Here is a 56,479-nt window from a genome sequence, read left to right as displayed (position 1 = left end):
CTCGTATGCCGCCTGCGTGCCTTTCCCGAGCACGAATCCCGGCAGCAGTCCTTCCGTCATGGTCAGCGCCTGCGCCGCGAACAGCATCTCCACGCCGACGATGTATTGCGTGTTCTCGACCACGGTGGCGGCCTTGCGTGCGCACCAGGTGGAATTCGAGACGTGATCCTCGCTGTTGCCTTTCGCCGGCACGCTGTCCACGCTGCCCGGCATGCACAGCGTGCGGTTCTCCATCACCAGCGAACTCATCGAGCACTGCACCACCGGATAGCCGGTATTCACGCCGCGGATGCCGGACATGAGATTGCGCGGCAAGCCCCAGGACAAGGTCGGATCGATCAGGCGGTTGATGCGCCGCTCGCAGATACTGCCGAGATCGGCCACGGCCATTGCCAGCAGGTCCATCGCCTGGGCGAGATACTGGCCGTGGAAGTTGCCGCCGGAAATGATTTCGAAGCCGCCGCCTTCCTTGCCGAAGATGAGCGGATTGTCGGTGGCGGAATTGGTTTCGTTGGTGACGATGGTGTCGATGTAGTCGAGGGCATCGAAGACTGGGCCATATACCTGCGGCGAGCAGCGCAGCGAGTACACGTCCTGGATGCGGGGCGTGTAGGGGATGTCGGTCCGGCGGAGTTCCTCGGGAAACTGCACCGCCCGCGCCTCGTGGGTGGTGCGCGTGGACCCTTCGAGCAGCTTGCGCACGATGGCGGCGGTCTTGATCTGTCCCGGATGCGGGCGGGCCTTGTGGATGCGCGGATCGAATGCCGACATGTCGGCGCGCATCGCTTCCAGCGTCAGTCCGAGGGACAGGCAGGCGTCGGACAGCAGGTGCCGGGCGTCGTGGGCGGCCAGCGCTGCGACGGCCAGCGAGGCGGTGCAGCCATTGATCAGGGCGGAGGCGTCCTTTGCCTTCAAGTCGAACTTTACCGGACCGATGCCCGCCTGCTCGATGGCCTCGGCGGCGCGCATGCGCCGCCCCTGGTACATGACTTCCGCCTCGTCGAAACCGGCGATGGCGGCGGCGAGGTAGGCGAGGGGAGCGAGGTCGCCCGATGCGCCGACGGATCCTTTCTGCGGCATGAGGGGATGGATGCCCGCGTTCAGGAAGGCGAGCAGGCGGTCAACCACTTCCACGCGCGGCGCGGAATAATTGCTGGCGAAGGCATTGGCGCGCAGCAGCATGGTGGCCCGGCTGACTTCCTCCGAAAACGGTTCGCCCATGCCCGCGGCATGCGCCTTGATGAGCTGGGTCTGGAACAACTCGATGTGCTCGACCTTGACGCGGGTGTCCTTCAGCAGGCCGACGCCGGTATTGAAGCTGTACATCATCGGCGCGTCGTCGTTCATCCAGGTCGCTTCGATGTAGTCGCGGCTTTCCTTGAGGGCGGCGCGCGAAGAATCGGCGAGGCCGACCTTGATGCCCGGATTGCGCGCCACGGCAACGACCTGTTCCGCTGTAAGGGTAAAGCCGTCGATGAGGATGGTAGTCATGTCATTTCCTTCTGGAGGGTGTGGTCTGTCTGGGGCGCCGCCACCGGGCGGCGCGGCATCATTTGAGCGTGGGGGCGTCCGCAAAATTTTCGACGAAGCGGCTGAATACGCGGGCGGCGGTCTCGGCGTCCTCGGCGGTCATGGTTTCCGACGGATGGTGGCTGATGCCGCCATTGCCGCAGCGCACGAAGAGCATGGCAACGTCTGTGATCGCGGCGATGGCCATGGCATCGTGCCCGGCGCCCGAGGGCAGGCGCCTTGCTTCGAGGCCGAGCGATGCCGCCGCGTCGGCGAGCCGCTGCTGCAGCCACGGCGCGCAGGGAACGCTGCGCGCCTCATGGGTAGGCACCACGTCGAGCCGGACCTTGCGGCGGGCGGCAACGACGTCCATGAAGGCAAGGACGTCCTGCACCGCCGCGCGGCGCACCTCGTCCGTTTCGGCGCGGATGTCGATCGAGAAGAGGGCTTCGCCCGGAACGACGTTCGCCGCGCCGCGCACCACTTCCAGCCGGCCGACGGTCCCCACGAGTCCCGGGATGCCGGCGCAGCGGCTTTCGATGTACAGGCCGATCTCGGCGGCGGCCATCGCGGCGTCCCGCCGCAAGCCCATGGGCACCGTGCCGGCGTGGCCGGACAGCCCATGGACCGTCACCATGAAGCGCGAGGCGCCCGAGATGGCCGTCACCACGCCCACCGGCAAGCCTGCGTCGAGCAGCACCGGGCCTTGCTCGATGTGCACTTCGACGAAGGCCGCCACGTCCTGCGGGCGGTAAGCGGCCTCGGCCAGGCGGGGGAAGGACAGGCCGGCGGCGCCCATTGCCTCGCGCATCGCCACGCCATGCTCATCCCTCTTGTCGAGGACCGCGAGGTCGAAGGTGCCTGCGATGGCCCGGCTGCCGAGCAGCGTGGCCTTGAAGCGGACGCCTTCCTCTTCGGCGAAGCCGATGACATCGATGGCGAACGGAAACCGCTTCTGCCGGCGGTTCCACTCGGCGATGCAGGCGATCGGCAGCAGCACGCCGAGATTGCCGTCGAACTTGCCGCCGTTGGGCACCGTGTCGAAGTGCGATCCGGTCAGCAGCGCCCTGGCGCCCGTCGTTGCTTGATTCGACGCTTCGTAGCGGCCGATCACGTTGCCGGCCTGGTCGGTACGGACGTTCATGCCGGCTTCGCTCATCCAGCGCGCGATCTGTCCCGCCGCGCCGCGATGCGCCTCCGTCAGGTAGGTGCGCGTCATCATTCCCGGCGTTTCCGTATGGTTCGCCAGTTCCTCGGCCCACTGCAGGATGGTGTCGCCGATGCTTCTTTCCCGTGTCATGCCAGTCTCCGTGTCCGTACCCGCGCAGTATATAACGTATACCGATATTGTATACAATAATTTGCGCGCCGGAACGGAAAATCGCTCCGCCCGCGGGTCTTCCCCGCGGACGGGACAGTCCAGCCACGCGTTCTAGCCGGCCTCGGCCATCCCGGAAAGCTTGATGTGGCGCGCCCGGCCCGCGCCGATGCCGGCCGCCATCGCGCCGACGCTGACGACGAAGAAAAACACCGCCGTCAGGTCCCAGCCCTTGCTGATGTCGCGCAGCAATCCGGCGAAGAAGGGGCCGGTTGCCGCCAGCAGGTAGCCGACGAACTGGGTCATGCCCGACAGCGATGCCACCACTTGCGGGTTCGGCGAGCGCAGCACCACCATGATGGTGCCCACGCTGAAGCTGCCGCCCTGGCCGAGCCCGAGGATGATGGCCGACCACCAGATCATCTGGATGGGCGCATACATGCAGGCCATCAGCCCAACCAGCGTCAGCCCCATCATGACCGCGGCGATGAGGCGCTGGTCCCGGCCGCGCGTCGCAAGCCACGGACCCGACAAGGCGGTCACGAGTTGCGCGCCGATCGACGTCGACAGGATCGCCCCGGCGGTCACGGCGGACAAGCCGCGATCGGTCAGGATGCTGGGCAGCCAGGTGAACACGCAATACGCGAGCACCGACTGGAACCCCATGTACAGCGCGACCTGCCATGCCGTGCCGCTGCGGCTCAGGCCCGACACGCGCTGGCGCGCCTGGCTTTCGCCCGCATGCCTGCGCAGGCCGGTGGCCGCCCAGGCGGCGGTGCCGAGGAGGGCGGGAAGGCTCCAGAACGCCAGCGCCACGCGCCAGTCGCCGCCGGCCAGCCGCTGCAAGGGCACCGCCACGCCCGCTGCGATGGCCGCGCCGAGTGACAATGCCATGGTGTACAGCCCGGTGATGAAGCTGATTTCCTTCGAGAATTCACGCTTGAGAATGCTGGGCAGCAGGACCATGACCACGCCGATGCTGGCGCCGCACAGGAAGGTGCCGGCGAACAATCCTGGCAGGCCAAGGAAAATGCGCAGGACGATGCTTGCCGCCAGGGCAAGCAAGGCGAAGAGGATGGTGCGTTCGGTGGAAAACCGCCGCGCCAGCAGCGGGCCGAGCGGGGCAATGATGCCGAAGCACAGCACGGGAAGCGTGGTCAGGCCGCCCGCGCCCGCAGCCGACAAGCCTATCGTCGACCGGATCGCGCTCAGCAGCGGACCGACGCCGGACAGGGCGGGACGAAGATTGATGGCAACGAGGACGATGGCGAATGCGAACAGCAGCGAGAACGTCTTCTCGCGCTTCTGCTGGGGAGAGGGGGAAATGGTCATCCCGGCATTGTCCCGCATATTCGGCCGCGCTGCCCGGCGAGCCTGCCCTACCAGAACTTCCCGAGCGGGATCACGAATCCGCTGAAGACGGCCCAGTCCTGCGCTCCCCTGGTCAATCCCCTTGCGATGCCGACGTCCACGGCATAACGCTTCCCCGGGCTGTACGCAATCGCGGCGAGGAGTTGCGCATCGGCCGCGACGCCGGTGCGATGGGTGCCGGAGAGTTCGGCGGTGCCGCTCCAGTCATGCGCGAAGTTGGCCGAGAGGGCGACGGAGAGGCCCTGCGCCATCCTGGCCGTGCCGGGCTCGGGATTGCCGACGCGGGTGGCATTCAGGTTGACGTCGAGGTGCAGCTCGCCCATGTCGCGGCTGTAGATGCCGTTGAGGGTGTAGTCGGCCTTGCCGGCGCCGAGGCTTTCCTTCGCGGTCGGCACCGTGGCGGTGGCTTCCCAGCCCAGGCTGGTGCTCTCGTTGACGGGATAGGCGCGCTTGAGCGTCAGGCTGGTGTCGCCCACGCCGCGTTCGCGCTGTCCTTGATCGTCGCGCGACCAGATGTAGGCGTCGCCGCCGAGCAGGAATCCCCAGTTGTCGGCGAGGCCGAGCTTGAAAAGGTAGGGCAGGGTGGTGGTGCGGGCATCCCCGCTTCTTCCGTGCAGGGCGCCAAATTCCAGTTCAAGCTGGCCGGGCGGCGGCGGCTCCGCGGGATTCGACACGCTCGGGCGGTAAGGGTTGACGGTGATGACGTCCCGGGTCGCCTGTGCGCTGGCAGGAACGGCGGTCGCTGCAGACAGCGCCAGAAGCACGGCGATTCGCGTCGTCACACACTCTCCTCCTTAAGTTGCCCTCCTTTACGACTGGCGCGACGGCCGCGGGTTCCGGTCAGGCCGCCTGGTCGCCGGTGCCGTCAAGCCGAGACCGTGATCACGTGCGCCTGGATCTTGCCATCGATGGGGCCCGCGCCAAATCTTTCCGCCAGGGCGCGTTCCGCCAGGATGGTGGCGTTCTCCAGTCCATCCGACTCATCCGACATGCGGGCTTCGATCTCGCTCCGCAGCGGCGAGCCCTGGCAATAGGCGATGGCGGGAACGTCCGGGCTGTCGGCGCGGCTGCGCGCCGACAGTGTGGAGAATTCGGGGGAGCCGGCGAACCCGCCACGTTTCAGATCGTCGGCGATGACGGAAAGGTCATGGTAGCCGTGCGGGCTGCGCGCCAGGAAGCGCGGCGGATCAGTGGGGAACAGCTCGACGAGCGCCTCCGTGATGACGTCGGCGAATTCGTTATGCTCGATGCCGTCCCAGACGTTGAACACGAATTTTCCCCCGGGCCGCAGCACGCGGCGCGCTTCCGCAAACGCCTTGGCCTTGTCCGGAAAAAACATGGCGCCGAACTGGCAGACGATCACGTCCATGCTCTCATCGTCGAAAGGCAGCCGCATCGCATCCGCCTGGCGCCATTCGACCGGGCGCGCTGTGCCGATCGCGGCGGCATGGTTGAGCATCGGCGGGTTGAGGTCGGTGGCCACGATGGTTACGGCCGGCGGCAGGTAGCGGGCGAGCTGGCGTGTCACGACGCCGGTGCCGGCGGCGATCTCCAGCACCGTGCCGGGCTGCAGCCCGGCGACGCGTTCCGCGATGTCCGCAGCATAGGGCTTGAAGATCAGCGGCACGAGATATCGGTCGTAGATCTGCGGGATCGACCCGGCAAAGGCGGCATCGTTGGTGGAAGAAGCCATGATCTCTCCTCGCTGAGTAACGGCATCGCCTGGACGGCGGCATGTCATGCATCGTTGTATCAAACGCGCCGGGGCCTTTTGCGCCACCGCAAGGAAGGAGAGCCTGTGCCGCGGCAAGGGCCGTTTCTACCCGTGCGGAAGGTGTGAGCGGTCAAAATCTGTCAGCACGCTGAAACGAAAAGGCGGGTGATGAGGCACGTTTTCCACGCCCGCCCGCCGGCATGCGCCATCCGCGCACGATATCGGGCGCTTTCTATGGAAAAGCATAAATACTTTCTGTAAAGTAACTAAATTGGCAAAGACCCGGGACAGGGTGCGGCCATGCATGCAGGATTTTGCAGGGTTCACTTTCCTTGGGGCGGGGATGACACTGGGTACATGGTTGCTCGACAAGGCCGCTGGAAACGACAAGAAGATGCGGCGGCTGGTGGCCTACTGGGGCGCAACAGCGCTACTGTATGCCGCCTCTTTGACCTTCTTCTGGGTGGAGGTGAGGTTCGGCAAGGCCAACGCCGGCATCGCGTTCATATTCACAGGGCTGGTGGTGACCGGGGAAATCGCCTTCCTGCTGCTGATCCGGAATTTCGAGCGCCTCGGCCTGAGCACGGCGCAGCTATCGCTTTACCAGTCGTGGTTTGCCATCGTGTGCATCGCGCTTTCCTATACCGGGCAAGGCCCGTTGCGCGGCGCTACCCTCCTGGGGTTGTTCGTGGTGCTGATCTTTTCCGCGTTTTCACTAAAGGCGCGGGAAGCCCTTTCGCTCAGCATCTTCGCCATCGTCTTCCTTGGGGCGACGATGTGCGCCATGCCTTTCACCGCGCCGCAGTTCTTCGACCTCAAGACCGAGTTGCTGCACTTCATGCTGGCCAGCTCCGGCTTGCTGGTGGTCGGCGTGATCACCGGCCGGTTGAACAACCTGCAGGCGAGCCTGAAGGCGCAACGCGAAGAACTGCGCACCGCGGCCGAGGCCAACCGCAAGCTGGCGACCACCGACGAACTCACCGCGCTGCCCAACCGGCGCTACATGACCGAACTGCTGCGCCACGACGAGCAGCGCCGGACGGGAGCGGTCGACAGCATATGCATCGCGCTGATCGACCTCGACTGGTTCAAGAAGATCAACGACGAGCACGGACATGATGCGGGCGACGAAGTGCTCAAGCAGTTCGCCCGGCTCGGCAGGCAGCATCTGCGCGAAAGCGATGTGCTGGCGCGATGGGGCGGGGAAGAATTCCTGCTCTACCTGCCGGGGACGGACCTGCGCAGCGCGCATGCGGTGCTGGAAAGGCTGCGAAGCCAGGTCGAGTCGGCGCGGCTGCTCCGGCACGCAGGAGAGATTGCCTTTACCTTCTCCGCCGGCCTCGTGGAACTGGCGGCGGAGGAACCGGTGGAGCAGGGCATACGGCGCGCGGACGGGCTGCTGTACGACGCAAAGCTTAAGGGCAGGAACCTGGTGGAAACCGACATGGAAGCCGGTTTGAAAACCGGCTCCGGGCCCAGCCAGGCGGAGCACGGTGCCTGAGCCATGTGGTCAGGCGTGCCGCGCGGCGGCGTCTGCTCAGCTTGCGGTCATTGTCGGGATTGTTCGCCGTTCCGCACGAAGAAGCGCCGGGCGCGGCGGGTGCCCTCGTCCGCGATTTTCTTGTCCTTGACCAGGGTATTCAAGGCAAATGTCTGGCGCTGGATCAGCTTTTTCTTTTGCTCGCTGTCCGGGTTGGCGAGGCCGAGCCGGTCCATGGCCGCCTTCAGGATGTCGCCGGCGGACTTCGGCTCTTCCGATAGCAGGTCAATCCAGAATGCCATCCCGGTCTTCGGCAATGCGCTCGTGCCTGCCGGTGCCTTGCCCGACTTGCCGGCGGCCGTCCCGGCTTTTGCCGACCTGCCTGTCCCCGTCTTGCGTCCCGGCGCGGCTCTCCGCGCACTCTTGCCATTAAGCATGACATTCTTCGCCGTGCGGGACGCCTTCATGGCGGGCCGCGCGCTTTCCAGCTTTTCCAGCGCATCTTCCAGCGCCGAAGCGAGACTGAGGTAATACTCGGCGCCCTGGCGGGCCTGGGCGAGTTCTGCTTTGATGGCCTTCTTCGCTGAGTCGAGAGAGTTCAAGTGGTCGCTCCATGTTGGTTCAGGCGCAACATTAGCGAAACGGCGGCACCTTACTCAACTAAAACGCGCAAAGTCTTTAGATTGCGCAAGAAAACCGGGCTCGTTGTTGACCATGCTGCGGTGCAAACATGGAATTGACGCTGGCAAGCGTGTCGTTCCATCGAGGCGCCGGGACACTAATGCAGGATTACTTCATGGAAACCGTCGCGTGTTCCGGCCGGCTTTCCGATTCGATGAATACGCGCTTCACATTCGCGTACCGGGCCTTGATCCGTTGCGTGATCCGTTCGAAGGTGTCGTGCGCGCCCCGGCGATCGATGTGCGGCGCGATGTGCAGGCTGACGTTCACCAGGATGAATTCGGGGCCCATGTGCATCGTCAGGATCTCGTTGACGCGGTCGACTTCCTCTTCCGCCTCGATCAGGTGGCGGATGCCGCTGACCACCTCCGAATCGGCACTTTCCCCGATGAGCAAGCCTTTCGTTTCCCGCGCCAGCCAGAATGCCGTTGCCGCGAGAATGAGGCCGATGATGATGGACGCCGCGCCATCGAAGACCGGGCTGCCCGTCCTGTCGCTCAGGTAGACGCCGGCCAGGGCGAACACCAGGCCGAGCAGGGCCGCGCTGTCTTCGAACAGGACCGTGAAGGTGGTTGGATCCTTTGCCCGGCGCACCGCGTCGATATAGCCCCGGTTGCCCTTGGCCTTGCGGAATTCGGTGAAGGCGACGATCCATGAGCCGCCCTCGAACAGCATGCTCAAGCCGAGGATGACATAGTTGACGACGGGGTTCTCCATCGACGTCGGATGCCGCAAGTGATGCACGCCTTCATACAGCGACACCCCGGCGCCGAGCGCAAAGATCAGCAGCGCCACCACGAAGCTCCAGAAGTAGACTTCCTTGCCGTGGCCGAATGGGAAGCGGGCGTCCGCCGGAAGCCGCGCCCGCCTGAGACCATAGAGAAGCAGCAGTTCGTTGCCGGAATCCACCAGCGAATGCACGCCTTCCGACAGCATCGCCGAGCTGCCCGTGTAGAACGCGCCCGCGAACTTGGTAAGCGCGATCAGCACATTGCCGGCGAGCGCGGCATACACCGCCTTGTTTGAATGGTCTGCCATGGTCGTCAGGTTGATTAGGACGGCACGAGCAAGACACATACCAGTGCCCTCCCGCGGGGCCTGAGGTGCCTTGGTCCGCGCGCCCCTCTGAAAATGCTACCGGCCCATGTAAGCCGTTCCCGTTTTGATCATGCCTCGCTGATGGCGCCATGCCGCGCCCGGACTGCTCCTTCTCCATGGCCTCGGGCGGGAACCGGAACAATCGCCCCGGGGCATGGTCAAGCAATGAAGACCACCCTGACGGGCAATCACGCCGCCGGACCCTGGCACTTGCCAGGCGAGGGTCCGAACCTGCCATGGAGGACATCATGCCCAGCGGCCCTTCCTCAGCCATTCCGGCCACCTTCAGCGACACCGCGCGACTGATCTACGCGGCCCGCCGGCAATGGTGGCAGTATGAACTGCTCGGCCAGGTCCTGGTGGATGCGATAGCGCAATGCGAGACCGTCAGCTTTCCCGAACCGGAAGGCGTGTTTCCGGCCGACGCAGGCATCACCGGGCTCGAAGCCGTGTACAAGGACATGGTCCGCCGCGTCTATGAAAACAATGCCGGCCTGAACGACCTGCTCGGACCGGATGCGGGGGACGTCAGCCAGGGCGTGCTTGAGGCGATGGAGCGCATCGCCGCGCGATCGCAGATGCGTTACCTCACCGCAAAGCGCCTGGTGTCAGAAGCCACGGGCCTGCCCGCATGGTGCGTCACCGTGACCGGCTGCGACGCCTGGTGCCGCGAACTGCAGGGCCATCTCCAGGACGTCCGGGATGGCATGCTCAAGCTCACCGCGATGAACCAGCTGATCCATGAAAGCGTCGGCGAAACCATCCTGGCGCGGGTCCAGCAGGCCCAGCAACTTTCGGAAGCAGGGCAGCCAGTCACCCTGGACCTGAAGCTCAGGTTCTCGCTCGACATGGAAAACTACGCCCAGCCGGTCGGCGCCTTCTCAGACGCGATCGCCGACATGGCCACGGTCGCCGGCGCGATGTCCGAGCTCGGGACTTCCGAAACGGACGACGACGTCCAGGCCGGCACCGTCTACCTCCACCAGCATTTGTTCTACCCCGACATGGTCGCCATCACGGTCGCCACCGATCGCGAAGCCTGCGCAGACGGGCTGGCCTTCGGCGAACTGCCGCAATCGTTCGCATGCGTGCACCAGGAGCATGTGCGCGACGTGCGCCGCGCCGACGCCTGCATGCGCAGTTTGCTTGACGACTGCTGCGTGTCGCGCCATCCGACGGCGTATCAGGTCGAGCCGGCGAGGGTGGCGAGGTTGCTTCAGCGGGCCGGGCAGTTGCTGACGGGGTGAGATAGCCACAGAGTGCACACTGCCGGGGCCATTCCTGGCAAGGCTCCACGGAGTGGGAGCCGCAACCGGGTCACCGAAGAGAAATGCGCGACCGCAGTAGAAATGGGATCCCCGCCTTCGCGGGGATGACAGCGGTGGTCAGGGATGACAGCGTCATCCCCGGCACCCAAACGCCCCTCAATGCTTGGCCTCATCCCCCGGAATATCTTCCAGCAAATCCGCCAACTCATCCGCATGTTCCTCTTCCACAGCAAGGATCTCTTCCATCATGCGGCGGCTCGTCGGATCCTTGTCGCCCAGATACCGGATCATTTCCGTATAACTCTCGATGGCGATCCGTTCCGCGACCAGATCTTCCTTGATCATGTCGACGAGATTCGTCCCCTCGACGTATTCGGCATGGCTTCGCGTGGACATTCCGTCCGGCGAAAAATTCGGCTCGCCGCCGAGTTGCACGATGCGTTCCGCGATGCGGTCGGCATGCCCCTGCTCCTCGTTGGAATGCTCCATGAATTCGTCGGCCACGCTCTGCGAATGGATACCCTTCGCCATGAAGTAGTGCCGGCGGTAGCGCAGGGTGCAGACGATCTCGGTGGCAAGCGCCTCATTGAGCAGCTTGAGCACCGTGTCGCGGTCCGCTCCATAGCCGGAGGTGACCGCGCCTTCTTCGATGTGCTGGCGCGCGCGGGCGCGCAGGGTTTGTATGTCGCTCAGGAATCCTGTGTCGTTCATTCGTTTTCTCCAGATCGTTCTTCAGCTTATTCATTGCGGGAAAGACACAGCATTGGAGGGATGGCAAGGGTTTTGGTTGCATGCCGCGGAGCCTTGCTTGATCCATCACAGCAAATCCGGTTTCTCCCAGTCAAGGAAGTGGCGAACTAATGGCATGGCTGGCAATCTCTCTGGACATCGTCCATCCAGAAGCCGCATAAGCCCACCATGAGTCCACCGGGAGCACCTTCGACGCCGCCGCTGCAGGGCAGGCAACTCATCCTCGGCACGATCAGCCTGTCGCTGGCCGTGTTCATGAACGTGCTGGATTCATCCATCGCGAACGTGTCCATCCCCGCGATCTCGGGCGACCTTGGCGTGTCCCCCCAGCAGGGAACGTGGGTGATCACGTCCTTCGCCGTCTCGAATGCCGTTTCCGTGCCCCTCACCGGCTGGCTGACCATGCGCATCGGGCAGGTGCGGCTGTTCATCGCCTCGGTGATCCTCTTCGTGATCGCCTCCTTCCTGTGCGGCATGGCCCCGAGCATCGGCGTGCTGATCGCCGCGCGGGTCTTGCAGGGCGCGGTCGCGGGCCCGATGATTCCCCTGTCGCAGGCCTTGCTTCTCGCGAGCTATCCGCCGCAGAAGAGCGGCATGGCCCTGGCGTTCTGGGGAATGACGACCCTGGTGGCGCCCATCATGGGGCCGCTGCTGGGCGGATGGATTTCAGACAATTACACCTGGCCCTGGATCTTTTACATCAACGTGCCGATCGGCTTGCTGGCGGCCTGGGTCACGTGGTCAATTTATGCCAAGCGCGAATCGCCGACGGTGAACCGGCCGATCGACAAGATCGGACTCGGCCTGCTCGTGGTATGGGTAAGCTGCCTCCAGCTCATGCTCGACAAGGGCAAGGAACTCGACTGGTTCAATTCCGGGGAGATCATCGCGCTCGCCCTGGTGGCCGGCATGTGCTTCATCTTCTTCGTTGCCTGGGAATTGACGGACGCGCATCCGGTGGTCGACCTGTCGCTGTTCCGGGGACGCAATTTCTCGGGCGGCGTGGTAGCCATCTCGGTGGCGTACGGTCTGTTCTTCGGCAGCCTCGTGATCCTGCCGCTCTGGCTGCAGACGACGGTCGGCTATACGGCGACCGAGGCCGGCAAGGTCATGGCGCCGGTCGGCCTGCTCGCGATCATCCTGTCGCCTGTGGTCGGTCGGCTGCTGGCGAAAATGGACCCGCGGCTGTTTTCCACCGCGGCCTTCACCATCTTCGCGGCCGTGTTTTTCATGCGCTCGCATTTCGCGCCGGACGTGGATACGCGCACGCTCATGATCCCCACCATCATCCAGGGCGCCGCGATGGCGATGTTCTTCATTCCCCTGACGTCGATCATCCTCTCTGGCCAGCCTCCGCAAAAGATGCCCGCCGCGGCCGGCCTGTCGAATTTCGTCCGCATCATGTGCGGCGGCATCGGCACCTCGATCACCTCGACCATCTGGGAAAACCGGACCGCCTTGCATCACGCCCAGCTGGCGGAGAACTCCGGGCCGTACAGCCAGCCGTTCGCACAGATGATGCGCGACCTGACCGCGCAGGGCATGCCGGAGCAGGGCGCCTACGCGGTGATCGACAGGATGATCACGGTGCAGGCCAGCACCATGTCGGCGACAGACATCTTCTGGATCTCGGCATGGCTATTCCTGGCCCTGATCGGCCTCGTCTGGCTGACCAAGCCGTCGCGCACCGGCGCGCCCGCGGATGCGGGCGGCGCGCATTGACGACAGGCGAGCCTGCGCGCCCGGCAATCTCCGGCGCCATGGCGGCCCAGCGTGAATGCGGACCGGCTTCGCTCCGGTCCGCATTGCCCCTTGATGCCTTGGTTTTCAGGACTCAGGCGCGCCGGATGTTATCCGCAGACAGCGGCAAGCGGCGAACGCGCTTGCCCGTGGCTGCAAACAGGGCGTTGGCGACCGCCGGCGCCACCAGCGCGGTGGCAGGTTCGCCGATGCCGCCCGGCTTTTCGGTGCTGGGCACCAGGATGATGTCGATCGACGGGGCCTCGTTCATCCGCACCACCGGATAATTGTGGAAGTTGGTCTGCTGCACCTTGCCCTTGTCCAGCGTGATGTCGCCATGAAGGGTCGATGACAGGCCGAAGATCACGCTCGACTGGATCTGCGCTTCCACCGTGTCCGGATTGACCATGCGGCCGAGGTCGGCGGCCACCACCACGCGGTGCACCACCGGCTGGTTGTCGCGCATCGAGATCTCGACCACCTGCGCCATGTAGGTATCGTAACCTTCCATCAGCGCGATGCCCCGCGACCGTCCCGCCGCGAGCGGCGTGCCCCAGCCCGCCTTGTCGGCAGCCAGCTTGAGCACGTTGGCGAAGCGCGGCTGCTTCTCCAGCAGGGCCATGCGATAGGCGTAGGGATCCTTGCCGGCGGCGGCGGCCATCTCGTCGATGAAGGACTCGTTGGCGAAGGCATTGAGCGCATGGCTGACCGAACGCCAGTATCCGACCCGCAGGCCGGCATCATGGATCACGAGGTCCTGCTTGACGTTGGGAATGGCGTAGGGAACGACCGCCGCTTCGGCCATGAAGGGATCGAGGGTGTCCTTGGGCAGGCCGAAGGCGCGCTGCGTGACCGATTGCGACGTGAGCTGGAAGCTGAGCGCCTGGGGCTTGCCCGAAGCGTCCAGTCCGGCCTGCATGCGGTGCAGCGCCATCGGGCGGTAGAAGTCGTGCGTGGTGTCGTCTTCGCGGGTCCAGATCAGCTTGACCGGCTTGCCGACCGCCTTCGAGATCTGCGCGGCCTGCACGATGAAGTCGACTTCCAGGCGCCTTCCGAAGCCGCCGCCGAGGAAAGTGGTCTGCAAGGTGACGTCTTCCGGCTTGATGCCCAGCGCCTGCGCCACCGACCCTTGCGCGCCTTGCTGGAACTGGGTGGGGCCGATAAGGAGGCACTTGCCGTCCTGGTAGGACGCCGTGAAGTTCATCGGCTCCATCGGCGCGTGGGCAAGCATCGGCTGCTCATACTCGGCGCTCAGCGTCTTCGCCGCGCCTTGCATGGCGGCGGCCGCATCGCCCGCCTTGTTGATGGGAATGATCTTCCCATTGGCGGCGGCCTGCCGGATGCCGTTCATCATCGACGCATTGTCGAGCTTCGCCACCGGGCCTTCGTTCCAGGCAATGGCGAGCGCCTCGCGGGCCTTTCGCGCGCGCCAGTAGCTGGTCGCCACGACCGCCACGCCGTCCGGGATCTGGACCACGTCGATCACGCCTGGCATCGCGCGCGCCTTAGCCTGATCGACGCTCTTGACCGTGCCGCCGATCACCGGGCATTGTTCCAGCGAGGCGTACAGCATGCCGGGCAGCTTGACGTCGATACCGAACGTGGCGCTGCCGTTGACCTTGGCCGGGGTGTCGAGACGCTTGGTCGGCTTGCCGACGAGGGTGAATTCCTTGGGATCCTTCAATGCCACCTTTTCCGGCGGCGCCAGTTTGGACGCGGCTTCGGCCAGCTCGCCGTAGGTCGCGCTCCTGCCGCCCGGCCCGAGCACGCGGCCCTTGTCGGCGCGCAGTTCCGACGCCGGCACCTTCCATTTCGCGGCGGCCGCGCTGATCAGCATGGTGCGGACCTGGGCGCCGGCCACGCGCAGCTTCTCCCAGCCGTCGCGCACCGAGGTGGAGCCGCCGGTGATCTGGGCGCCGAGCAGGGCATTGGTGTACACCGCGCCGGGCGGCGCGATCGCCACCTTGACGGCATTGAGGTCGACGTTGAGCTCTTCGGCGATCAGCATCGGCAAGGCGGTATAGACGCCCTGGCCCATTTCGGAACGGGCGGACAGCAGGGTGATGGTGTTGTCGTCAGCGATGTGGACCCAGGCATTCGGGGTGTACAGGGTGCCTGCGGCCTGGGCCTGCTTAATCAGGCCCGGCAGGTGCACACCCATCATCAGGCCGGAAGCGGCGAGGGCGGAAGTTTTGAGGAAGTCGCGGCGCGAGGTCGTCATGTCGGTCTCCTCAAGCCTTGGAGCGCATTTCGCTCGCCGCCGTCTTGATGGCGGCGCGGATGCGCGAATAGGTGCCACAGCGGCAGATGTTGCCGCTCATGGCGGCGTCGATGTCGGCATCGGTCGGATTGGTGTTCGTCGCCAGCAGGGCGGCGGCGCTCATCAGCTGTCCCGATTGGCAGTAGCCGCATTGCGGCACGTCGTGCGCGATCCATGCCTTCTGCAGCGGATGCGAATTGTCCGGGGACAGCGATTCGATCGTGGTGACCTTCTGGCCGGCGACCGCCGAAACCGGGGTCTGGCAGGAACGCACCGGCGTGCCATTCAGGTGCACGGTGCAGGCGCCGCACAGCGCCTGGCCGCAGCCAAACTTGGTTCCAGTCAGTCCGACCTCATCCCGGATGACCCAAAGCAGCGGGGTATCCGCCTCCGCATCTACCGTCACGGGCTTGCCGTTGACGTTGAATTGAATCGCCATCTCTCTGTTCTCCTCGTTGATTTGATTGCGGCGTGGACCTGAGGCCTCACGCTTCATGACAAGTGCAGGGATGGCCAGCAAACACCGCGGGCCAACGCTGCCTCGTCCTCTTATATTAGTCGCAATCGAGAAGAAAAGCTTGGACGCTATTTATTTGTGTCCCGTTCGATTGGGCATCCGCCTGGGCATGCGTCTCCCATTGACCGGGGAGTAGTCCGGTTCCGCCGGCCGGTTGCTCCAAAATGGAACACCCGGCCCGTCCCGTTCTACTCAGGCCTGATGAATATCAAGCCAATCGCCGGTCATTGGCCGGTGAACTGCCATGCGCGCACGTAGTTGATTTTCATGGCGTTTCCCTTGCCCTGCGGGGTGTAGGCATTGGAAGCGCCAAGGGTGCCCGCGCCGACGGCAGGCGAGGTTTCCTCGTTCACCATCCACAATCCGACATAGAAGTACATCGGCGTGCGGATTTCGCCCTGGTTAACGGTATGCCCGATCTGCACGCCGTCGAAGTAATACTTCACCGAGTTCGCGTCCCACCGGACGCCATACTTGTGAAAGGCCGCCGACAAGTCGACGGATCCGATCGCGCTTCGCGCCCGGAATTCGTCGATGTAGCTGTCGGGCGAGCGCATCGCCGTCACCACGTAGTCGACGGGAGCAAGGTTGGACGATGACCATGCGCCGTTGGGCGCGCCGGAGTAAGCGTGCATCATCGCGATTTCCGGACCGTTGTTCGCGGTGAGCGAGATCACCGGATGCAGGCCGGCGCCGACCGGCAGCTTCGCTTCCACCTCGAAGAAGCCATACTGCTGCGCAAACCGGTTTTCCGTCACCACGGTGCGGTCGAAGAAGCGGCCGCTTGCGTCCAGCGCCGGCCAGATGTTCAGCGCGCCGCCTTCGACGTTGAAATTCTTCGTCGCGTTATTCGCCTTGTAATAGATGTCGCTCGTCCATTTGCCGGCGTCAATGGTGCTGCCGGCATTGAACTCGTCATTGAAGGTCAGGGTGTACTGGCTTGCATCCTGGCCGGCAGGCGCCAGCGCGGCTGCGGCCGGTGCGGGGGCGGTGGACGGCAGGGTTGACGTGGTGTCGGAAGTTGCGGGAGTAGATGCCGGCGCCGGGGTCGACGGGGCCGACGGGGCCGTGGCAACGACCACCGCGGGGGCGGGTTCGATCGCCGGGGCTGGTGTTGCCGATGTCGCAGACGTTCCCGTAGCGGACGCGGCAGACGTGGGTGCGGTGGGTGCGGTGGGTGTCGTGGTTGCCGTGATCGCGGTTGTTACGTCGGCAACCGTGGTTGCCGGCGCGGTGGACACCGGCGCCTCGGCCGCTGGCGAAGAAGGTGTCGCTGCGGGCGCCGCGACGCTGCTGGTAGCGGCGACGGCAGCGACGGCTTCCGGCGCGCTAGCGGCGGACTGGGTGCCGGCGACGCCGGGCGATGTCGAGGATCCGCCTCCGCAGGCGGCGAGCGACAGGACGAGGGATGAGCGGGCCAGGAAGGCGAGGGGACGTGTCATGATTTTTCTTCAGGTTCGGTTGACGGGAGACGGCGCGACGCATCGCGTCTCCAATAGAACAGTGCCGTGAAGAAAGGTTCACACCATCAACATTCGTTAGGGCACGAACGCGGCAGCATCCGGTCCGTCGTTGCACGAATGACCAGGGATTCCGGCGAGCGGCAGCCTCCCGGGTGATGCGTTTTTGTGTTGTCAGGTCTTGGCGGGCAGCGGCTCCCCCATCAGGGTGAAGCCGCGCAATGGCAGGCTCAGCGCCACGCCGGACGCAATGAGGAGGAGGACGCCGGCGCTGCCGAACGCCACCCAGTGGGTGCCGAAACGTTCATAACCCCAGCCGCCGAGCCAGGAACTGATCATGGCGCCGACCTGGTGTCCCAGGTAAGCGGTGCCATACATCACGCCTACCAGCCTGACGCCGTAGACGTCGGCAAGGATCGCCGACGAGGTGGCGATGCTTCCTGCCCAGACCAGTCCGCCTATCGAGGCGGCGATGTACAGCTCCCAATGGGTGCCGACGAGGAGGAGGGCAAAGAAGCCGAGGCCGCGCACGAAGTAGATCGTTCCCAGGATGTTCCTGCGAGGCAGGCGGTCCGACAGCCTGCCGAGCACGAGCGTGCCGGCGATGGCGACGAGTCCGATGAGGCCGATGCCGTAGGAACTTGTCATCGCATCGAACCCGTGGTCCATCAGCATGGGCATGCCGTGGGTGCCCAGCAGGTTCATGCTGAAGCCGCATGCGAAGAGGCCGGCGACGATCTTCCAGAAAGGCGATGTCCGGATGGCGGCACCGAACGACAGGCTCGCCATCGCCGCCCTGGGGGCGGCCGCTTGCGCGTTCGCCTGCTCGGGCAGAAGGTCCGTGTTCGGCGGCGCGTCCTCGCGGATGATGAACAATGCCGCTGGCACGGTGACGAGGGCAAACGCGACGGCGAAGGCAACCAGGGTCGATTGCCAGCCCATCCTCTCGATCAGCAAGGTAAGCACCGGTGTCATGATGGCCATGCCGGCCATCGAGCCGGTGGAGAGAAAGAACAGCGCCATGCCGCGCTGGCGCGTGAACCAGCGGCTGATGACCGGCGTCAGCGCCACCGGACTCGTGAAGCCGAGGCCGATCGACATCAGCACGCCGAATGCGAGCATGAAGGCGACGGGCGTGCGGGCCGTGACCGTCCAGATGATGGAGATGGCAACGATGGTGGTGCCAAGCAGAAGGACGGGGCGCGTTCCCAGCCTGCCGACGAGGTAGCCGGCGAGCGGCATCGCCAGGCCATAGCACAGCATGCCGACGCCGATGATCATGGCCAGCAGGCTCCGGCTGAATCCGAGATCCTTGATCATGGGCAGGAAGAACGGGCCGATGCCGAGGCGCATGCCGACGGTCAATGCGGTGAGCAGCGTGGCGGCGGCAACGATGTTCCAGCCGAAGTACCAGGAGCGACGGGTCATGATGAAAAAGTAAGGATTCCGTCCATGGCGGCCGGACCCGGGATGAGGTGGATGGTCACCCGATGTTAGCAAATCTCCAGCATCCTGTTTGGGGTGTCACCGGCTCACGCAGGTTTTCGCCAGCCGTGGCTGCTGACGATGGCAATCCCGGCAAGCACGAGAAGCGCGCCGGCAAGGAAACGGGACTCGATGTCCTCGCCCAGCAGCCATGCGCCCTGCATCACGCCGAACATCGGCGTCATGAAGGAAAACACGCCAAGCCGGGAGGCGAGGTACTGGCGCAACAGCCAGAACCACGCCAGGAAACTCGCGAAGGACACGATCACCGTCTGGAAGACGAGGCTCTCCAGCGCACCCGCGGTCGGCTTGATGCCCAGTTCGCCGGTGAACGCGGCGACGGCCAGCAGGATGAGAAAGGCAACGACTAACTGGTAGAGCAGGGTTTGCTTCGCGGTGGATTGCGCCAGGCCGGAACAGCGTATCGCCACGGTGGTGCTGCCCAGCGCGGCGCCGGCGCCCAGGGCAAGGAAGTCTCCCCACAGCGCGCCGGAATCGCCGGGCGACGGTTGCCACGACGCCTGGTCCTTTCCGAGGAAAGCCACGAAGATGCCGGCGAAGGCGACCGCGATGCCCGCCCATTGGATCGGTGCGAGGCGCTCCGAAGGAAGCTTCCAATGCAGGCCGAGCGCGGCGAAGATCGGTCCGGTGTACAGGAACACCACCGCATGGGCTGCGCTGGTGTGGCGCAGCGCTTCGCAGACAAAAAGATACTCGGAGGCAAACAGGCCGCCAGCCAGCAGGCCCGCCCGCCAGGGACCGTCCAGCAAGGCGATCCTTTCCTTCCTGATGCGCATGAGGGCCATCAGGAGGAGGGCGGCGATGCCGGAGCGCAGGGCGACCTGCAGCGTGGGGCTGATGTCGTCCACCGTCGCCTTGAGCACGACCTGCTGCAAGCCCCAGATCATGCATAGCATCACCATGATGCCGATCGCCTGCCCATCCACCGCCTTGCGCGCATCCATCCGATCGCTCCCTAGTTTCGCCGTCCGTGGCAAAATTATGCGCGTGGCATGCGCCATGGATATAGTGAATACATGACAGTCAATGCAGCGTTTCCGCCAATCTTCACGACACGGGGCGCATTCGACTGGAATCCGAAGGGAGCAGCATGAAGCCACGCGCGAAGCACGTCTATCCATCCGCGGGCACCCGATTGCCCGCACCGGTTTTCTTCCGCTCGTCATCGGTGCCGGCGGAGGCTGCGACGCGCGAGCATCATCACGCCTGGGGGGAGCTGGTGTATTCCTTCAGCGGGTTGATGGAGGTGAAGCTGGCCGATCGGCATTGCCTGGCGCCGCCGCGTTGCGGCATCTGGCTGCCGCCATACACCGGCCACCAGGGCCTGAACCGGTACGAGACCAGCTTCTGCTCGGTCTACGTCGCGCAGGAGCTTTGCGCCAGGCTCCCCGCGCAGCCATGCGCCGTCACGGTCAGTCCGCTGGTACGGGCGATGCTCGAATACTTGCGCGATCACTTTGGCGCTGGCAACCATGCCGAAGAAGACCAGCGCCTGCTTGGCGTGCTCGTGGACCAACTGGCGCGCGCCGAATCCACGGCAAGCTATCTGCCCGGCACCGAGGATCCATTGCTGCAGCCGGTGCTGCAGACGCTGGAAGCGAATCCAGGCGACTCCCGTTCACTGGCGGAACTCGCGCGCGCGGCGAACACCACCGAGCGCACGCTGATGCGGCGATTCCAGCGTGAATTCGGCATGCCGTTCAGCGAATGGCGGCAGCGCCTGCGGGTCGTGAAGGCCATGCCGCGCCTCGACGCCGGCGATACCGTCGAGCACATCGCCCTCGACCTCGGATATGGCAGCGCATCGTCGTTCATCGCCATGTTCAAGCGCATGGCTGGGGTGACGCCGGATGAGTTCCGCAACGGACAAAGGGCGGCCGGAAGCCGGCGGCGCCATCCAGAAAGCTAGGAAAAACATGGAATTCGATTTCATCATCATCGGCGCCGGCATCGCGGGCGCGTCGCTGGCAGCGGAACTGGCTCCGCATGCCTCTGTCGCCATCCTCGAGCAGGAACCACAACCTGGATGGCATTCCACAGGCCGCTCGGCCGCGCTGTTCTCGGAGACGTACGGCACGCCCATGATCCGTGCGCTGACGCGCGCCAGCCGCGCCTTCCTGGAAAGGCCGCCGCAAGGCTTCACCGAGCATCCCATCCTGAGTCCGCGCGGCGTGATGCATGTGGCAATGAAAGGACAGGAAGAACTGCTGCAACGGGCGGTGGCGGAGGCGCGCGCAGGCTCTCCCGACGCGGTCCTGCTGGATGCGCGGGAAACCGTCGCGCGCTGCCCGGTGTTGCGCGCCGACATGGTCGCCGGCGCGCTGCATGAACCCGACGCCATGGACATCGACGTCCATGCCTTGCACCAGGGATATCTCAAGCGCCAGCGAAACGCCGGCGGCCGATTGTTCGTCGATGCCCGTCTCGAGCAAGCGAATCGGCAAGGACAGGGACAAGGGCAGGGCTGGCAGATCCGCCTCCAAGACGGCCGCACGCTGGGCGCGCGGGTGCTTGTCAACGCGGCAGGCGCATGGGCCGATACGGTGGCCGGGTTGTGCGGAGTGCCGCCCATCGGCCTGCAGCCCAAGCGGCGCACGGCCTTCACCTTCGATGCGCCGGCCGGAGTCGACTTCGCTGGCTGGCCGACGGTGATCGGCATCGACGAATCCTATTACTTCAAGCCGGATGCAGGGCAATTGCTGGGCTCGCCCGCCAATGCAGATCCCGTGTCGCCGCACGACGTGCAGCCGGAAGAACTGGATGTCGCGACCGGCATCTACCGCATCGAAGAGGCGACGACCTTGCAGATCCGGCGTCCGCGCCGGACCTGGGCTGGGCTGCGTTCATTCGTTGCGGATGGCGATCTCGTGATCGGACCTGAACCGGAAGAACCGCAATTTTTCTGGGTGGCGGCGCAGGGTGGATATGGCATTCAAAGCGCACCCGCCGTGGCGCAACTCGCGGCGGCCTTGCTGTTGGGGCGGGAGGTGCCGGAGTCGCTGGCGAAGCATGGCGTGCGGGCCGAGCCCTTGTCGCCGGCGAGATTCCGGTAATCGCGGGCGAAAGCCGGACGGAATGCAGGTCATGACCGCACAGTGCGGCGCTGCGTGCGTAACGACGCACCAGCGGAAGGACTCCTCCCGCTGGTGCGTTGCACTTGCCCAAAGCTTACAGGGCGAGGTTGGCGGCGGCCCACTGCGAGGGGCTGACCGTCAGGTTCGGCGCCACGAAGCCCGCGCCGATCACACCCACGTTGTTCAGGGCATTGACCTCGATGTTCTGCAGTTGCGTGATGTTCTGGTTCACGCCCACGTTCACGTTGGCCACCGGCCCCATCTGCTTGAGCCAGGCGGCTGCGGCGTCATTGCCGCCGCGCACCTCGGCCATGGCGCGGCCATCGAGTTCCTCGACGCTGGCCAGGTCCTTCATTTGCAGGTTGGACATGCTGTTCTCCTTATGCGGAAACGATTGGCTTAGTAGCCGAGGCTGATGTTGTTGTGGCCGTTCTGGGTCGGCGCGACGTTGGACGTGATGCCGGAGGCGAAGGCGACGTTGTTGCCGTTGTTGACCATGGTGTTCTGGTCCTGGCAGAGGCTCTGCGACGCGGCGAAGTTGAAGTCGTTCTTCGTCAGGGAAACCGAGGGGCTGTAGGACGAGCCGCAGCCGGGCAGGCTGGGCGTGTAGCAGGAGGGCATGCTCGGAGTGTAGCTGCAGCCGCCGCGCACGGCGGAGAGTTCGTCGGACTTGAGTTCGGTGGCGGAAACGATGTCTTTGATGGCGAGGGTAGTCATGGTCATTCTCCAGAGTGATGGTGGTTTGGGTGGTGGGCGCTTCGTGTTGCGCTTGACCGGTATTTAGCGAGGACCGTGCCAGCGTCCGCCAAACCATGAACGGGAATGCCAAGCCATTGAAAAGAAAGGAAAAAACTGGATCGTGGCAAGAACGCCAATGACCGTTTCGCAAGGATGGTCGCGGCGATCAGCCGGCATCCGCGAGACACTTCCCTTGCAAGGTGTGGGGCGGGAGCCGACACCTCCGGCGACGTGCGGAGAAGTTAGCCGGCGAAGGGACGTATCAAGGGGAATCCGTCCGAAATCCGCATGCGGTCATGGTTGATGCCGAGCCGTGTCAGCGGATTCCAGGGACCTGCTTCACTTCACCTTGCCGAGCGCCCGCAGGATTTTTTCGGGAGTAAAGGGCTGCGAGAAGACGGCCGCGTCGAAGGGTGCCAGCGCATCGTTTATCGCGTTCATCACCGCGGCCGGCGCGCCGGCCGTCCCTGCCTCACCGGCTCCCTTCGCGCCGAGCTTGGAGCTGGCGGTGGGCGTTTCGATATGGGCAACGTCGATGTCAGGCATTTCAGACGCCATCGGCACCAGGTAGTCGGCCATGCTGCCGTTTTTCATCAGGCCGTTCTCGTCATAGAGGCATTCCTCGAACATGGCGCCGCCGATGCCCTGCACGATCGCGCCGCGCATCTGCTCGTCGACGAGCATCGGATTGAGCACGCGCCCGCAATCCTCCACGACCCAATGCTTGAGCAGCTTGACGAATCCGGTATCGACATCGACCTCGACGTAGCTTGCCTGCACGCCGTTGGTAAAGATGAATGGATAGTCACGCTGGGCGTAATGGCGCGTCACCATCAATTCCGCCGTGAATCCGGCAGGCAAGGTGTCGGGACGGAAGTAGGCAATGCGGCCGAGTTCGCTCAGCGGCATGAGGGTTTCCATGGTGTCGACGGCGACGATGTCGCCGCGGCGCACCGCCATGCCCGCACCGTCGCGGCCGAGAATCTTTTCCGCGACCGCGAGGATGTTGTCCCGCAATGCGAGCCCGGCCTGGAGAACCGCCTCGCCGCCGATGCCTGCGCCGCGCGACGCCCAGGTGCCGCCGCCATAGGGCGTCACGTCGGTGTCGCCGGTAACAATGCGTACCTTGTCGATGTCGACGCCGACCGCGTCCGCCGCGATCTGCGCGAAGATCCCTTCGGTGCCCTGGCCCTGTTCGCCGACGCCGATCATGATCGTCACCGTGCCCGTGGGTTCCAGCTTGGCGGTCGCGCCTTCCTGCGACGAAATGCGGGCGCCGCCGACGCCATAGAACGCGGCGCTCGGGTTGGTCAGTTCGATGACGGTCGCGAAACCGATGCCGCGGTAAATCCCTTTCCTGCGCAGCGCCTCCTGCTCCGCACGCAGCGCGGCATAATCCATCATCGTTTCGATCTTGTTCAGGCATGCCTCGTGGGACAACACCTCCAGCTTGATGCCGGAGATGCCGGAACAGGGATAGGCATCGTCGGGAATGACGTTGCGCTTGCGCATCTCGAGCGGATCCATGCCGATCTTGTGCGCCGCGAGATCTACCAGGCCTTCGGTGACCGCGCAGGCGATGGGATGGCCTACGCCGCGATACTGGCAGGTCGGCGTCTTGTTCTGGAACACGACGTTCAGGTGGGCACGATATTGTTGATGGCGGTACGGACCGCCGACGAGGTTCACGACCTGGTTACCCTCGATGGCGCTGGTGCGGGGGAACATCGAGTATGGTCCGATGCCGGTAAGGTCGTCGATTTCAAACGCGGTGATCTCGCCGCCCGGCGCCACCGCGATGCGGCCGCGCACCCGGTGCTCGCGGGCGTGGATGTCGCTGACGAACGATTCAAGGCGGTCGGCGACGAACTTCACCGGGCGCTTGAGCAGGATCGACAGCGCCACCGTGGCGAAGTCGTCGGGATAGGCATGCACTTTGATGCCGAACGAGCCGCCGACATCCTTGCAGATGACCCGAACCGACGATTCAGGCAGATCGAACTGGCGCGCATACAGGTCTTGCATCATGTGCGGCGCCTGCTGGGAATGATAGACCGTCAGGCGCAAGTCGCCCGGGTTCCAGTCCGCGATCTGGCAGCGCGGCTCCAGCGTCACGCCGGTATGGCGGCCAAAATCGAAGCTGGCCTCGGCAACCGCATGCGCCTGGGCAAAGGCCTGGTCGACGCCGCCGGTATCGAGGCTGCGGGTGAAGCACAGGTTGTCCCCGAGGTCGGGATGGATGACGGGCGTCGCTGCGTCGAGCGCCGTTTCCATGTCGACCACCGGCGGCAGTTCTTCCCAGTCGACCAGCACGAATTGCAGCGCGTCCTCCGCCTGGGCCCGGGTTTCGGCAACGATCGCCACCACGGGTTCGCCCTGCCAGCAGGCGCGATCGACCGCCAGCGGATACTGCGGCGCCGACTTCATGCCTGCCAGATGGGCGAGGGTTGCCACCCAGGGCTTGCAAAGCGTCGACATCTGCTTGCCATCGACGATGGCCACCACCCCGGGCATGGCGCGCGCCTGCTCGACGTCGATCGATCGGATGCGGGCATGGGCTACCGGACTGCGCCAGTAGACCACGTGCACCATGCGCGCGAGCCGGAGATCGTCGAGGTAGGAACCCCTGCCTTCGGTCAGCCGGCGCGCGCCGCTGCGCGCGACGCTTTCGCCGATGTAGCGGTTGTCATCGGTCAGCGGCGCAAGGCCGGTCGGGATCCTCTCGGGGGCGTTCATGCCGCCGCTCCTTCGCGCTGCTCGCGGCGGGAGGCAAGCACGTCGCAGACCGCATCCACGATGGCCTGGTAGCCGGTGCACCGGCAGTAGTTGCCGGAGATGAATTCGCGGACCTCCTGCCGGCTGGCGTTCGGCCGGGTTTCGACCAGTTCCGTCGCCGCCATCAGCATGCCCGAGGTGCAGAAGCCGCATTGCAGCGCATTGCGGTTCAGGAAGGCCTGCTGCAGGTCGCGGATCGTGCCGGATTCCGTCAGGCCCTCTATCGTTTCCACCGTCTTGCCGTCGGCCTGGACGGCAAGCACGAGGCAGCCGCGGACGATTTGTCCGTCCAGTCGCACCGTGCAGGCGCCGCACACGCCGTGTTCACATCCGAGGTGAGAGCCGGTCATGTCAAGTTCCTCGCGCAGGAAGTCGACCAGGTGCATGCGGGGCTCGACCTCGTGCCGCTGCAGCTGGCCATTGACGGTGAGGGTGATGGTTCTTGTCTCAGCCATGATCTCGTTGCCTTTCGATTCGAAGTTCGTCAGCCGCGGTGACTGACTGCGTCGGCTGCCTGCAGCGCGCGGCGGAGCAGCACCGTGGCAAGGTGCCGCTTGGTCGCGCCTGAATGGGTCAGGTCCGGCATCGGCGCCCTCGGCCCGTCGAGCTCCGCTTCCAGCGCAGCGCATGCGTGGTCGATGGCGGCGGCGTCGAGTGCCTGGCCTTGCAAAGCGAGTTCGGTGGCACGGGCGCGGAGGGGAACTCCGCCGATGCCCATGAATGCGATGCGCGCATCCCGCAGTCCGCCGGCATCTCGCCTTGCCGCCATGGCCAGGCCGACGACGGCATAGTCGCCGTGGCGCCGGGCCAGTTCATCGAAATGATGGAAGGACTCCGGAGAACGCACGGGAATGTCGCAGGCCACGAGGATTTCATGCGGCGCCAACGAGGTGGTGTACAGGTCCAGGAAAAAATCGGCGGCGGCGATGCGGCGCTCGCCGCCGCTGCCGCGCACCACGATCTCGGCGTCGAGCGCGAGCGCGCATGCCGGCCACTCCGCGGCCGGATCGGCATAGGCAATCGAGCCGCCGAATGTTCCCATGTTGCGGATGGCGCGGTGGGCGATATGCGGCGCGGCCATCGCGAGCAGCGGCGCATGCGCCGCCACCAGCGGCGACGCTTCGACCTGGGCATGGGTCGCGAGCGCGCCGATGCGCAGCTTGCCGTCGACCAGCGCGATGCCGCGCAGGTCCGAGAGGCCGTTCAGGTCGATCAGCAGGGCAGGTTCGGCCAGGCGCATGTTGAGCGTCGCCAGCAGCGTCTGCCCGCCGGCCAGGAGCCGGGCATCGTCGCCATGGCGTTCCAGAAGCGCAATGGCCTCGTCAAGGGACGCCGGCTTGGCATAGTCGAAGGGAGGTGCTTTCATGTCTGCGTGGTGTTCAACGGGCAAGTAGATGGGCGATCCAGAACCCGAACGCGGTGGATGCGGCGCCGAGCAGGAACCAGAGGATGCGGATTTGTTCCGTCGTTGGCTGGGGCGGCGGTGGTTCCGGCCTTGCCGCAACCGGCGTGACGGCTGGCCTTGGAGCCGCCTGCGGCAAGGGTGGGGAAGACGCGATGGCCGGGGCGACCGGGGCGGATGGAGCCTGGGCTTCCGGCGTCGATGCAAGTGGAGGCGGCGAAGCCGGCAATGGTGTCGATGGCAATGACTGGATTGCTGGCGCCGCCGCCGGCGTAACCGGCGGAGCGGCTTGCTCCCCATTCACCCCAGGCTCCACAGGCTTCTCGTGCACCGCCGCCTGTGCGCTCTCCGGCACGCCGCCAAGCTGCTCCTGCAAGGCGGTGAAGAACTGATCCGCCATGTGCCGCGCCGACGCGTCGATCAGGCGGCTGCCGATCTGGCCGAGCTTGCCGCCGACCGTGGCTTTCGAGGAATAGGCCAGGCGGGTTCCATCCGCTTCCGGCTGCAGGGTGACGACCGAGCTGCCCTTGGCGAAACCTGCTGCGCCGCCGGTGCCGTCGAAGCTAATGGTGCAACCCTGCCCGGGCTGGATGTCGGAGAGCAGGATGCGGCCCGAGAAGCGCGCCTGCACCGGACCGATCTTGATCTTGGTCCGCGCCTGCATCTCGGTGTCGGAAACCTTCGTGATTTCTTCGCAGCCCGGAATGCACTTGGCCAGCACTTCCGGGTCGTTCAGCGCCTGCCATACCTTTTCGGGCGGGGCGCCAATAAGCAAGTCTCCGGTTAATTCCATTCAACACCTCTCGTCAAGTCAAGCCAAGGGGCGGCGAAGCGTGCCGCGAGAACAGGAATGCGTCTGCCTTCAAGTCGGTCGTGCCCGGAATCGTCTCCTCCCGGAATGCTGCAAGGCCGCATGAAATTTTTCTGGCGACGTCTTTCACTTACTTACCATTTGCTCAATAATATGCCACAATATTTAACGCTTGGTAAATAACGTCGGAACAAAATTTTTGATGAGCGCGCGCAAACCGGTCACCGGATCGAAGTCAGCATCGGAAGGAAAAGCGGAAGGCAAGGCGGCACCTGCGCCGCGCCGCCGTCTGCCGGTGGAGGAGCGGGAGAAACAGATCCTGGCGGGTGCGATCCAGTTTTTCGCCCAGCACGGATTCGACGGGCAGACGCGGGTGCTGGCACAGGAGATCGGCATCACCCATGCCTTGCTTTACCATTATTTTCCGTCCAAGCAGGCGCTTATCGAACGCGTGTATGTCGAGCTGTTCGAGTCGCGCTGGAAGACGGAATGGGAGACCTTGCTGGATGCGGATGACATCACCCCGGAAGACAAGCTCGTGCGCTTCTATTGCGATTACGCTTCGAGCGTGCTCACGCGTGAATTCGTGCGCATCTTCGTCTACTCGGGTCTGTCGGACCACTACATCACCGACAACTTTTTCAACCTGCTGCGCGAGAAGCTTTTCCCGCGCCTCGTGCGCGAAACGCGGAGGTATGCCGGGGTGACATCGCGGGCGAAGCCGAGCGACAGGGAGCTGGAATTGCTGCTAGGCTTGCATGGCGGCATTTTTTACACCGGTGTGCGGCGCTGGATATACGGCCAGCAGATACCGGCCAGGAAGGACGACCCCAACGGCGAGGGGTTCATCGCCGATCGCGTGCAAAGCTATCTCCTCACGGCATCATCGATACTCGAGGAGCCGAAGCGGGGAGGCGCAAGGACCCGTTCCCGCAGCCCGCGGCAAGGAAGCACGGAAACAGAGAAACGGCCAGCCAGCCCGGCTCGCACCGGCAAAAGAATCGCTGGCCGCAATGCAAAGGAGACATGAATGGCACTGACCTTGAATCATTACTCCATCCGGACGACCGACCTCGATGCCTGCCGGGTTTTCTACGAGCAGGTGCTCGGCATGAGCGTGGGTCCGCGGCCGGACTTTCCGTTTCCCGGCCTGTGGATGTATGCCGGCGATCACACCTACTATGGCAACGCGGTCGTGCACATCATCGGCATCGACCGCAACGATCCGGCGGGCTTGAAGCAATACCTCGGCGACCGCGACGAAACCGCCCTGCAGGGCACTGGCACGATCGATCACATCGCCTTCTTCACCGACGGCCTGTCCTCCATGCTTGAGCGCCTGAAGCGCCTGAACGTCGCCTTCCGCGAACGCACCGTCCCCGGCCTCGGCCTGCACCAGGTATTCATCGACGATCCGAACGGCGTGGTGATCGAGCTGAATTACCCTGCGCACGAAAAGCAGTCGGCCGGCACGGCCGAATCCGCATCGCCGGCTTCCGCCTGACATGGCAAGCATCCTGGTCGTCGGCGGGTCGCTTGGCGGACTGTTCGCGGCAAACATGCTGGCGCGGGCGGGGCACCAGGTCACCGTGCTCGAGAAGGCGCGGGAATCGCTCGACGGAAGGGGAGCCGGCATCGTCACGCACGCGCCGCTGCTGGCCGGGCTGCGGCAGGCGGGCGCGACGGTCGACGAACGGCTGGGCGTGCCGGTGCGGGAGCGCGTCGCGCTGGACCAGGATGGCGAAGTCATGGCCTCGCTGGCGATGCCGCAGGTGCTGACTTCCTGGAGTTGCCTTTACCATCTGTTGCACGAGGTGTTTCCGCGCGATTCCTACCTCACCGGCGTCACGGTGCGCCGCATCGAGCAGGACGGGGATGGCGTGACCGTGCTGGCTGAGGACGGCAAGATATTCCGCGGCGACATGGTGGTTGCCTCCGATGGACTGCGCTCCGTGGTCCGTGCCCAGCTTGCGCCCGCGATCCAGCCTGAGTACGCCGGCTATGTCGCATGGCGCGGCGTGTGCGACGAGGCCTTACTGTCGCGCCGCACGCTGGAACGGGCCTTCGCCAGCTTTGCCTTCGGCCTGCCGCCCGGGGAGCAGTTCCTCGGATATCCGGTTGCCGGTGCGGGGAACGCAACCGAGGCCGGCAGGCGCCGCTTCAATTTCGTCTGGTATCGGCCCGCGCCGCCTGGCGGCGCGCTCGAATCCCTCCTGACCGATGAGGACGGGCAATATTATCCGTTGGGCATTCCGCCCCACAAGGTATCGTGGCGCCATATCGCCGCCATGAGAACCGACGCGCGCCGCCTGCTCGCGCCCCAGTTTGCCGAGATCCTCGAAAAATGCGCCTTGCCTTTCCTGCAGCCGATCTTCGACGTGCAGTCGGAACGGCTTGCCTTCGGCCGGGTGGCACTGATGGGCGATGCCGCCTGCGTTGCCCGGCCCCACGTCGGCATGGGCGTGACAAAGGCCGCGCAAGATGCATCGGCCCTGACTGCCTGCATCTCGGAACATGGCGCGGGAGAACAAGCCGCCGCCGCCTATGAAGCCCTTCGCCTTGCCGCCGGTTCGGCGGTGGTGCAGCGCGGCCGCGACCTTGGCGCTTACATGCAGGCCCAGTCGCGCGGCGACGCCGAACGGCAGGCCGCTACGCGCAGCGCCGAGACGGTGTTGCGCCAGACCGCAATCGAATTGACGATTCCAGCCTGAGCCACAGGAAAGGAGAAAGGAGACAGCGCCAGCCAGCAAGCCCGAACAAGCAAGTCCGTGATTGGAAGCAGAACAGCCATAACAAGTCAGCAAGACGCGATCAGCAGCATCCAACTCAGTTCACGAGGAGACGACCATGAATTCATCCGACTTCCGCAGCCGCCGTCGCCAGGTGCTTGGCGCCGGCCTCGCGGCCGCCACCACGCCGCTCTGGTTCAACATTGCGCGCGCGCAGAACAACGCGCCGATCCGGATCGGCCTGCCGACGCCGCTGACCGGCGCATTTTCCGCCGAAGCCCAGGACCAGGCCCGCGCCGCCGAACTGGCCATCAAGGAATTCAACGAGTCCGGCGGGTTCAATGGCCGCATGGCCGAGCTGCTGGTTCGCGACGACAAGCTCAACCCCGGCGAGGCGGCCACCCGCACCCTCGAGCTGATCGAAAAGGACAAGGTCAACTTCATCGTCGGCTCGCTCTCCGCGGCAACCCAGCTCTCGATCAACGGCGTATGCAAGGACCGCAAGGTGCTGTTCAACTCGATCAGCCAATCCGACGCGATCAACGAGGCCAAGGACTGGAGCCCCTACACCTTCCATGAAGCGCTGAACCCGCACATGACGTCCGGCGCCGTGGCCCGCTATGCCTTTCCGAAATTCGGCAAGCGCGTGGTTTACCTCACCGCCGACTATGCGTATGGCCATGAAATGGTGCGCGGCTTCCAGCGCGCCGGGCAGGCGCTTGGCGTGCAGACGCTGGCGGATATCCGCCACCCCATCGGCGCGTCGGACTATTCCGCCTTCCTGCCGCGCATCCAGTCGCTCAAGCCCGACATCCTGGTCCTGTGCAACTTCGGCAGGGACCTCGTGAATTCGGTCAAGCAGGCCACCGACTTCGGCATCAAGAGCAGCACCAAGATCATCACGCCGGTCCTGCTCTATACCTCGCGCCTGGCAGGCGGGGCCGATGCCTTCGACGGCGTGCTCGGCGGCACGTCCTACTACTGGGGCATGGAAGACCAGGTTCCATCGGCCAAGGCATTCAACGACAAGTTCCGCAAAGCCTACAACGGCAGCGTTCCCTCCGACTACGGCGCGCTCGGCTATGCCGGCGTGCGCAGCGTGCTGCAGGCCGTGCGCAATGCCAAGTCTGTCGAATCGCTGAAGGTGGCGGAAGCGATGGCAGCCTTGAAATACGACTGGTACAAGGGCGAGCAGTTCTACCGCAAGTGCGATCACCAGTCGGTGCAATCGGTGATCATCGTCGAGTCGAAGTCCAAGAACATGAAGGACAAGAACGACGTCTTCAACGTGCTCGCGATCGAGAAGCCGGACGAGGCCTCTCTGCGTACCTGCGAGGAACTGGGCCACAAGGTCTGACGACCCGGTCCTTCGAGGAGGGAACATGGCGGAAATCACGCCCCAACTGCTGTTGCTGCAGCTGATTGCCGGCATTGCGCTGGGCTCGCTCTACGCCCTGCTGGCAATCGGGCTGTCGCTGATCTTCGGCATGCTGACAGTTGTCAATTTTGCGCACGGCGCTTTCTTCATGGTCGGCGCGTTTCTCGGCGTGTATTTCCTGGGGCTGACCGGCAGCTTCCTGGTCAGCCTGGTTCTCACGCCGCTTGCCGTCGGCGCCGTCGGGCTGGTGGTCGAACGCTTCCTGGTGCGGCCCCTGTATGGCCGGGGCATCGATTATCCCTTGCTGCTGACATTCGGCCTGTCCTACGTCCTCATCGAGGCCATGCGCGTCGCCTTCGGCATCGAGGGCCTGCCCTCGACCACGCCGCCGGCGCTGCGCGGCGCGGTCAACCTCGGCGTCGGCTATTTCCCGACCTACCGCCTGTTCCTGATCGGCGCCACGGCGGTCATCATCCTGGCGCTCTGGCTGTTCATCGAGAAGACGCGCTATGGCCTGATCATCCGCGCCGGCTCGCGGGACCCAGAGATCGTGCGCGTGCTCGGCGTGGACGTCGGGCGCGTCTGGCTCATGGTGTTCGGTATCGGCACCGCGATTGCCGGGCTGTCCGGCGTGCTGGCCGCGCCGACCCGGGCCGTCAATCCGGAGATGGGCATCCCGATACTGGCGGAGTCCTTCGTCGTGACGGTGGTGGGCGGGATGGGTTCCCTGCCCGGGGCCGTGGTCGCGGGGCTGCTGGTCGGCGTGGTGTTCAGCATGACCTCGCTGCTGGCGCCCGACCTTGCCGAGTTGTCTATCTTCGTCCTGATGGCGGTGGTGCTGCTGGTTCGCCCCCAGGGTTTCTTCGGCAAAGCCGGATTGATGAGCTGACCCATGGATACAATGCAACGGATCTACGGATGGGTGCTGCGCGAACGCGTACTCGCGGTGTGCCTGTTCCTGCTGGTCTTCCCGCTGATCATGCCTTACGAAGCACTGGCCATCAACATCCTCATCTTCGGCCTGTATGCGGTGGGATTCAACCTGTTGTTCGGCTACACCGGCATGCTGTCGTTCGGGCATGCGTCGTTCTTCGGGGTGGGAAGCTACCTGACCGGCATCGCCATCGTCAGCTTCGGGGTGCACTGGATTCCGGCGATCCTGATCGGCGTGCTCGGTGCGTTGCTGGCCGGGCTGCTGATCGGCTTGCTTGCCATCCGCACGCGAGGCATCTACTTTGCCATGGTCACGCTCGCGCTGGGGCAGATCGTGTACTACGCCTTCTACAAGGCGGAGCGATGGACCGGCGGCGAGAATGGCCTGCGCGGCATCAAGGTAGAACCGCTGGACGTGTTCGGCTGGCGCCTCGATTTCCTCGATCCGATCACCAAGTACTACGTCATCCTCGTGTTCGTGGCATTGGCGCTATGGTTCGTGTCGCGCGTCCTGAATTCGCCGTTCGGCGCGGTGATCGAGGCGATACGCGAAAATGAAAAGCGGACGGCTGCATGCGGCTTCGACGTGGCCCGCTCCAAGCTGCTGGTATTCGTGCTTTCCGCAGGCATCTGCGGCCTGGCGGGTACCTTGCGCGCGCTGCATCTTTCGATCGTGCCGATCGATTCCCTGCATTACCTCCAGTCGGGGCAGGGCGTCATGATGTGCCTGCTCGGCGGCATGGGAACCTTCTTCGGTCCCTTCGTCGGCGCCGCGGTGATGCTCTATCTGGAGGATGTCGTGACCTCGATGACCCGGCACTGGATGGCGGTGGTGGGAACGATCTTCATCATCTTCGTGCTGTTCTTCCCGCGCGGCATCTGGGGTTCCGCGATGGCGAGGCTGGACCGGAAACTCGGCCGGCGCGACATCGACCACTCGACCATGGGGACGACGGCGCGGGTCAGCGCGGAAGGAGAAGCACCATGAGGACGACGCCCATCCTGGAAGTCGAGGGAGTATCGAAGCGCTTCGGCAAGTTCCAGGCGCTGACTGGCGTCAGCGTCGCCTTCGCGCCCAACATGCTGACCGCGATCATCGGGCCGAACGGCGCCGGCAAAAGCACGTTCTTCAACGTGGTCAGCGGCGCCTTTCCTCCCAGCGAAGGCAGGGTGCGTTTCCGCGGCCGGGACATCACCGGCATGGCGCAGCATGAGTTCGCTCGCATCGGCATCGCCAAGAGCTTCCAGATCACCAACGTCTTCAAGCAGCTCTCCGCGCATGAAAACGTCCGCGTGGCAGCGCAGATGCGCACCGCAAGGTTTTCCCTGCTGCGGCCGCGAGCCAGCCTGGGCGAATTGTCGGACAAGGCGGATGCCCTGTTGCAGCGGGTCGGGCTGTGGGCGGTTCGCGGCAAGCCGGCGACGGACCTCGCCCATGGACAGCAGCGCGCGCTGGAAGTGGCGATGGCGCTGGCTTCCGAACCCCAACTGCTGCTGATGGACGAGCCGACGGCCGGCATGTCGCCGGAGGAAACCGTCGTGATGATGGACCTGATTTCCTCGCTTGCCAGCGAGCGTACCGTGGTGCTGGTGGAACACAAGATGAAGCTGGTGATGGGAATCTGCCAGCGCCTGATCGTGCTGCATCACGGCGCTTTCCTTGCCGAAGGCACGCCGGCCGACATCCGGGCGAACGCGGAAGTGAAGCGCGTTTACCTTGGCCAACATTAAGGAGTCGACATGCTCAAGGTCAGCGGCTTGAATGCCTGGTACGACCGCAGCCACGTGGTCCAGGACATTTCATTCGAGGTGAAGCAAGGGGAAATCGTCACGCTCATGGGGCGCAATGGCGCCGGCAAGACCACGACCTTGCGCACCATGATGGGACTGGTCGACAAGCGCGGCGGAAGCATGGTGTTCGACGGCACGGAATGCCTCATGCGGCCCGCGAATTCGCGTTTTCATCTCGGACTGGCCTATGTGCCCGAGGACCGCCGCATCGTACCGGGGCTCACCGTCCGGGAAAACCTCCAGCTCGGCCTGATCGCCAGCAGCCGGCGCGAGCGCATGGACGACATGGTGGACCGCATCGCCGAGACCTTTCCGCGGCTGAAGGAAAGGCTCGACCAGGAAGGCACGTCGATGTCGGGCGGCGAGCAGCAGATGCTCGCGATCGCCCGCGCGATGATGGCCGAGCCGAAAATGATCCTCCTCGACGAACCCTCGGAAGGCATCATGCCCATCCTGGTGGACGAGATGTTCGAGCTGTTTCACCGCATGAAGCAGCAGGGAACGACGATCTTGCTGGTGGAACAGAACGTGGAACGGGCCTTGTCGATTTCCGACCGTGCCTACATCCTCGACCAGGGAGAAATCGTGCATGCGGGTACTGCGCAGGCGCTGCTTGAAGACCAGGAAATCCAGGAAAAGTATTGCGCGGTGTGAGCAGGCGTTCTGGTCGCCCCGGTCGACGCGATTGATCCCCAAGCTCAGTTGGCGTTCTGGCCCTGAAGTGCATTCCTCAGCCACGCAATGAACTGCGGATGATACCCATGCGCCACATTGATCCTCATGGCAGGCGCGCATGAGGCATCCGTGGAAAAAGCCATCGACGGCGCGATCAGCATGCCGTTCGAGGCGGCATGTGCCACCGCTTTGGGATCCACCATGTGCGGCGGCGTATTGATCCAGAGGTAGAACCCGCCCCCGAAGGGGCTGCATGCTTCTAATCCCACCGATTTCAAGGCCTGGACCGTCTTCTGCGTCGCGTCGGCGACACGCGACTGCAGCGAGCGCAGGTGACGAAGGTAATGTCCCTGGTCGATCAGGGAAAAGATGAGTCTCTCGTTGTAGGAGGAGGTCGACACGGTCGTCGCGACGAGCAGCCTGCAGAGTTCGCTGGCGACCGACTTCGCGGCGGCCACATAGCCCACCCGGAAACTGCCAGCCAGGGTCTTGGAGAAAGAGCCGATGTAGATCACTCTTTCCAGCTGATCGAGGGCAGCGAGCCTGGGCAGCGACGGCGGCAAGATATCGGCGAAAGGGTCATCCTCGACCAGCATCAGGTTGTTTGCTTCCGCAATGCGCAGCACGCCGTAGGCATTTCCCAGCGTGATGGACCCGCCCGTCGGGTTGTGGGCGAGCGACTGTGTAAAGAATATCCGGGCGCCGCTGCTGCGGGCTTTCTCCTGCAAATCTTCCAGGCATGGCCCATCCTGGTTGCGCTTGACGTCCACGATGCGAGCCCGTCCGACGTTCAGCTTGGACAGCAACGGGTAATAGCCTGGATCGTCCACCAGTACGGCGTCGCCCGGCTGCACGTAGCCGCGGATGACGAGGTCCATCGCGTGGTTGGCGCCCTGGGTCATCAACAACCGGTCCGGCGAAGCCAATATGCCGCGCTCGGCCAGTACGCTGCACAGCCGCTCGCGGAGCGGCAGGTAACCCCAGGCGCTGTTGTAGTTGTAGGCATCGGCCGCCAGCAGGCGAATCGACGACAACTGGTGCTTCAGCTTCGATTCCTCGAGCCAGTCGGGCGGCAGGCGTCCATCGCCGGGACGGACCGGCAAGCGGCGCTCCAGCTGTTCGGTAAGCAGCGCCTCGCCATCGGTAATGCCGGAAAACGGAGCGATGGCATGCGGCCGCGGCCGCTCTATGGCGCCCGCCACGTAGTAGCCGGAACCTTGCCGGGCATGCAGGACACCTTGCGCAACCAGCCGCAAATACGCTTCCACCACGGTGTTCTTCGCGACGCCGTTGGCGACCGCTTCCTCATTCAACGACCGCAATTTCTGCCCGGGCCTCAGCTCGCCTGAGCGAATTCGGGCCAATACGTCTTGAACGACCTGCTCGACCTTGGTAGTGGGACTGGACATGGGGAAAGTGTACCAATGGAGCGTCTGGTACGGTATTGGTAAAAGACTGTTCCACTGTACCACTCCTTATCCAGTTTCGCGCCTAGAATTCAATTGCGCGAATGCACCGGCCCCGAAAGGATCGCGTCCCGGAAAGGACCGTGGGCAGCGGTGATCGCCAGCAGATTGAAAGGCTTGCCGCATCATGAAATTGAAAGAAAAAGTCGCCGTGATCACCGGCGCGTCGCGCGGGATCGGAAGGGCGATTGCCGAGACGTTCGCCAGGGAAGGCGCGAGCGTGGTCCTGGCCGATATCGACGGGAAGGCATGCGTCGATGCCGCCAGCCAGATTGCCGAAACCCATGGCAGCCCCACGCTGGCGGTCAAGGTGGACGTTGCCGATCCCGTTGAAAACCAGAAACTGATCGACCAGGCGATGCAGCGTTTTGGCCGGGTGGACGTGCTGGTATGCAACGCCGGCATCGTCAGGCCCGGCCGTCCGATCGAGGACATCACGCCGCAGCAGTGGCGCGAGGTAATGGACGTCAACCTGATGGGCTGCGTCTATGCCACGCAATCATTCGTTCCCATTGCCAAGAAGCGCGGGCAGGGCCGCATCATCTACATGGCCTCGGTCGCGGGCGAAGTGGGGGGCGTCAGTGCCGAACTCAGCTACGCCGTCAGCAAGGCGGCGGTGCTGTGCCTGACCAAGGCGGTCGCCAAGCAGCTGGGTCCGCACGGCGTGACGGTCAATGCGATCGCGCCAGGCGCCATCCAGACGGCAATGACCGACATCCTGCAATATCCGCCGGGCGTCCGGGAAAGCATTCCCCTCCAGCGCTTCGGCGAGGTGGACGATATCGCGGCGGCCGCCCTGTACCTGGCAAGCGACGACGCGCGTTACGTAACCGGTTCGACGCTGGACGTCAACGGCGGCATGTACATGAAGTAGTAGGCCAGTTGGTTCACCCATACCGAACAAGGAAGTCGAAGAGATGAACATGTATGAAAAGCGGGTCAGGCTGCGCGAACTGCTGGCGGAGAAAACGTGCACGCCGCTCATGGGCGCCTATGACGTGCTGAGCGCGAAGATCATCGAGCAAACCGGGTTTCCCGTCCTTTACACCGGCAGCTTCGTCACGGGAGCCAGCCGCGGCACCTTGCCCGACGTCGGACTGGTGCAGTTGCACGACTTGCTCGATCTCGCCCGCGACATTGCGAAAGAGACCGCCATTCCCATCGTCTGCGATGCGGACACCGGCTGGTACCATGCCGCCAACATCTGGCGCACGGTGCACGAATTCGAGTCGGCGGGCGCGTCGGCCATCCATATCGAGGACACCGTGTTCGGCAAGCACACCAGCCACCAGGCGATCCTGCTCGACCAGGAGGTGATGTGCCAGCGCATCCGCGCCTGCTGCGACGCCCGGGTCGACAAGAATTTCATGATCATCGCCAGAACCGATGCCATGTACCTGAACGACGACATGGAGGACGCGGTGCGGCGCATCAATGCCTACCTTGAGGCCGGCGCCGATGCGGGCTTCATCGTCTTCAAGGGGTCGATCAAGGCGCTCAAGGAATTCCGCTCACGCATCAATGGCCCGCTGATTACCACCAGCGTCGACTTCCAGGACTCCCTGGCAGACGAGACCGAGGCGGGCTCCAACATGTCCGTATACTGGCCGCTGACCATCTTCGCTGCGTACAAGGCGGTCAAGCATGTCTGCAAGGCCTTCCACGAAGGGCGCGATGCCACCAAGCTCAAGGAATACTGCTTCCACGAGGGTGAGCTGAATACCTTGATGCCCTACCAGCGGTTCGACGAGAACGTCGCGAAATACAAGGTGCTCGAACAGTTTTCAAGACATGGCGGCAAGCCGGCCACTTCAGACAAATAACAGGAGAACCAACATGAACAAGCAACTGCTTTGCGGCCTGACCGTCCTCGCCTTGAGCCTGCAAACCATGCATGCCCAGGCGCAGCCCGCCGCCCCCTTGCGCATCGGCTTCATTACCGACTTGTCCGGCCCGTACCAGGATACCGATGGCCCGGCCGGCGCCGAAGCCATCAAGATGGCCGTGGAAGATTTCGGCGGCACGGTTCTCGGCAGGAAAATCGAGGTCCTCTCGGCGGACCATCTCAACAAGGCGGATATCGCCGCCTCGAAGGCGAGGGAGTGGATCGACCAGAGCGACGTCAAGATGCTGGTCGGCGGCGCAAATTCCGGTGCCGGCCTTGCCATCAACAAGGTGATTTCCGAGAAAAAGCGCGTGTATTTCAACGTGGCAGCCGGGAGCGCCCGCTTCACCAACGAAGAATGCACGCCGTACACGATTCACTATGAATACGACACCGTCGCGCTCGCACGCGTGACCGGCTCGGCCGTCGTCGCGCAGGGAGGCAAGAACTGGTTCATGCTCGTATCCGATTATTCGTTCGGCCATTCCCTGGCGAACGAAGCATCCGAAGTGATCAAGGCGAAGGGAGGAACCATCGTCGGCTCGGTGAAGCATCCCCCGGTTTCCTCAGACATGAGTTCCTACATCCTGCAGGCGCAGGCATCGAAAGCCCAGATACTGGGCCTGGCCAATGCCGGCGAGGACACGGTCAACGCCATCAAGACGGCGCATGATTTCGGATTGAACAAGAAAATGAAGATCGCCGGCTTGCTGATGGTGATCAACGACATCCACGCATTGGGCTTGCCGGTCGCGCAGGGCCTGATGATGGCGGACAGCTGGTACTGGGACAAGGATGACGCATCGCGCAAGTTCGCCGACCGCTTCTATGCCAAGTTCAAGCGCATGCCCAGTTCGCACCAGGCTGCCGATTATTCCGTCACGAGCACCTATCTGAAGGCGGTCAAGGAAGTCGGAAGCGACGACGCCGACAAGGTGATGGCCCACCTGAAGAAGATGAAGATCGACGACTTCTACAGCAAGGGATATATCCGTGCCGACGGCCGCTACATCCATGACATGTACCTCATGCAGGTCAAGTCGCCGGCGGAATCCAGGAAGCCCTGGGACTACATGAAGATCATCGCTACCGTGCCGGGCGAGGAAGCCTTCACGAAGCCCGCCGAATCCAAGTGCGCGCTGCTGAAGAAATGAATCTAGAGGCGGGACGGATTCCCCGCTTTCCCGGATGGGATGATGACCAATGACGACAGGGGTTCAAATGAGTAATGCCACGCAGCGGATTGCGCTCGTAACAGGTGGAGCGAACGGCATCGGCGACGCGATCATTGCAGGATTGGCGGAAACCGGCGTAAAGGTGTTCTCGCTGGACCGGGCCGAACCGAAGCAGTTACGGGACGGCGTTGTTTACCTGGATGCCGACGTGTCGGACCCGGAACAGGTGGCGGGCGTCTTTGCCCGGATCGACGAGGCAGGTCAGGGGATTGACATCGTCGTCCACAGCGCCGGCATACAGCGTTCGGGCCTGGTCGGCCAATTGTCATTCAAGGACTGGTCCGACGTGATAGGAACCCACCTCACCGGGATGTTCCTGGTCGCGTCGGAAGCGATGCCAAGGATGATCAAGCAAGGACGCGGCGGCGCCATCATCAGCATCGCATCGACGGCGGCATTCGTCGGATTGCCGGGCCGGGGGCCATATACGGCGGCCAAGGCCGGCATCGCCGGCCTGACCCGGTCATTGGCGGTCGAAGCCGCGCCTTACCGGATACGCGTGAACGCGGTTGCGCCCGGATTCACGCGGACCGCCATCATCGAGGACGCCATCGCGAACGGTTCGCTGCAGGAGGACTGGATGCTGGAACGCGTTCCGATGCGCCGCCTGGCAGAGCCGGCGGAGATCGCCAAGGTCGTCAGGTTCCTGGCAAGCGATGATTCCGCCTATGTCACGGGACAGACCATCGTTGCGGACGGTGGCTGGACCATACAGGGGATCAACAAGTCCCCGGATTGGTTGAACGCGAGGGACGGGCAGAAGTAGAAAGGCAAGCTGGCGGGAGGATCCGCCAGCCGCCGCATCCACATCAGGTTCTTGCCGGACTTCAAAGACGATTCGAAACAGCTTAGCCTCGATCTCGCGCCAGCCAGCCGACGAACATTCGCTGTGGCAGCAATCATGCGCATGACGGCCATGCATCGCAGCCGAATCGGCATGGATGCATGGCCGTCCGCAAGGATCAGGCGCTTGCTGCCACCGTCCCCGGCGCTGCCCTTGATGCCTGCGGCAGGGCGAACGCGCCGACCAGCCCTATCAGCACGCTTGCTTCCACATAAAAGACGGGTGCCAGATTACTGCCTGACTTTTGCACGAGCCAAGCGTTGATGGCCGGCGCGAGTCCGCCGAAAATCAGGACGGCGACGTTGTAAGCGATGGCCGCGCCGGTCGAACGCACCCCGACCGGAAACATCTCCGTCAAGATGATGGGCGAGGGTCCCCAGAAGAAGCTCATGAACACGGCCGCGCCAACCTGCGCCGCGAGCAGGGAACTGAACGATGGGTTCTCGACGAATTGCTGGAACAGGAAGAACGTTGCGATCGCGTAGCACAGCATGCCCGGCAAGATCACGGAACGGCGCCCGAAACGATCCGACAGGTAGCCGGCAAGCGGGCAAAGCAGGAGCAGGACGGCGGTACTTGCGAATGTGCTGAGATTGACATCCGACGGTGCAAGGCCGAACTGCTTCTTCGCGAAGATTGGCAGGAAGAAGATGAAGACATAGGCCGACACCGTGCCGACGACGACGACGCAAAAGCCGGACAGGAGTGCCCGCGGATGGTTGCGGAAGACGTCCCGGACAGGGGTGTTCGTCGCCGGACGGGCGGATCTGGCGTAGGCGGCGAATTCGGGCGACTCGTCAACCGAGGACCGGATCAGCCAGCCGACCGGGCCGATCAGAATGCCGAACAGGAAAGGCAGTCGCCAGCCCCAGGACTCGAGATCGGCCGGGGACAAGTTGACGGACAGGAGGTAGGCGACAAACGCGCCGACGGAAAAGGCGAGCGCCTGCGAACACATCTGGAAGCTTCCGAAGAAGCCACGCAGATGGCGCGGCGAGAATTCGGCCAGCATCGTCGTGGCGCCGCTGAACTCTCCGCCGCAGGACAGTCCCTGCAAAAGCCGGGCCAATACCATGAGCACCGGGGCTGCAATGCCGATCGCGGCGTAGGTTGGCAGCAATCCGATCATTGCGGTACCTGTCGCCATCAAGGCGATGGTGAGCGACAGGGCTTGCTTGCGCCCGACGCGGTCGCCGTAGATGCCAAGGAAGATGCCGCCGATCGGCCTGGCCGCAAATCCGACGCCAAACGTGGCAAGCGTGAGCAGCAGCGAGGCCGCTTCGTCGCCGGCGGGGAAATAGAGTTTGGCGATCGTCACCGCAAACAATCCGTAAATGGCGAAGTCGAACCACTCAAAGGCATTGCCAAGCACCGAAGCCACGACCACGCGCCTTACCATCGCGGTAGATGGTTTGTTTTCCGTAATTTGCATCATTGTCTCCTCTCGTTTTCATGCGCCTGTTTCACCGAGGCGCTGCTTGATGACTTCAATGAACACGCTTGCGCCGAGCGGCAGGCTGCTGTCATCGAAATCAAATTCGGGGTGGTGGCAGGTCAAGCCATCGTGTCCGAGGAAGAAGTAAGAGCCCGGACATTGTTCCAGCATGAATGCGAAATCTTCGGATGCCATCAACGGCGCGACGTTGACGATGACGTTATCCCTCCCCAGCACCGATTCCGCCGCCCGGCGAACGACGTCCGTCTGGAAGGGCGCGTTGACCGTGGGTGGCGAGGTCTGCAGATGCTCGAAGACCACGCAGCAGCCAAAGCTGCGGGACGCCCCGTCGCACAAGGTGTTCAAGCGTTCCAGGACGAGTGCCTGGGTGGCGCACGAGAACGTCCTGACCGTACCTTCAAGCACCGCGGAATCGGGGATCACATTGATTGCCGTCCCGGCCAGGAAGCGGCAAACACTGACTACCGCGGCTTCCGTCGGATCGACGTTCCTGCTGACGATGCTCTGGATCGACTGCACCAGCGAGGTTCCGACCAGGATCGGATCGACTGCCTTGTGCGGCATCGCGGCGTGGCTGCCCGTCCCTTCGATTCGGATTCGAAAGAGATCGCTGGCCGACAGGATGGCGCCGGCACGAACGCCGACCTTTCCCGAGGGAACCGCATTGCTGTTGTGCAGCGCATAGATCTCGTCGCAGGGGTAGTGCTCGAACAAACCGGCGCGAATCATTTCGGATCCGCCTCGCAGCGTTTCTTCGGCCGGCTGGAAGATCAGGTGGACGGTGCCGTGAAACCGTCGATTCATCGACAGGTGCTTTGCGACGCCAAGCAGGATCGCCGTATGGCCGTCATGGCCGCATCCATGGAAAACCCCGTCGGTGACGGATTTGTAGGGTACCGACCCCTGCTCCATCATCGGCAAGGCATCCATGTCGGCGCGCAAGCCAATGGCAAGCGCCTGCCTGCCGTCGGCCGGCAAGGTACCGCGGATGGTGCCTACCACGCCCGTTCCGGCGAAATCGGTTTGCACCGAAATGTCCCACTCTCTGAGAAGCCCGGCAACTACCATTGCCGTGCGGTGCTCGGCAAAGCCAAGCTCGGGATGGCGATGGATGTCCCGCCGCCACGCACGCATGTCATCGGCCAAGGCCGCCATTTCTTTGTCGCCCAGCATTTGTCTCCTCGCTTGGTCAAGCACGCGTATCCGCGCATTGGAAGTTTTTGGTAGAATAACCCAACTGTTGAAAACTTCAACTAAAATTCCAGTATTGCCGGCGGGCGACTGGCAGGCTGCCGGTATAATGGGAAAGCCATTCCTTGCAGAAGGAAACCGGCTTTCAAGACGAAAGACCCTCAACATGTCTGTAACGCCGCCACTGTCTCCTTCACCGCAAAAACCGGCCGACTTCACGTCTTACCTGACGTTCAAGCTGGATCTGCTGAAGACCGAAATGAACCGCCGCGCCAACCTGATCTATCGCCAGGAATTCGGGCTTGATGTGCGTCTGCTGCGCGTGCTGCGTGCAATCTGTGATCTGCCCGGACGTACGGCAAGTGAAGTGCGGGACCTGACCTTGATTGAAAAGACCCTGTTGTCGAAGATGATGGCCGAGCTGATCGAGAAGAAGCTCGTGCGCCGGACCATCCACCCCGACGATGCGCGGCATTATCAGCTCTGGCCGACGGCGTCCGGAACGCGGGTGCGGATCGCGAGCGACAAGATAGGCCACGCCATGGAACAGGAGATGCTTGCCGTGCTCTCGGCACCGGAGCGGAACGCTCTGGAACTTATCCTGGGCAAACTGGTGGACGGACTGTCCTCAGCCAGCAGCGCCCAGAGCCAGAAAAAGAGCGGTGCAATGAAAAAGTAGGCCTGGCGTGGACAGGCTCGCGTCGCGCGGTGCGTACGCGGTATCAAGCGTGCTGGCCGTCGCGAGACATCAACGGCTGGACGCTGTTATCTGATTCGAACCTGTCTAGATACCGTCGAAACCCACCGGGACGACACCAATGGCGATAGCGGCGTGGGGCCGCTTCCGTCATTCAATGCAATTTCATCAGATGCATGGCAGGCAAAAAGCCTGCATGTCATTCATTTTCATTTTCAGGAGTTTTCATATGCAGTTCACGGCAAAAATGATTCCGCTGGCAGGCGCGCTGGCATTGGCATTCGCGGGTGCAGCGTCGGCACAGGAACAGGTCGTCAAGATCGGCCACGTCGGCCCGATCTCCGGCGCCATCGCTCACTTGGGGAAAGATAACGAAAACGGCGCGCGCATGGCCATCGACGAACTCAACGCCAAGGGCGTGACCATCGGCGGCAAGAAGGTCAAGTTCGAACTGCTGGCTGAAGACGACGCCGCCGATCCGAAGCAGGGCACCGCCGCCGCGCAGAAGCTGGTCGACTCCAAGGTCAATGGCGTGGTCGGCCACATGAATTCGGGCACCACCATTCCCGCTTCCAAGATCTACGCCGACGCCGGCATCCCCCAGATCTCGCCGTCCGCGACCAACCCGAAATACACCCAGCAAGGCTTCAAGACCGCCTTCCGCGTGGTGGCCAACGACGGCCAGCTCGGCGGCACCCTGGGCCGCTATGCCGCTGACAAGCTCGGTACCCGCAAGCTGGCGGTCATCGATGACCGCACGGCATACGGACAGGGCCTGGCCCAGGAGTTCATGAAAAGCGCCAAGGCCAAGAACGTGGAGATCGTGGCCCAGCAGTACACCAATGACAAGGCCACCGACTTCAACGCCATCCTGACCGCCATCAAGGCGAAAAAACCGGACACCATTTTCTTCGGCGGCATGGATGCGGTGGCTGGCCCGATGCTGCGCCAGATGAAGACATTGGGCATCAACGCCAAGTTCGTGGGCGGCGATGGCATCTGCACTGAAATGATGGCCAACCTGGCCGGAGACGCTCTGGGCGATGGCCAGGTGGTCTGTGCCGAGGCCGGCGGCGTGGAAGAGGCGCAGAAGAAGGGCATGGATGCTTTCAAGGCCGCATACAAGAAGAAGTTCAACGCCGACGTGCAGCTCTACGCGCCGTACACCTACGACGCCGTCATGGTGCTCGTCGAAGCCATGAAGAAGGCAGGTTCCGCCGACCCGGCGAAATACCTGCCCGAGCTGGCACGGATCAACTACAACGGTGTGATCGGCAAGATTGCCTTCGATGCCAAGGGAGACATCAAGGATGGCACCCTGACCCTGTTCACCTTCAACAAGGGAAAGCGGAGCCAGATCGCGGTGGTGAGATAAGCGACACCCATTCCAGGAGTTTCCCTCGTCAACTTGTTCCCGAAGCGGACAAGAGCGTTGAAATCGATTTTCTCAGCCACTGGTTTCCAGGGTCGTGATGATAACGCTCGTGCCAGTGCTGCTTGACCGCATAGTCCGCCAGTTCGAACGGCACGGGATAGGTACGGAACCTGCCTCTCCCTGCCAGCACCTCGGCCAGCCGCTCCGGGATGGTCACGAGCATGTCGGTCTGCTCGATCACGAATGCAATGCCAAGGAAGTTCGGAACCCGCAGCGCAATGCGGCGGGTAATGCCTTGCCGGGCGATTTCCTTGTCGAGGATGAGGTGCCCCGTCCCGGACGAGGTCACCACCGCGTGCTCCTCCGATTCAAACTCCTTCAGCGATAGCGTCGCCTTGATGCGCGGATGGTCGGTGCTGGCCATGCAGACATAGCGCTGCCGGAACAGCGACTGCTGATAAAACCCCGCTTCCAGTTGCGGCATGAACCCGAGCGCCAGGTCGGCCTCCCCGGATTCGAGCATGGCCGGCGTGTCTTCCGACAGCGGCACGATATCGATGTGCACGCCTGGCGCCGCCTGGCGGAAATACGCCCACAGCTTCGGCAACAGCACCAATTGGCTGATATCGGTCATGCTGATGCAGAAACGGCGTTCCGAGCGTGCCGGGTCGAAAACGGCGCGATGCCCATACACCCGCTCCGTTGCGCTGAGCGCGATGCGCACCGGTTGTTCAAGCTCCCGGGCCAGCGGTGTCGGCTCCATCTGGTTGGCGATGCGTACAAATAGCGGATCGCCGAAATGCTCCCGCAATTTCGCCAGCGCAATGCTGACCGCCGGCTGGCCGATTCCGAGCGAGTCGGCCGCCCTTGTAACGCTGCGGGTCTTGTAGATTTCGTCGAATACCTGCAGCAGGCGCAGGTCAGGGGATTGCATCGGTTTCCTCTATTCGAATTTCGAATGAAAAGCATTAATAGCATTGGATAGACCGAATGTCGAGGCCGGAATACAGTTCGCCTACCAGCACATGCAATTTAATGCCTTAACCCGGATCAGGTTTTCTGCAAGGCAAGCATGGTGCGCCACCGCATTGCCACAGGAGACGAACATGCATGACCTCGGCCGACTCGACGACCTTCCCTTTGAATACCGCGCGGCGCTCGCCGAACAGAACCTGGTGCCGCTATGGCCGAGCCTGCGGACCGTTCTGCCTCCCGGAAAGCCGCAGCCGCGGACCCGTCCCGCCTGCTGGAAATATGCGGCGCTGCGCCCATTGCTGCTGCAGGCCGGCGAACTGACCCCGATCGAGAAGGCGGAACGCCGCGTCCTGGTGCTGGCCAATCCGGGCCACGGCCTCGAAAAAATGCAGGCGAGCAGCGCCATCTACCTGGGAATGCAGCTGCTCCTCCCCGGCGAAGTCGCGCCATCGCATCGCCACACGCCTAATGCAGTGAGAATGATCGTCGAAGGCGAGGGCGCCTACACCACGATCGATGGCGAGAAGTGCCCGATGCAGCGCGGCGACCTGATCCTGACGCCGACCGGGTTGTGGCATGAACACGGTCATGACGGCAGCGAGCCGGTCGTGTGGCTGGACGTGCTCGACCTGCCGCTGGTGTACTACATGGAAGCGTCCTATGTGACCGAGGGCAGCGCCCAGGACGTCACCGGCGCGGGCGGCGAACGCGCCTACCAGCGCGGCGGTGTGGTGCCGTCGCCGGTGTTCGCGCGCCGCGGCCAGCGCTATCCCATGCTGCGCTACCCCTGGACAGACGTGCGCGCCGCGCTGCTGGAACTGGCCCGCAGCGAACCGTCGGCCGAATCCGTGCAAGTGTCCTACATCAACCCGGAAACGGGCGGCGACTGCCAGAACATCCTCGGCTACCACGCCCTGATGCTGCGCCCCGGCGAGACGCTCGATCTGCCGGTCCGCTCGCCGGCGACGGTGTTTCATCTCATCGAAGGCAAGGCCAGCGTGACGATCGACGGGTCCGCCTTTTCGCTGTTCGAGGCAGATACCTGCTGCGCTCCCGGCTACGCCCCGATCCGCTTGCAGAACCAGGCGGCCGATGCGCCCGCCTTCCTCTTCATCGCCGACGAGAGCCCGCTGCACAAAAAGCTTGGCGTCTACGAAGTGCGGGCATAGAAGACCCGTCGAATTTCCCGGTCCGGCTTGCCGGGCCCGTTCAGAACCATGCGGCCCTCGGAAAACGATGTCCGCTTCTTGAGGAAACCATCATGAATTCATCCCAACCTGTCATCGTCGCCGGTGGCGGCATCGGCGGGCTTTCCGCCGCGCTGGCGCTCGTGCGCCGCGGTTTTGCGGTCAAGGTACTGGAGCAGGCGGCGGAAATCGGCGAAATCGGCGCCGGCATCCAGCTCGGCCCGAATGCCTTCCATGCCTTCGACGCGCTGGGCATCGGCGAAAAGGCGCGCGGCCGCGCCGTCTACACCGACGAAATGGTGATGCACGACGCCCTCGACGAAACGCTGGTCGGGCGGATTCCCACCGGAGAGGCATTCCGCCGGCGCTTCGGCAACCCCTATGCGGTCATCCATCGCGTCGACGTGCACCGGTCGTTGCTGGAAGGCGCGCAGGAAACCGGCCTGGTCGAATTCCTGACCTCGACGCATGTGTCGCGCGTGGAGCAGGACGAGCAGGGCGTGACCGTCCTCGACCAGCATGGCAACGCGCATCGCGGCCAGGCGCTGATCGGCGCGGATGGCGTCAAGTCGGTCGTGCGCCAGCAATACGTGGGCGATCCGCCGCGCGTGTCCGGTCACGTGGTGTACCGGGCCGTGGTGGACAAGAGTGACTTTCCCACCGACCTGCAATGGAATGCCGCCAGCATCTGGGTCGGACCGAACTGCCACCTGGTGCATTACCCGTTGCGCGTCGGCGAGCAGTACAACGTCGTGGTGACATTTCATAGCCGCCGCCAGGAAAGCTGGGGTGTCACTGAAGGCAGCCGCGAAGAAGTGCAAAGTTATTTCCAGGACATCTGTCCGCGCGCCCGGCAGCTCATCGACCTGCCGAAAAGCTGGAAGCGCTGGGCGACCGCCGACCGGGATCCGATCGGCCAGTGGAGCTTCGGCCGCGCCACGCTGCTCGGCGACGCCGCCCATCCGACGCTGCAATACATGGCGCAAGGCGCGTGCATGGCGATGGAAGACGGCGTGACGCTGGGCGAGGCGCTGCGCGTGAGCGACAACGATTTCACCCGGGCTTTCGCGCTGTACCAGCGCTCCCGCATCGCGCGTACCGCCCGCATCGTGCTGTCGTCGCGGGAGATGGGGCGTATCTTCCACGCGAGCGGCGTCGAGCGTCTGGTGCGCAACGACCTATGGAAGGGCCGCTCGCCGGAGCGGTTCTACGATGCCATGGAATGGCTGTATGGCTGGAACGCCGACAATTGCCTGGCGAGGAACTGAAACGATGAAGCTGTATAACTTCTTTCGCAGCGGAACCTCGCACCGCCTGCGCATCGCGCTCAACCTGAAGGGGCTCGATTACGAATACGTCGCGGTCGACTTGAGGCGCGAAGAGCATCTTGGCGCCGCATTCAAGGCGCTCAACCCGCAAGGGCTGGTGCCGGCACTGGTCGATGAAGATCTGGTCCTTATCCAGTCGCCGGCCATCCTCGAATGGCTCGAGGAACGCTATCCGGCACCGGCACTGCTGCCCGCCGGAGCGGAAGCGCGTGCCCGCGTGCGGGCGCTGGCCGCGCTGGTTGGCTGCGACATCCATCCGGTCAACAACCGCCGCATCCTGGAGTATTTGCGCCACGTCCTTGGCTGCAAGGAAGAGGCCGTCGATTCCTGGTGCCGGCATTGGATCAAGCAGGGGTTCGACGCGCTGGAAGCCTTGCTGGCGGCCGACCCGACCCGCGGACGATTCTGCGTCGGCGACCAACCCACGTTCGCAGACGTCTATCTCGTGCCGCAAGTGGAAAGCGCGCGGCGCTTCAAGCTCGACCTGGACCCTTATCCGCGCATCCGCGCAATCGACCAGTTTTGCGCAACGCTCGATGCGTTCCGGGACGCCGCGCCAGCGGCGCAACCCGACGCTCCGGCAGCCGCGGCCTGACCGACCGATTCACATTTCTGATTTCTCCGAAAGGAAAACCGATGAGCTACTTGTTTCCCCCTGTCACCCCTGTTGGTCTGCCGGTTTCCGGCACCGATGATGTGTATCCGGTACGGCGCGTCTATTGCGTGGGCCGCAACTACGCGGCACATGCGCGCGAGATGGGCTTCGATCCCGACCGCGAGCCGCCATTCTTTTTCTGCAAGCCCAATGATCCCGAGTCGGTGGTTCCGGTCCATGCCGGAGAGACGATCACGCTGCCTTACCCGCCGCAGACCAGCAATTATCACTACGAGGTCGAACTGGTGGTTGCCATCGGCAAGGCGGGCAAGGACATTCCCGCGGCGCGGGCGGCCGAGCATATCTTCGGTTACGCGGTCGGCCTAGACATGACTCGCCGCGACTTGCAAATGAAGATGCGTGAAATGGGCCGGCCCTGGGAAATCGGGAAGGCTTTCGACTATTCGGCGCCGGTCGGCGTGCTGCATCCGCTTGCAGGCAGCGGCGAGCTGAACGCCGGCGAGATCGTGCTCGACGTCGATGGAGAGGTTCGCCAGCATAGCGACCTGACCCACCTGATCTGGTCGGTGGCCGAAATCATCTCCAACCTGTCGTCGCTATTCGTGCTGCAGCCGGGCGACCTGATCTTCACCGGCACGCCAGAGGGCGTTGGCGCGGTGAAGCCGGGCCAGACCATGGCGGCTCGGGTCGGCAACTTGGAGCCGATCTCCGTGAAGGTGGCCTGAGCAGGCGCTTGTCGCGTCAACAAAACACGAAAAGCGGCGCGACACGGTCCGCCGCTCATGCAGATATCTGGCTCAAGGAGAATACATCATGCGTAAGAGCATGGAGGTGCAGGACTTCATCGATTCGCTGCCGCTCTCGGCATTGCAGCGAACTATCCTGTGGTTGTGCTTCTTCGTCGTCGCGGTCGACGGATTCGATACCGCCGCCGTCGGATTCATCGCACCGGCCATTCGCGAAGAATGGCATCTGAGCGCCGCGGCGCTGGCGCCATTGTTCGGGGCGGGCCTCTTCGGTCTGATGGCCGGTGCATTGTTGTTCGGCCCGCTGGCAGACCGCCTTGGACGCAAGACGATCCTCGTCTGGTCTGTCGGTTTCTTCGGCCTTGCTAGCCTGGCTTCCGCGACCGCGCCCGATCTCGGCTGGCTGATCGTGCTGCGCTTCCTGACAGGCATGGGCCTGGGCGGGGCGATGCCCAATGCCATCACGCTGACTTCCGAATACAGCCCGCTTGCCAGGCGCTCCCGCCTGGTCACCCTGATGTTCTGCGGCTTTACGATAGGCTCCGCGCTCGGCGGCGTGGTGTCAGCGCAGTTGCTAGCCTTGTACGGCTGGCGCAGCATCCTGTTCGCGGGCGGCGTGATGCCATTGCTGCTCGTGCCGGTCCTGGTCCGCATGCTTCCCGAATCGCTCCGTTTCCTGGTGCTCAAGCAACGTTCGGCGAAGGACGTGCAGGATATCGTGAATCGGCTGGGCGAAGTACGGGAGGCGCCGGTGCTGACGGCGCACGAAGCACGCACCAATGCTCCCGTCCGCGCACTGTTCCAGCGTGATATCGCCGCGGGAACCCTGACCTTGTGGCTCAGCTTCTTCATGAGCCTGCTGATCATCTACCTGATCTCGAGCTGGATGCCTATCCTGTTGCGCAGTACCGGAGCGAGCCTCAGCCTGGCATCCTGGGTAACTGCCACCTTCCAGATCGGCGGGACCGTGGGAGCGATCCTGCTTGGCCGCATGATGGATCGCTTCGGGGCGTGCCGCGTCCTCGGTACCGCCTATCTCCTCGGCGCCGTCTTCGTGGTGATGTGCGGCGCCAGTGTCAGCAATCTGTGGTTGCTGGTGGTTGCCGTGTTCGGTGTCGGGTTCTGCGTGAGCGGCTCCCAGGTAGGCGCAAATGCGCTGGCGGCCGCGTTCTATCCGACCGGAAATCGCGCGACCGGCGTAAGCTGGGCCAATGCGGCGGGCCGCAGCGGTTCGGTGGTCGGCTCGCTTTGTGGCGGATGGATGATGGCGATGCATCTCGACATATCGTTCATCCTGACGCTGCTTGCCGTACCGGCCTTGATTGCCGCCGTCGCCATTGCCGTCCTCGGACGCGTGTCCGCGCGGATCGGAACCGAGAGCCGTGATACGGCGGCTTTCAGCGACTTGAATGGCACACCGGGGACTGTTCCCGTCAAGTGACGACCTCGTCGAAATGGCGCAATCCTGCCTTGAATCGCGACATGGACGGGCAGACCAGGCGGCAAGGCTAACGATCCGGGTCCTCTTTCGCCGTATCGGGTTTCGGGGCCGGTTTCCCAGGCGGCCCCGCAACGGGCAGATGCCAACCGAGCCTCAAGGCCGCCATGCGTAATCCGAAGCAAATCGCGGCGCCAGCACATGCCATGGCGGTTGCCGGCAATTGCAGCGCGTCGCCTGCCACGACGACGCTTGCTCCGGCAAAGGCGGCGACGGCATAGATGTCTGACCGCAGGACGACGGGGACGTCCGATAGAAGCACATCACGAACCATGCCGCCGCCGATACCGGTCAGCATGCCGAGCAATGCCGCCATGAGAGGATCGATGCCAAAGGCGAGGGCTTTCTGGGCACCGGAAACCGAGAACAGCGCCAATCCGGCGCCGTCGAATATCAACACCGCACTGCGCAGGCGTCTGACGGCCGGATACCACAGGAAGGTAATCAGTCCGGCAAGCAGGGAGGCGGCAAGGTAGCGCCGGTCGCTGAGCGCGGCGGGAGGCGTTGCCCCGATCAACAGATCGCGAAGCACGCCTCCGAAATTGCCGGCGGCGAAGGAAAGTACCAGGACGCCGAACAGGTCAAGCTGGCGCTTGACCCCACTCGCTGCGCCGCTCAGCGCGAAAACGAAAGTGCCGACGAGATCGAAGACCAGCACCAGGGTTTTCAGTGCCGACCCGATATCGATGGGAATCGGAGCAATCATGTAGGCCTTGAGATTTCCATTACGGCAGCGCGGCTTCGTGGCTCATGCGGAAAGCCACCCCAGCGCGCCAACGGCCATCGTCTCTACACGGGTCTCCAGGGGTGGGTGCATGACGGGAGCAAAATACGGACGATGGTTGGTTGGAATCTTGTTGATCTCGTTCGCGGCCAGGGCTTTCGCATACACCGCCGGATCGGGTCCTCCAACCCTCGAGTCCAGGCAACAGTGTTTGCAATCCTGCCAGCACTGTTCCGGTAGGGCTGGTGGACTGGGTATCCATGGCAGTATCCCTTCATCAACAATTGCAAAATGAATTGCAGTGGACGAGACTGAAAACCTTGTCATTATGCGCCTAGTCGTTTACCAAGGAAAACTGCCGCGAAACTGGCCGCATCGAGCTGCCTACCGAAGGTATATAGTGTCAAGCTTACGATTTGCCTGGAGCACTCATGCGAGCGGCTTACCTCGTGGGACACGGCAAGAACGATGTCGTGCGTGTCGATGAACGTCCCGCACCTGTGCGGCTGCCCGGCGAAGTGCTGGTGCGCATGCACACTGTCAGCCTCAATCGGGTTGACTTGTATATGCGCGACAGCGGTGCAGGAATCACGCATGCGCTGCCACAGACCCTTGGCCTGGATGGCAGCGGTGTCATCGAGGCCGTCGACGCCGGGGAGCCACTGCTGAAGGCGGGCCAACGGGTGGTGATTCACCCGGCAATCGCTTGCAATCACTGCGAATTCTGCCAGCGTGGCGATGTGGTTCTTTGTACGTCCGTTCGCTATCTTGGGGAACATCGGGACGGAACGCTATCCGACTGGATTTCCGTGCCCGCGCAGAACGTGTTCCCCATGCCTGAACATCTCTCCTTTGAAGAAGGGGCGACGCTGGGAGTGACATATCTGACCGCGTGGCGCATGCTGTTCACCAAGGCGCAGATCAAGCCTTGGGAGACTGTGTTGATCTTTGGCGTCGGCGGTGGCGTATCGCTGGCTGCATTGCAGTTGGCGCATCTGGCCAGTGCGAGGACCATCGTCACCTCCCGCGACGACGACAAGTTGAACAAGGCGCTTGCCTTGGGAGCCGATCACGGCATCAACGGTACGATGCAAGATGTCGCGAAGGCGGTGCATAAGATCACGAACGGCCGCGGCGTCGATGTGGTGATCGAGAATGTCGGGCAAGCAGTCTGGGCAAGCGCAATGAAGTCACTGGTGCGCGGCGGCCGCCTCGTGACTTGCGGAGCGACCACCGGAGACCAGCCGCCAGCCGACCTGCGTCGCATCTTTATCCGGCAATTGCAGATCCTCGGATCCACGCTGGGCAATTTCCAGGAATTTGCCGACCTGCTTAAATTCACCAGCGAAAAGCAACTGCGGCCTGTGATTTCCGACCGTTTTTCCCTTGATGACATTCATGCGGCGCTAACCTGCCTTGAATCCGGCGAGCAGTTCGGCAAGGTTGTCGTCACCCTCTGACCCGTTCCAGGTCCACTCACGGACCGGATTCGCTACACGCCGAGATATTGGGTCAAGGTTTCCGGAGACTGCAGCAGATGCGATGACTCTCCCGTGACGACGACCTTGCCTTTTTCAAGCACGACCGCTTCATCCGTATTGCCGAGCACCGCGCGATAATTGCGATCCACGATGAGGGTGCTGATGCCGGTCGCCCGGATCTTTGAGATGACGTTCCAGATCTCCTGCACGATCAAAGGCGCAAGGCCTTCCGTGGCTTCGTCGAGGATCATCAGGTCGGGATTGGTCATGAGCGCGCGCCCGATCGACAGCATCTGCTGTTCGCCGCCGGAGAGCTGCTGGCCGCCATGGTCCAGGCGTTCCTTCAGCCGGGGAAAGGTATCCAGCACGCGCTCGTAGGTCCATTCATTGCGGCCGCCCGGACCGGGGCGTGCCGACATGACCAGGTTCTCGCGCACCGACAGGTTCGGAAAAATGCCTCTTCCTTCAGGGACGTAGCCGATTCCCAGCCGGGACATCCTTTCCGGCGGGTGCCCCTGCACCGCCTTGCCCCGCCAGGTTACCTTGCCCGACGCCGCAGGAACATATCCCATCAGCGTCCGGATCAGCGTGGTCTTGCCCATGCCATTTCGACCAAGCAGGCCGATCGCTTTCCCTTCGCCGATGTCCAGGCCGACATCATGCAGGATGTGGCTGTCGCCGTAGTAGGTGTTCAGTGAGCTGATGTGCAGCATCGTCATTCCTTTTACGATCGATGGCGTGTCAATGGGTGCCCAGGTAGGCGACCTGGACATCTGGGTTCGCCCGGATCGATTCCGGGGCACCGCTGGCGATCACGTTGCCATTGACCATTACCGTGATGCGGTCGGCCACTCGAAACACGGCATCCATGTCGTGCTCGACGAGCAGGACCGCGTGTTCCTTCTTCAAGCCCTCCAGGAGCGACAGCATGCGTTCCGTTTCCTCGGACCCCATCCCGGCAAGCGGCTCGTCCAGCAGCAGCACGCGCGGCCGAGTGGCGAGGCACATCGCAATCTCGAGCTGGCGTTTCTTGCCGTGGCTCATGCTGCCGGCCTGCGCCGTGGCGGCGTCCGACAGGCCGGCGGCGTCGAGTGCCTCGCGTGCGATGGCCAGGCTCTGGTTGCAGCGGTCGGCGGCTTCCCAGAATGCCCAGGGCCGCTGCAGCGCCGCTTGCGCCGACAGGCGGCAGTTTTCCAGCACGGAAAAGCTGGGGAAGATCGTGGTGCGCTGGTAGCTGCGTCCGACGCCATGGCGCGCGCGACTGGGCTGTGCCAGCGTGGTGATGTCCCGTCCATCTAGGTGGATCCTGCCGTCCGAGACGGGTATTTCTCCGGACAGCATGTTGATCAGGGTGGACTTGCCCGCGCCATTAGTGCCGATGACCGCATGGATTTCGCCGTGGTGCAGATCGACGGAGACGTCCTTGACGGCGGTGAGCCCGCCGAACCGCCGGCTGACCTTGTGGGCGCGCAGCAGCGGCTGCCGGGTGTGTACATTCATCATTTGACTCCCAACCGTGCTGTGCCGGCCGCGGCATTGCGGCCTTGCTTGCGCGACAACCTGCCTTTCAGACCGGCCATTCCGACCAGGCCCCGCGGGAAAAGCGCGACGAGGAAAATCATCGTAATCCCCAGCGTGAGCTGCCATCGTGCCGCCAGGCTGCCCAGCAGCGCCTCGGAGGAAAAGCCTTCCTTCAGCAGCACGAATGCGACCGCGCCAAGCACCGCGCCGCGCAGCGATCCCAGGCCGCCGAGAATGATCATCAGGAGCACGGCGCCCGATTCGTGCCAGGACAGCATTTCCGGGTTGACCGCACCGTTCTTCACCGCCATCAGGAAGCCGGCGAGGCCCGCCAGGACGCCAGCCAGCACAAAGGCCGCCAGCTTGTACCAGTAGGTCTGGTAACCGGCGGCGCGCATGCGCTGCTCGTTGATGCGGATGCCGGCGAGCGCCTTGCCGAAGCGCGAGCGCTGCACCATCGCCAGCAAGCCGAAGGTGAACGCCAGCGCCGCCAGCGCGAAATAGTACATGTGGCTGCCCTTGTCGAGATCGAGCAGGGTCGCATCTCCCATCGCCAGGGCGGGACGCAGGGTGAGGTACATGCCGTCGCTGCCGCCGCCGATCGATGTGTCATGAAAGACGTAAAACCCCATCTGCGCAAACGCCAGGGTAACCATGATGAAGTACACGCCCTTGGTGCGCAGGCTGAGCGCGCCGACGAGGGCGGCATAGGCGCCGGCGGCCAGAAGTGCCAGCGGCAACATGCGCAGCACCGCGCCGGGTTCGGCTTCCGGCGACGCGAGCGCCGCCACGTAGGCGGCGATGCCGAAGAAGCCGGCATGGCCGAGGCTCACCAGGCCGGTGGTGCCGGCGAGCAGTTCCAGGCTCAGCGCGAAGACCGCGTAGATGACGATCTTCAGCACCAGGTCCTGCAGATAGGGCGACATGAAGGAGGGCAGCAGGGCCAGCCCGGCAAGGACGGCCAGCGGGACGATCCAGCCCATGGAACGGTGATGACGAGACATGATGGTGGGGGCCGCAAGAGTAGTGGTGGTCATGGCTTAGTATCCTTTGCTGCGCAAGCCTTCGGGGCGCCAGATCAAGATGATGGCCATCAGCACATAGATGCCGATGCCGCTGAACTGGGCGAAGAACACCTTGCCGAAGGTGTCGACGAAGCCGACCAGCAGGGAAGCGATCAGGGCGCCGGAAATCGAGCCGATGCCGCCGATCACCACCACCACGAAACAGACGATGAGGACATTCCCTCCCATGCCGGGATAGACCGATGCGACCG

General features: G+C 63.8%; 52 protein-coding genes and 1 pseudogene (1 of these 53 cut by a window edge). 25 read left to right on the top strand and 28 right to left on the bottom strand.

Annotated features, from left to right (window positions below; translation table 11 throughout):
* The 5 genes from G3574_RS15845 to G3574_RS15825 form a co-directional block, all read right to left on the bottom strand.
* Positions 1-1,491, bottom strand: the 5' portion of a protein-coding gene (locus G3574_RS15845; protein ID WP_163965016.1) for an HAL/PAL/TAL family ammonia-lyase. It extends 135 nt beyond the left edge of the window; 1,491 of the gene's 1,626 nt are visible here — the first part of the coding sequence; the start codon lies at positions 1,489-1,491; its stop codon lies off the left edge, out of view.
* A 58-nt stretch (positions 1,492-1,549) separates the two neighbouring features.
* The gene (locus G3574_RS15840; RefSeq protein ID WP_163965013.1) at positions 1,550-2,809 is read right to left on the bottom strand and encodes an allantoate amidohydrolase; all 1,260 of its coding nucleotides are present in this window, start codon (positions 2,807-2,809) and stop codon (positions 1,550-1,552) included.
* Between the two features lie 132 nt (positions 2,810-2,941).
* On the bottom strand, positions 2,942-4,159 hold the full coding sequence (locus G3574_RS15835; RefSeq protein WP_163965010.1) for a CynX/NimT family MFS transporter: 1,218 nt from the start codon (positions 4,157-4,159) through the stop codon (positions 2,942-2,944).
* A 47-nt stretch (positions 4,160-4,206) separates the two neighbouring features.
* Positions 4,207-4,980: a transporter gene (locus G3574_RS15830; protein WP_328804794.1), complete on the bottom strand. Its 774-nt coding sequence runs from the start codon at positions 4,978-4,980 to the stop codon at positions 4,207-4,209.
* 83 nt (positions 4,981-5,063) lie between these two features.
* Complete coding sequence (locus tag G3574_RS15825; protein WP_163965007.1) at positions 5,064-5,891, bottom strand: class I SAM-dependent methyltransferase; 828 nt, start codon at positions 5,889-5,891, stop codon at positions 5,064-5,066.
* 364 nt (positions 5,892-6,255) lie between these two features.
* Between G3574_RS15825 and G3574_RS15820 the strand changes: the two genes are divergently transcribed.
* A complete protein-coding gene (locus tag G3574_RS15820) occupies positions 6,256-7,413 on the top strand; it encodes a GGDEF domain-containing protein (protein WP_163965004.1) in 1,158 nt (385 codons plus the stop codon).
* 47 nt (positions 7,414-7,460) lie between these two features.
* Here the strand turns inward: G3574_RS15820 and G3574_RS15815 are convergent, their stop codons facing one another.
* Complete coding sequence (locus tag G3574_RS15815; RefSeq protein ID WP_163965002.1) at positions 7,461-7,994, bottom strand: hypothetical protein; 534 nt, start codon at positions 7,992-7,994, stop codon at positions 7,461-7,463.
* Between the two features lie 187 nt (positions 7,995-8,181).
* Positions 8,182-9,111, bottom strand: a complete 930-nt coding sequence (locus G3574_RS15810; protein WP_163964999.1) for a cation diffusion facilitator family transporter — start codon at positions 9,109-9,111, stop codon at positions 8,182-8,184.
* A gap of 308 nt (positions 9,112-9,419) precedes the next feature.
* Here G3574_RS15810 and G3574_RS15805 point away from each other — a divergent pair, with 308 nt between their 5' ends.
* The gene (locus G3574_RS15805; protein ID WP_163964996.1) at positions 9,420-10,418 is read left to right on the top strand and encodes a hypothetical protein; all 999 of its coding nucleotides are present in this window, start codon (positions 9,420-9,422) and stop codon (positions 10,416-10,418) included.
* A 177-nt stretch (positions 10,419-10,595) separates the two neighbouring features.
* Here the strand turns inward: G3574_RS15805 and G3574_RS15800 are convergent, their stop codons facing one another.
* Positions 10,596-11,150 carry a ferritin-like domain-containing protein gene (locus G3574_RS15800; protein WP_163964993.1) on the bottom strand — a complete coding sequence of 185 codons (555 nt, stop codon included), beginning with the start codon at positions 11,148-11,150 and terminating at the stop codon, positions 10,596-10,598.
* 207 nt (positions 11,151-11,357) lie between these two features.
* Between G3574_RS15800 and G3574_RS15795 the strand changes: the two genes are divergently transcribed.
* Entirely contained in the window at positions 11,358-12,911 is a 1,554-nt protein-coding gene (locus tag G3574_RS15795) for a DHA2 family efflux MFS transporter permease subunit (RefSeq protein WP_163964990.1), read from the top strand.
* 112 nt (positions 12,912-13,023) lie between these two features.
* On the opposite strand, the gene G3574_RS15790 is transcribed toward G3574_RS15795, so the two are convergent.
* The 5 genes from G3574_RS15790 to G3574_RS15770 all read right to left on the bottom strand — a co-directional run bounded on the left by G3574_RS15790 (position 13,024) and on the right by G3574_RS15770 (position 19,616).
* Positions 13,024-15,150 (bottom strand): xanthine dehydrogenase family protein molybdopterin-binding subunit, encoded by a 2,127-nt coding sequence (locus G3574_RS15790; RefSeq protein ID WP_163964986.1) that lies wholly within the window; start codon positions 15,148-15,150, stop codon positions 13,024-13,026.
* A 10-nt stretch (positions 15,151-15,160) separates the two neighbouring features.
* Positions 15,161-15,628, bottom strand: a complete 468-nt coding sequence (locus G3574_RS15785) for a (2Fe-2S)-binding protein (RefSeq protein WP_163964984.1) — start codon at positions 15,626-15,628, stop codon at positions 15,161-15,163.
* Positions 15,629-15,930: 302 nt separating this feature from the next.
* Positions 15,931-17,148 carry a glycoside hydrolase family 16 protein gene (locus G3574_RS15780; protein ID WP_163964982.1) on the bottom strand — a complete coding sequence of 406 codons (1,218 nt, stop codon included), beginning with the start codon at positions 17,146-17,148 and terminating at the stop codon, positions 15,931-15,933.
* A gap of 192 nt (positions 17,149-17,340) precedes the next feature.
* Positions 17,341-18,594 (bottom strand): MFS transporter, encoded by a 1,254-nt coding sequence (locus tag G3574_RS15775; RefSeq protein ID WP_163964979.1) that lies wholly within the window; start codon positions 18,592-18,594, stop codon positions 17,341-17,343.
* A gap of 104 nt (positions 18,595-18,698) precedes the next feature.
* Entirely contained in the window at positions 18,699-19,616 is a 918-nt protein-coding gene (locus tag G3574_RS15770; RefSeq protein ID WP_163964978.1) for a DMT family transporter, read from the bottom strand.
* Between the two features lie 146 nt (positions 19,617-19,762).
* On the opposite strand from G3574_RS15770, the gene G3574_RS15765 reads away from it, so the two are divergent.
* Positions 19,763-20,581, top strand: coding sequence for an AraC family transcriptional regulator (locus G3574_RS15765; protein ID WP_163964976.1), 819 nt, complete (start codon positions 19,763-19,765; stop codon positions 20,579-20,581).
* A 7-nt stretch (positions 20,582-20,588) separates the two neighbouring features.
* A complete protein-coding gene (locus tag G3574_RS15760; RefSeq protein WP_163964973.1) occupies positions 20,589-21,725 on the top strand; it encodes an NAD(P)/FAD-dependent oxidoreductase in 1,137 nt (378 codons plus the stop codon).
* A gap of 115 nt (positions 21,726-21,840) precedes the next feature.
* On the opposite strand, the gene G3574_RS15755 is transcribed toward G3574_RS15760, so the two are convergent.
* The 6 genes from G3574_RS15755 to G3574_RS28105 all read right to left on the bottom strand — a co-directional run bounded on the left by G3574_RS15755 (position 21,841) and on the right by G3574_RS28105 (position 27,454).
* Entirely contained in the window at positions 21,841-22,116 is a 276-nt protein-coding gene (locus tag G3574_RS15755; protein WP_163964970.1) for a hypothetical protein, read from the bottom strand.
* Between the two features lie 29 nt (positions 22,117-22,145).
* Positions 22,146-22,463, bottom strand: a complete 318-nt coding sequence (locus tag G3574_RS15750) for a hypothetical protein (protein WP_235953472.1) — start codon at positions 22,461-22,463, stop codon at positions 22,146-22,148.
* Positions 22,464-22,823: 360 nt separating this feature from the next.
* Positions 22,824-25,220, bottom strand: coding sequence for a xanthine dehydrogenase family protein molybdopterin-binding subunit (locus G3574_RS15745; protein WP_163964965.1), 2,397 nt, complete (start codon positions 25,218-25,220; stop codon positions 22,824-22,826).
* Complete coding sequence (locus G3574_RS15740; protein WP_163964962.1) at positions 25,217-25,714, bottom strand: (2Fe-2S)-binding protein; 498 nt, start codon at positions 25,712-25,714, stop codon at positions 25,217-25,219. Before G3574_RS15740 ends, G3574_RS15745 begins: the two co-directional genes overlap by 4 nt.
* Positions 25,715-25,743: 29 nt before the next feature.
* Positions 25,744-26,625, bottom strand: a complete 882-nt coding sequence (locus tag G3574_RS15735; protein ID WP_163964959.1) for an FAD binding domain-containing protein — start codon at positions 26,623-26,625, stop codon at positions 25,744-25,746.
* Between the two features lie 13 nt (positions 26,626-26,638).
* Positions 26,639-27,454, bottom strand: coding sequence for a CoxG family protein (locus G3574_RS28105; RefSeq protein WP_205609806.1), 816 nt, complete (start codon positions 27,452-27,454; stop codon positions 26,639-26,641).
* A gap of 220 nt (positions 27,455-27,674) precedes the next feature.
* On the opposite strand from G3574_RS28105, the gene G3574_RS15725 reads away from it, so the two are divergent.
* The 8 genes from G3574_RS15725 to G3574_RS15690 all read left to right on the top strand — a co-directional run bounded on the left by G3574_RS15725 (position 27,675) and on the right by G3574_RS15690 (position 34,957).
* Positions 27,675-28,502, top strand: coding sequence for a TetR/AcrR family transcriptional regulator (locus G3574_RS15725; protein ID WP_163964955.1), 828 nt, complete (start codon positions 27,675-27,677; stop codon positions 28,500-28,502).
* Positions 28,503-28,976 carry a VOC family protein gene (locus G3574_RS15720; protein ID WP_163964953.1) on the top strand — a complete coding sequence of 158 codons (474 nt, stop codon included), beginning with the start codon at positions 28,503-28,505 and terminating at the stop codon, positions 28,974-28,976.
* 1 nt (position 28,977) lies between these two features.
* Positions 28,978-30,183 carry an FAD binding domain-containing protein gene (locus tag G3574_RS15715; protein WP_163964950.1) on the top strand — a complete coding sequence of 402 codons (1,206 nt, stop codon included), beginning with the start codon at positions 28,978-28,980 and terminating at the stop codon, positions 30,181-30,183.
* Positions 30,184-30,319: 136 nt separating this feature from the next.
* Positions 30,320-31,558, top strand: coding sequence for an ABC transporter substrate-binding protein (locus G3574_RS15710; protein WP_163964948.1), 1,239 nt, complete (start codon positions 30,320-30,322; stop codon positions 31,556-31,558).
* A 25-nt stretch (positions 31,559-31,583) separates the two neighbouring features.
* Complete coding sequence (locus tag G3574_RS15705; protein ID WP_163964946.1) at positions 31,584-32,468, top strand: branched-chain amino acid ABC transporter permease; 885 nt, start codon at positions 31,584-31,586, stop codon at positions 32,466-32,468.
* A 3-nt stretch (positions 32,469-32,471) separates the two neighbouring features.
* On the top strand, positions 32,472-33,500 hold the full coding sequence (locus G3574_RS15700) for a branched-chain amino acid ABC transporter permease (protein WP_163964943.1): 1,029 nt from the start codon (positions 32,472-32,474) through the stop codon (positions 33,498-33,500).
* Positions 33,497-34,243: an ABC transporter ATP-binding protein gene (locus G3574_RS15695; protein WP_163964942.1), complete on the top strand. Its 747-nt coding sequence runs from the start codon at positions 33,497-33,499 to the stop codon at positions 34,241-34,243. Before G3574_RS15700 ends, G3574_RS15695 begins: the two co-directional genes overlap by 4 nt.
* Positions 34,244-34,252: 9 nt before the next feature.
* Positions 34,253-34,957, top strand: a complete 705-nt coding sequence (locus G3574_RS15690; RefSeq protein WP_163964940.1) for an ABC transporter ATP-binding protein — start codon at positions 34,253-34,255, stop codon at positions 34,955-34,957.
* A 44-nt stretch (positions 34,958-35,001) separates the two neighbouring features.
* Here the strand turns inward: G3574_RS15690 and G3574_RS15685 are convergent, their stop codons facing one another.
* Positions 35,002-36,387: an aminotransferase-like domain-containing protein gene (locus tag G3574_RS15685; RefSeq protein WP_163964938.1), complete on the bottom strand. Its 1,386-nt coding sequence runs from the start codon at positions 36,385-36,387 to the stop codon at positions 35,002-35,004.
* 184 nt (positions 36,388-36,571) lie between these two features.
* Here G3574_RS15685 and G3574_RS15680 point away from each other — a divergent pair, with 184 nt between their 5' ends.
* From G3574_RS15680 to G3574_RS15665, 4 genes are all read left to right on the top strand, one after another.
* Positions 36,572-37,318, top strand: a complete 747-nt coding sequence (locus tag G3574_RS15680; protein ID WP_163964935.1) for an SDR family NAD(P)-dependent oxidoreductase — start codon at positions 36,572-36,574, stop codon at positions 37,316-37,318.
* Positions 37,319-37,361: 43 nt separating this feature from the next.
* Positions 37,362-38,267, top strand: coding sequence for an isocitrate lyase/PEP mutase family protein (locus G3574_RS15675; protein WP_163964932.1), 906 nt, complete (start codon positions 37,362-37,364; stop codon positions 38,265-38,267).
* A 67-nt stretch (positions 38,268-38,334) separates the two neighbouring features.
* The gene (locus tag G3574_RS15670; protein ID WP_235953474.1) at positions 38,335-39,483 is read left to right on the top strand and encodes an ABC transporter substrate-binding protein; all 1,149 of its coding nucleotides are present in this window, start codon (positions 38,335-38,337) and stop codon (positions 39,481-39,483) included.
* 67 nt (positions 39,484-39,550) lie between these two features.
* The gene (locus G3574_RS15665) at positions 39,551-40,330 is read left to right on the top strand and encodes an SDR family NAD(P)-dependent oxidoreductase (protein WP_163964926.1); all 780 of its coding nucleotides are present in this window, start codon (positions 39,551-39,553) and stop codon (positions 40,328-40,330) included.
* Positions 40,331-40,526: 196 nt separating this feature from the next.
* Here the strand turns inward: G3574_RS15665 and G3574_RS15660 are convergent, their stop codons facing one another.
* Positions 40,527-41,843 (bottom strand): MFS transporter, encoded by a 1,317-nt coding sequence (locus tag G3574_RS15660; RefSeq protein ID WP_235953471.1) that lies wholly within the window; start codon positions 41,841-41,843, stop codon positions 40,527-40,529.
* Between the two features lie 15 nt (positions 41,844-41,858).
* Positions 41,859-43,223, bottom strand: a complete 1,365-nt coding sequence (locus G3574_RS15655) for a M20 aminoacylase family protein (RefSeq protein ID WP_235953470.1) — start codon at positions 43,221-43,223, stop codon at positions 41,859-41,861.
* On the opposite strand from G3574_RS15655, the gene G3574_RS15650 reads away from it, so the two are divergent.
* Positions 43,222-43,734 carry a MarR family winged helix-turn-helix transcriptional regulator gene (locus G3574_RS15650; protein WP_163964922.1) on the top strand — a complete coding sequence of 171 codons (513 nt, stop codon included), beginning with the start codon at positions 43,222-43,224 and terminating at the stop codon, positions 43,732-43,734. The two genes, G3574_RS15655 and G3574_RS15650, sit on opposite strands and share 2 nt — an antisense overlap.
* A 247-nt stretch (positions 43,735-43,981) precedes the next feature.
* Complete coding sequence (locus G3574_RS15645) at positions 43,982-45,127, top strand: branched-chain amino acid ABC transporter substrate-binding protein (RefSeq protein ID WP_163964919.1); 1,146 nt, start codon at positions 43,982-43,984, stop codon at positions 45,125-45,127.
* Between the two features lie 28 nt (positions 45,128-45,155).
* Here G3574_RS15645 and G3574_RS15640 read toward each other — a convergent pair whose 3' ends face one another.
* Complete coding sequence (locus G3574_RS15640) at positions 45,156-46,061, bottom strand: LysR family transcriptional regulator (RefSeq protein WP_163964917.1); 906 nt, start codon at positions 46,059-46,061, stop codon at positions 45,156-45,158.
* A 172-nt stretch (positions 46,062-46,233) separates the two neighbouring features.
* Here G3574_RS15640 and G3574_RS15635 point away from each other — a divergent pair, with 172 nt between their 5' ends.
* From G3574_RS15635 to G3574_RS15615, 5 genes are all read left to right on the top strand, one after another.
* Positions 46,234-47,271: a cupin domain-containing protein gene (locus G3574_RS15635; RefSeq protein ID WP_163964914.1), complete on the top strand. Its 1,038-nt coding sequence runs from the start codon at positions 46,234-46,236 to the stop codon at positions 47,269-47,271.
* Positions 47,272-47,363: 92 nt separating this feature from the next.
* On the top strand, positions 47,364-48,557 hold the full coding sequence (locus G3574_RS15630) for a 3-hydroxybenzoate 6-monooxygenase (protein ID WP_163964911.1): 1,194 nt from the start codon (positions 47,364-47,366) through the stop codon (positions 48,555-48,557).
* A 4-nt stretch (positions 48,558-48,561) separates the two neighbouring features.
* On the top strand, positions 48,562-49,212 hold the full coding sequence (gene maiA, locus G3574_RS15625) for a maleylacetoacetate isomerase (protein ID WP_163964908.1): 651 nt from the start codon (positions 48,562-48,564) through the stop codon (positions 49,210-49,212).
* Between the two features lie 41 nt (positions 49,213-49,253).
* Positions 49,254-49,958, top strand: a complete 705-nt coding sequence (locus tag G3574_RS15620) for a fumarylacetoacetate hydrolase family protein (protein ID WP_163964905.1) — start codon at positions 49,254-49,256, stop codon at positions 49,956-49,958.
* A gap of 100 nt (positions 49,959-50,058) precedes the next feature.
* Entirely contained in the window at positions 50,059-51,420 is a 1,362-nt protein-coding gene (locus G3574_RS15615; protein ID WP_407941677.1) for an MFS transporter, read from the top strand.
* Between the two features lie 67 nt (positions 51,421-51,487).
* Here the strand turns inward: G3574_RS15615 and G3574_RS15610 are convergent, their stop codons facing one another.
* Entirely contained in the window at positions 51,488-52,183 is a 696-nt protein-coding gene (locus tag G3574_RS15610; protein WP_163964900.1) for a trimeric intracellular cation channel family protein, read from the bottom strand.
* Positions 52,184-52,632: 449 nt separating this feature from the next.
* On the opposite strand from G3574_RS15610, the gene G3574_RS15605 reads away from it, so the two are divergent.
* The gene (locus G3574_RS15605; protein ID WP_163964897.1) at positions 52,633-53,661 is read left to right on the top strand and encodes a zinc-binding dehydrogenase; all 1,029 of its coding nucleotides are present in this window, start codon (positions 52,633-52,635) and stop codon (positions 53,659-53,661) included.
* 32 nt (positions 53,662-53,693) lie between these two features.
* Here G3574_RS15605 and G3574_RS15600 read toward each other — a convergent pair whose 3' ends face one another.
* The 4 genes and pseudogenes from G3574_RS15600 to G3574_RS15585 form a co-directional block, all read right to left on the bottom strand.
* On the bottom strand, positions 53,694-54,395 hold the full coding sequence (locus G3574_RS15600) for an ABC transporter ATP-binding protein (RefSeq protein ID WP_163964894.1): 702 nt from the start codon (positions 54,393-54,395) through the stop codon (positions 53,694-53,696).
* 28 nt (positions 54,396-54,423) lie between these two features.
* Positions 54,424-55,182, bottom strand: coding sequence for an ABC transporter ATP-binding protein (locus tag G3574_RS15595; RefSeq protein WP_163965128.1), 759 nt, complete (start codon positions 55,180-55,182; stop codon positions 54,424-54,426).
* Complete coding sequence (locus G3574_RS15590) at positions 55,182-56,240, bottom strand: branched-chain amino acid ABC transporter permease (RefSeq protein WP_163964891.1); 1,059 nt, start codon at positions 56,238-56,240, stop codon at positions 55,182-55,184. The genes G3574_RS15595 and G3574_RS15590 overlap by 1 nt, the downstream gene beginning before the upstream one ends.
* Before the next feature lie 3 nt (positions 56,241-56,243).
* Positions 56,244-56,479: pseudogene (locus G3574_RS15585) on the bottom strand (branched-chain amino acid ABC transporter permease); the annotation flags it as partial.

Source organism: Noviherbaspirillum galbum (assembly GCF_010974945.1).
GTDB lineage: Bacteria > Pseudomonadota > Gammaproteobacteria > Burkholderiales > Burkholderiaceae_D > Noviherbaspirillum > Noviherbaspirillum galbum.
This window is presented reverse-complemented; position numbering and strand designations above follow the sequence as displayed.

Bases quoted from the DNA above. Each gene is read 5' to 3' on its own strand.
- G3574_RS15590 (WP_163964891.1), bottom strand. From the start codon at position 56,240: ATGACCACCACTACTCTTGCGGCCCCCACCATCATGTCTCGTCATCAC.
- G3574_RS15650 (WP_163964922.1), top strand. From the start codon at position 43,222: ATGTCTGTAACGCCGCCACTGTCTCCTTCACCGCAAAAACCGGCCGAC.
- G3574_RS15685 (WP_163964938.1), bottom strand. From the start codon at position 36,387: ATGTCCAGTCCCACTACCAAGGTCGAGCAGGTCGTTCAAGACGTATTG.
- G3574_RS15640 (WP_163964917.1), bottom strand. From the start codon at position 46,061: ATGCAATCCCCTGACCTGCGCCTGCTGCAGGTATTCGACGAAATCTAC.
- G3574_RS15785 (WP_163964984.1), bottom strand. From the start codon at position 15,628: ATGGCGATTCAATTCAACGTCAACGGCAAGCCCGTGACGGTAGATGCG.
- G3574_RS15755 (WP_163964970.1), bottom strand. From the start codon at position 22,116: ATGTCCAACCTGCAAATGAAGGACCTGGCCAGCGTCGAGGAACTCGAT.
- G3574_RS15820 (WP_163965004.1), top strand. From the start codon at position 6,256: ATGACACTGGGTACATGGTTGCTCGACAAGGCCGCTGGAAACGACAAG.
- G3574_RS15780 (WP_163964982.1), bottom strand. From the start codon at position 17,148: ATGACACGTCCCCTCGCCTTCCTGGCCCGCTCATCCCTCGTCCTGTCG.
- G3574_RS15810 (WP_163964999.1), bottom strand. From the start codon at position 9,111: ATGGCAGACCATTCAAACAAGGCGGTGTATGCCGCGCTCGCCGGCAAT.
- G3574_RS15605 (WP_163964897.1), top strand. From the start codon at position 52,633: ATGCGAGCGGCTTACCTCGTGGGACACGGCAAGAACGATGTCGTGCGT.
- G3574_RS15795 (WP_163964990.1), top strand. From the start codon at position 11,358: ATGAGTCCACCGGGAGCACCTTCGACGCCGCCGCTGCAGGGCAGGCAA.
- G3574_RS15630 (WP_163964911.1), top strand. From the start codon at position 47,364: ATGAATTCATCCCAACCTGTCATCGTCGCCGGTGGCGGCATCGGCGGG.
- G3574_RS15675 (WP_163964932.1), top strand. From the start codon at position 37,362: ATGAACATGTATGAAAAGCGGGTCAGGCTGCGCGAACTGCTGGCGGAG.
- G3574_RS15805 (WP_163964996.1), top strand. From the start codon at position 9,420: ATGCCCAGCGGCCCTTCCTCAGCCATTCCGGCCACCTTCAGCGACACC.
- G3574_RS15635 (WP_163964914.1), top strand. From the start codon at position 46,234: ATGCATGACCTCGGCCGACTCGACGACCTTCCCTTTGAATACCGCGCG.
- G3574_RS15600 (WP_163964894.1), bottom strand. From the start codon at position 54,395: ATGCTGCACATCAGCTCACTGAACACCTACTACGGCGACAGCCACATC.
- G3574_RS15620 (WP_163964905.1), top strand. From the start codon at position 49,254: ATGAGCTACTTGTTTCCCCCTGTCACCCCTGTTGGTCTGCCGGTTTCC.
- G3574_RS15725 (WP_163964955.1), top strand. From the start codon at position 27,675: ATGAGCGCGCGCAAACCGGTCACCGGATCGAAGTCAGCATCGGAAGGA.
- G3574_RS15765 (WP_163964976.1), top strand. From the start codon at position 19,763: ATGAAGCCACGCGCGAAGCACGTCTATCCATCCGCGGGCACCCGATTG.
- G3574_RS15745 (WP_163964965.1), bottom strand. From the start codon at position 25,220: ATGAACGCCCCCGAGAGGATCCCGACCGGCCTTGCGCCGCTGACCGAT.
- G3574_RS15705 (WP_163964946.1), top strand. From the start codon at position 31,584: ATGGCGGAAATCACGCCCCAACTGCTGTTGCTGCAGCTGATTGCCGGC.
- G3574_RS15760 (WP_163964973.1), top strand. From the start codon at position 20,589: ATGGAATTCGATTTCATCATCATCGGCGCCGGCATCGCGGGCGCGTCG.
- G3574_RS15775 (WP_163964979.1), bottom strand. From the start codon at position 18,594: ATGACCCGTCGCTCCTGGTACTTCGGCTGGAACATCGTTGCCGCCGCC.
- G3574_RS15770 (WP_163964978.1), bottom strand. From the start codon at position 19,616: ATGGATGCGCGCAAGGCGGTGGATGGGCAGGCGATCGGCATCATGGTG.
- G3574_RS15670 (WP_235953474.1), top strand. From the start codon at position 38,335: ATGCATGCCCAGGCGCAGCCCGCCGCCCCCTTGCGCATCGGCTTCATT.
- G3574_RS15715 (WP_163964950.1), top strand. From the start codon at position 28,978: ATGGCAAGCATCCTGGTCGTCGGCGGGTCGCTTGGCGGACTGTTCGCG.
- G3574_RS28105 (WP_205609806.1), bottom strand. From the start codon at position 27,454: ATGGAATTAACCGGAGACTTGCTTATTGGCGCCCCGCCCGAAAAGGTA.
- G3574_RS15720 (WP_163964953.1), top strand. From the start codon at position 28,503: ATGGCACTGACCTTGAATCATTACTCCATCCGGACGACCGACCTCGAT.
- G3574_RS15695 (WP_163964942.1), top strand. From the start codon at position 33,497: ATGAGGACGACGCCCATCCTGGAAGTCGAGGGAGTATCGAAGCGCTTC.
- G3574_RS15660 (WP_235953471.1), bottom strand. From the start codon at position 41,843: ATGATGCAAATTACGGAAAACAAACCATCTACCGCGATGGTAAGGCGC.
- G3574_RS15840 (WP_163965013.1), bottom strand. From the start codon at position 2,809: ATGACACGGGAAAGAAGCATCGGCGACACCATCCTGCAGTGGGCCGAG.
- G3574_RS15835 (WP_163965010.1), bottom strand. From the start codon at position 4,159: ATGACCATTTCCCCCTCTCCCCAGCAGAAGCGCGAGAAGACGTTCTCG.
- G3574_RS15740 (WP_163964962.1), bottom strand. From the start codon at position 25,714: ATGGCTGAGACAAGAACCATCACCCTCACCGTCAATGGCCAGCTGCAG.
- G3574_RS15750 (WP_235953472.1), bottom strand. From the start codon at position 22,463: ATGACTACCCTCGCCATCAAAGACATCGTTTCCGCCACCGAACTCAAG.
- G3574_RS15690 (WP_163964940.1), top strand. From the start codon at position 34,253: ATGCTCAAGGTCAGCGGCTTGAATGCCTGGTACGACCGCAGCCACGTG.
- G3574_RS15700 (WP_163964943.1), top strand. From the start codon at position 32,472: ATGGATACAATGCAACGGATCTACGGATGGGTGCTGCGCGAACGCGTA.
- G3574_RS15595 (WP_163965128.1), bottom strand. From the start codon at position 55,182: ATGAATGTACACACCCGGCAGCCGCTGCTGCGCGCCCACAAGGTCAGC.
- G3574_RS15610 (WP_163964900.1), bottom strand. From the start codon at position 52,183: ATGATTGCTCCGATTCCCATCGATATCGGGTCGGCACTGAAAACCCTG.
- G3574_RS15680 (WP_163964935.1), top strand. From the start codon at position 36,572: ATGAAATTGAAAGAAAAAGTCGCCGTGATCACCGGCGCGTCGCGCGGG.
- G3574_RS15655 (WP_235953470.1), bottom strand. From the start codon at position 43,223: ATGTTGAGGGTCTTTCGTCTTGAAAGCCGGTTTCCTTCTGCAAGGAAT.
- G3574_RS15710 (WP_163964948.1), top strand. From the start codon at position 30,320: ATGAATTCATCCGACTTCCGCAGCCGCCGTCGCCAGGTGCTTGGCGCC.
- G3574_RS15825 (WP_163965007.1), bottom strand. From the start codon at position 5,891: ATGGCTTCTTCCACCAACGATGCCGCCTTTGCCGGGTCGATCCCGCAG.
- maiA (WP_163964908.1), top strand. From the start codon at position 48,562: ATGAAGCTGTATAACTTCTTTCGCAGCGGAACCTCGCACCGCCTGCGC.
- G3574_RS15645 (WP_163964919.1), top strand. From the start codon at position 43,982: ATGCAGTTCACGGCAAAAATGATTCCGCTGGCAGGCGCGCTGGCATTG.
- G3574_RS15800 (WP_163964993.1), bottom strand. From the start codon at position 11,150: ATGAACGACACAGGATTCCTGAGCGACATACAAACCCTGCGCGCCCGC.
- G3574_RS15665 (WP_163964926.1), top strand. From the start codon at position 39,551: ATGAGTAATGCCACGCAGCGGATTGCGCTCGTAACAGGTGGAGCGAAC.
- G3574_RS15615 (WP_407941677.1), top strand. From the start codon at position 50,059: ATGGAGGTGCAGGACTTCATCGATTCGCTGCCGCTCTCGGCATTGCAG.
- G3574_RS15790 (WP_163964986.1), bottom strand. From the start codon at position 15,150: ATGACGACCTCGCGCCGCGACTTCCTCAAAACTTCCGCCCTCGCCGCT.
- G3574_RS15735 (WP_163964959.1), bottom strand. From the start codon at position 26,625: ATGAAAGCACCTCCCTTCGACTATGCCAAGCCGGCGTCCCTTGACGAG.